The organism is Cellulosimicrobium sp. I38E (assembly GCF_001647255.1).
Taxonomy (GTDB): domain Bacteria; phylum Actinomycetota; class Actinomycetes; order Actinomycetales; family Cellulomonadaceae; genus Cellulosimicrobium; species Cellulosimicrobium cellulans_E.
Window position 1 is genome coordinate 1 of the sequence record NZ_LUAZ01000033.1, and the last position, 50,091, is coordinate 50,091.

Consider the following 50,091-nt stretch of genomic DNA (forward strand, 5'->3'; position numbering starts at 1 on the left):
GGGTGGGGGGTGCTCACGCAGTGCGTCCTCTCGGGGTGGTGCGACGGCGCACGCTGTGGCGCAAGGCCACCTGACAGCGCTGTCGAGTTGGAGTATAGGCGCCGTTCTCCCGGGAGTGAAGGGAGCGCCGCGGACTTCGCCCGGTCGGTGGTCGTGCCGTGGCCGGTGGGACGACGGAGGGGCGGGCGGGACCTGGTACGTCCAGGTCCCGCCCGCCCCCCGCGCGCTCGGTCCGACCGGAGGTCAGCCCTTGACCGAGCCGGACATGAGGCCGCCGACGAAGTACTTGCCGAGGACGATGTACACGAGCAGCGTCGGCAGCGACGCGAAGAGCGCGCCGGCCATGGAGACGCCGTAGTTCTGCAGCAGCGCGCCGTTCGCGAGGTTGTTCAGCGCGAGGGTCACGGGGCCGTTCTGGCTGGAGGAGAAGAACACGGCGAAGAGGAAGTCGTTCCACGCCGAGGTGAACTGCCAGATGAGCACGACCACGAAGCTCGGGATCGAGATCGGCAGGATGATCGACCAGTACGTGCGCAGCATCCCGGCGCCGTCGACGCGCGCGGCCTCGACGAGCTCGTGCGGCACGGTCATGTAGTAGTTGCGGAAGATGAGAGTCGTGATCGGGATGCCGTAGATCACGTGCAGCAGGATCAGCGACGGCACGCCGCTCGGGATGCCCATGCCCAGCACGAGCTGGTTGAGCGGGATCATCACGGCCTGGTACGGGATGAACATCCCGAAGAGGATGAGCGTGAAGACGACGTTCGCGCCCTTGAAGGACCAGCGCGACAGCACGAACCCGTTGAGCGAGCCGAGGAACGCGGCGATGATCGCGGACGGCACGACCATCTGCACCGTGCGCCAGATCGCGGGCGACAGCGCGGTCCACGCGGTCTGCCAGTTCTCGAGCGTCCACACCTGCGGGAGCGACCACGCGCGCGCCGGGGAGGCGTCGCCCGCGCCCTTGAAGCTCGTCACGAAGAGCACGTACACGGGGATGAGGACGATGACGAGGAAGAAGATCAGCGCCGCGTACTTGAGCGTGCGGCCGACGGAGAAGCGCTCGCGGGGCCGGCGGCGCGCGGCGTCGCGCGGGGTGCCGAGGACGTCGGGAGCGGGGACGGCCGGCGTCGAGGTGGTCGTCATCGCTTCTCCTGACGGTTGGTGCGGATCAGGTACGGCACGATGACCACGGCCACGATGATCAGCAGGATCGAGCCGACCGCCGCCGCGTTGGCGTAGTCGAAGCTCGACTTGAACACGTACATGTCGACGGCCGGCACCTTGGTCTGGTAGTTCGCGGGCTTCGAGATCGACATGATGAGGTCGAACGCCTTGAGCGACATGTGGCCGATGATGATGAGCGCCGACAGCGCGATGGGCGAGAGCTGCGGGAAGAGCACGTGGCGGTACAGCTTCCACTCGCTGGCGCCGTCCATGCGGGCGGCCTCGCGCAGCTCGTCGGGGATGCCGCGGAACCCGGCGAGGAACAGCGCCATCACGTAGCCCGAGAGCTGCCAGATGGCGGGGATCGCGATGGCCGTGATGCCCCACGTGACGTTGTTCCACCAGTTGTTCTGCAGGAAGTCGAGGCCGACGATCTGGAACAGCCGGTTGAGGCCGCTGGCCTGCTCGCCCTGGTTCGAGTTCAGCAGCCAGCGCCACACGACACCGGAGGCGACGAACGACACGGCCATGGGGAACAGGTAGATCGAGCGGAAGATGCCCTCGCCCTTGACCGGCTTGTCGAGCATCCAGGCCCAGAGGAAGCCCATCACGAGCGTCCCCACGAGGAAGACGACGGTGTAGAGGACGAGGTTCTTCAGCGAGTGCTGGAACGCCTCGCTGCCGAGCAGGTCGGTGTAGTTCTCGAACCAGACGACCACGGACGGCTTCTGTCCGGTGGCCTGCGCCGCGGTGTGGTTGTCCGTGATCGACGTCCGGAAGTTCGCGCCGATGAGGCCGTAGACGAACACGCCGACGAGGATCAGCGAGGGGGCGAGCAGCAGCAGCGCTGGGCCGGCTCGTCGCAGTGACTTGAGCATGGTGGGTCTTCCCGGTCGTGGGGGCGTGGGACGCGACGCTCGCGAGCGTCGGCGTCCCGGGGAGGGGTCCGGTCGCGCGGGGCCGCCGCGCGCCGTCGGGGTGCTCCCGACGACGCGCGGCGGATCCGGTGGACGGGTCTCAGCCCTCGGTGGCGGTGACGAGCTCGGACTGGAAGGTCGCGAGGTCGGAGCCGCCGGACGTGAACTTGCTCGTCGCGTCGGAGATCGCGTTGAGCGTCGCGACGGGCGCGGCGGCACCGTGCGCGAGCGAGGACACGATGGTGTCCTGGCCGAACGACTCGATCGCGGTCTGCTGGTACTCGGAGAACTCCGACGGGTCGGCGTCGGTGCGGGCCGGGATGGAGCCCTTGGCCTTGTTGAACGCGACCTGGCCCTCGAGCGAGCCGACGGTCTCGAGCCACGCCTTGGCGCCGTCGGGGTGCGGCGCGCCCACCGGGAGGGTGAACGAGTCGGCGAGGAAGTCGAACACGCCGTCGGTGCCCGGGACAGGGGCGGCGGTGAAGTCGGTGCCGAGCGTCTTGCCCTGCTCCTCGAACGCCGCGACGGCCCAGTCGCCCATGACGTTGAACGCGGCGTTGCCGTCGATCACCATCTGGGTCGCCTCGGGCCAGTCGAGCCCGTCACGGTCGGTGTTGGTGTAGCTCATGAGCTTCTCGAAGTCCTCGAGAGCCGACGTCACCTCGGCGCCCGACCAGTCGGTCGAGCCGTCCCACAGGCCGTTGTACGCCTCCGCGCCCAGGTCGGCGAGGAGCACGGTCTCGAGCAGGTGGACCTGGGTCCACGTCGTCGCGACCGACAGGGGGGTGACGCCCGCGGCCTTGAGCTTGTCGAGGTCCGCCATCCAGGCGTCGAGGTCGTCGTACGTGGCGGCCGGGTCGATGCCGTTCGCCTCGAGGACCGTCGGGTTGGCCCAGACGACGTTCGCGCGGTGGATGTTCGACGGGATCGAGTAGATCGCGCCGTCGTCGGACTTGAGGCGGTCGACGAGGTCGGCCGGGAAGACGTCGGTGAGGCCGAACTCGTCGTACAGCGACGAGACGTCCTCGATCTGCGCGGCGTCGATGTAGTCCTGGAGCTCCGCGCCGGCGTGCGCCTGGAACGTGTCCGGCGGGTCCTGCGCCTGGAGGCGGGACTGGAGGAGGTCCTTCGCGGCCGAACCGGCGCCGCCGGCGACCGCGCCGTTGATGAACTCCACGTCGGGGTGCTGCTCGTTGAACACGCCGACCAGAGCGTCGAGACCCGCCTTCTCCGAACCCGCGGCCCACCAGGTGAAGACCTCGACCTCGTCGCCGCCCCCCGAAGCGCCCCCGTCGCCGGTTCCCCCGTCACCGGAACCACCGCCGCTGCACGCGGCGAGTGCGAGACCCACGAGGGCGGCCGTGGCCACCGTCGCGCTCGTCCTGCGATCGATTCGCATCGTGATTTCCCTACGCCTTCTTCGGTCGTGGGGGACCGGCGGGACGACCACGTCGCACCGGCCGGGCGCACCGGCGCGCCCTCGAACCCGCTGCCCATACAACGACCCGTTCCGGCTTGATGTCAAGAAATGAACGCAAGCGTCGCTGAATCGTGATCTTCGCGTCAGGTCCTGCACGCAACCAGCGGTTCTGTCGAGTCTCACCTAGAGTGACAGCGCTGTCCAGTCCGTTCAGGAGATCGGCTCAGCGTCCACGACCCGGCCTGTCCCACCTGGACGGGGGCGCCCCGGCGGTATCCTGACCTGCGTGCGCGCTGACCGGGTGACCCCGGGCTCGCAGACTTCACTGCGTGAGGCCAACCGAGCTCGGATCGTGAGCGCCGTCCAGCAGCGTGGCTCCCTCACGCAGATCGAGCTGGCCGGCGTCACCGGGCTGTCCCCGGCCACTGTCTCCAACATCGTCAAGGAGCTCACCGGCGCGGGCGTGCTGCACACCTCGCCCTCCACGCGCAGCGGTCGCCGCGCGCTCCAGGTCACGCTCGCGCGCAACCTCGGGCTCGTCGCGGGCGTCCACTTCGGCACCCGGTCGATGCGCGTCGCGCTCGCCGACGCGTCCATGCGCGTCCTCGCCGACCAGCGCATGCCGCTCGCCCCCGACCACCGCGCCGACACCGGGCTCCAGCGCGCCGCGCTGCTCGTGGGGGAGATGGTGGCGTCGGTCGACGCCGCCCCGGACGAGCTGCTCGCCGTCGGCGTCGGCGTCCCCGCCCCGGTGGACGTGCGCGCGGGCCGGATCGCGACCGTCGGGATGATGCGCGGCTGGGACGGCGTCGTCGTGCCCGAGATGCTGGAGGCCGAGCTCGGCGCCCCCGTGACCGTGGACAACGACGCCAACCTCGGCGCGCTCGCCGAGACCCGGTTCGGTGCCGCCGTCGGGCACGACGCCGTCGCCTACCTGCGCGTGTCCCACGGCGTGGGTGGCGGGCTCGTCCTGGGCGGGCGCGTCGTGCACGGCCGTGCGGGCGTCGCGGGCGAGATCGGGCACGTGACGATCGACGAGAACGGCCCGGTGTGCCGGTGCGGCAACCGCGGCTGCCTCGAGATGTACGTCGGCGCCGGGGTCCTGCTGTCCATGCTCTCCGAGAGCCGTGGTCCCCTCACCCTGCGCGACGTCATCGCGCGCGCCCAGGAGGGCGACCCCGGGTGCCGGCGCGTCCTGTTCGACGCCGGTCAGCACCTGGGCGTCGCGGCCGCCAACCTGTGCAACCTGGTCGACCCCGAGATCGTCGTCGTCGGAGGGCAGCTCGCGGAGGCGGGCGAGGCCCTGCTCGGCCCCCTGCGCACCGCGCTCGAGCAGCGCACGGTGCCGAGCACCGCAGGCCCCGTCCAGGTCGTCGCGTCCGAGCTCGGGTCCGCGGCCGAGGTGCGCGGCGCGCTCGCCGTCGCGCTCGACCTCGCGCGCGTCAGCGGGTCGCTGGGGGTGAGCGCATGACCGGGGCCGCCGTCGCCCGGACCAGGCTCGCCCGCGGTCGGGCGCGCGGCGTCGTGACGGCCGCGCTCGCGACCGCCGTCGTCGCGCTGCTCGCGCTCGCCGGGTGCGCGGCGCCCGAGGAGCCCGCCGGCCCGTCCGAGGGGACCATCGGCCTCCTGCTGCCCGAGGCGAAGACCGCGCGGTACGAGACGTCCGACCGCCCGACCTTCGTCGGCGTGGTCGAGCAGCGCTGCGCCACGTGCGAGGTCCTGTACGCCAACGCCGCCCAGGACGCCGCGAACCAGCAGCAGCAGGCCGAGTCGATGCTCGCCCGCGGGGCCGACGTCCTCGTCCTCGACGCCGTGGACGCCGTCGCCGCGGTGAGCATCGTCGCGGAGGCCCAGCGGCTCGGGGTGCCCGTCATCGCCTACGATCGCTTCGTCGAGGGCGCGAACTACTACGTGTCGTTCGACAACGAGCTCATCGGGTACCTCATGGGGGAGGCGCTCGTCGGCGCGGTGCTCGACCGCGCGGAGCAGGACCCGCCCCCCGACGGGCGGCGGCCGGGGGTCCTGTTCGTCCAGGGCTCGCCGACCGACCCGAACGCGGCGGAGTACGCGGCGGGTGCCCACCGAGCCTTCGACGGAGAGGACATCGACGTGCTCGCCGAGTACGACACCCCCGACTGGAGCCCCGACAAGGCGACCGAGTGGGTCGAGGGGCAGCTCACGCAGTACGCCGGCCGCGTCGACGGCGTCTTCGCGGCGAGCGACGGCATCGCGGGCGGCGCGATCGCCGCGATGAAGGCCGCCGGCCTGGACCCCGTCCCGCCCACGACGGGCCAGGACGGCGAGCTCGCGGCGGTCCAGCGCATCGTCTCCGGCGACCAGTACATGACCGTCTACAAGGCGACCGCCCAGCAGGCGCGCACGGCCGCGGAGCTCGCCGTCCGCGTGCTGCGCGGCGAGGACCCGCGCGCCACCGCGAGCATCGACGGCGTCCCGAGCCTCCTCCTGGCACCGCGCGCGGTCGGGGTCGACGACGTGCAGCGCGTCATCGTCGACGGCGGCGTCTACACGGTCGACGAGATCTGCACGCCGTACTACGTCGACTCGTGCGTCGAGGCGGGGCTCCTGGAGGCCGCCCCGTGAGCGCGCCCGTCCTGTCCCTGCGCGGGGTCTCCAAGAACTTCGGCGGCGTCCGCGCGCTCGTCGACGTCGACGTCGACGTGCGCGAGCACGAGGTGCTCGCCGTCGTGGGAGACAACGGTGCGGGCAAGTCGACGCTCGCCGGCGTCGTCGCGGGCGCGTTCCGGCCCGACGCGGGCGAGGTCCTGCTCGACGGCGCGCCCGTCGTCCTCGACTCGCCCGCGGCGGCGCGCGCGCACGGCATCGCGGCGGTGTTCCAGCAGCTCGCGCTCGTCGACGACCTCGACGTCGTCGAGAACGTGTTCCTCGGCCAGGAGACGCTGCGCGGCCCGTTCCTCGACGAGATCGCGATGGAGCGCGAGGCGTGGGGCCTGCTCGACCAGCTCGCCGCGACCGTCCCGTCGGTGCGGCAGCCCGTGCGCACGCTGTCCGGCGGGCAGCGGCAGGTCGTCGCCGTGGCCCGGGCCCTGCTCGGCGCGCCGCGCGTCCTCGTCCTCGACGAGCCGACGGCGGCCCTCGGCGTCCGCCAGACGGCCGAGGTGCTCAATCTCATCGAGAAGCTGCGCGAGCGCGGGCACGCGGTCGTGCTCATCAGCCACCAGGCGGGCGACCTCCAGGCCGTCGCCGACCGCATCCTCGTGCTGCGGCTCGGGCGCGTGCACGGCGAGTTCGCCGGCGACACGTCCTACGAGGACCTGCTCGCCGCGATGACCGGCGCGGTCCGGCCCGCACGGCCGGGCGGCCCGGCACGGCCGTCGACCGACCCGGGGCGCGAGCGGCGCTCCGGCGGCACCGGGGCGGTGCACCGATGAGCGTCCCCGGCCGCACGTCCGGCGCCGCGCTCGACCGTTCGGGCGTGCTGTCGGGCAGCGTCGTGCGCCAGCTCCGCGGCGCCCACCTCGGCATGCTCCCGATCGTCGGCGCGCTGCTGCTCATCTGGGTCGTGCTCGGCGCGATCAACCCGGCGTTCCTCTCGGCGGAGAACCTGGTCAACCTCACGCTCCAGAGCGCGCCCACGGGGATCATCGCGCTCGGGGTCGTGCTCGTCCTGCTCGTCGGTCAGATCGACCTGTCCGTCGGCTCCGTGAGCGGGCTCGCGGCGGCGGTGCTGGCGGTCGGGACCGTCAACCTGGACTGGCCCGTCGGGCTCGCGATCCTCGCGGCGCTCGCGGTCGGCGTCGTGGTCGGCCTCGGGTACGGGCTGCTGTCCACGCGCCTCGGTCTCGCGTCGTTCGTCTTCACGCTGGCCGGGCTGCTCATCCTCGCGGGTGTGCAGCTCCGGGTGCTCGGCCCCTCGGGCTCGATCAACATCCCGTTCGAGTCCTGGCTCGTGCGCACGGTGCAGCAGGGCTTCCTCGCGCCGGCCGCCGCCTGGGGCCTCGTGGTGGTGGTCGTGGTCGGGTATGCCGCGCTGCGCGTCGTCGACCACCTGCGCCGCGTGCGCGCGGAGCTGCCGAGCCCCGGGCTCGGCCGGATCGCGATCCGCACCGCGGTCCTCGCCGCGGTCCTCGTCGGCACGGTCGCGTACCTGGGGACCGCGCGCGGGATCGGCTACACGGTCGTGCTGTTCGTCGCGCTCGTCGTGGTGGTGGACGTCCTGCTGCGCCGCACCCGGTGGGGCCGGTCCGTGCGCGCGGTGGGCGGGAACCGGCGCTCCGCGCTCCTCGCGGGCGTCGCGGTGCGGCGGACCGTCGTCTCGTGCTTCGTCGCGTGCTCCACGTTCGCCGCGCTGGGCGGGATCCTCGCGGCCGGGCGCCTCGCCGCCGCGAACCAGGGCACCGGGGCCGCCGACACGTACCTCACCGCGATCGCCGCGGCGGTCATCGGCGGGACGAGCCTGTTCGGCGGGCGGGGGAGCGCGTGGTCCGCGGTGCTCGGCGTGCTGGTCATCCAGTCGATCGCCAACGGCCTCACGCTGCTCAATCTCGACACGGCGACGCGGTACATCGTGACCGGAGCGGTGCTCCTGCTCGCTATCGTCGTCGACATGCTCATCCGCGGTCGACGGGAGGTCTGATGATGGTGATGCAGGGGGAGAGCGCGGGAACGCTCCCGCCGGGCGAGGTCCGGGCCGCGGGCTCGAACGGCCCGACGGACACGGCGGCGCGCCCGCACTCGGGGCGCGGCGGCCGACGGCCGACCCTCGCGGCCGTCGCGGAGGTCGCCGGCGTCAGTCTCAAGACGGCGTCACGCGTCCTCAACGACGAGCCGAACGTGGCGCCGCAGACGCGGGCCAAGGTGCAGGAGGCCGCGCAGCGGCTCGGCTTCCGCCGCAACGCGGTCGCGGCGGACCTCGCGCGCGGCGGCTCGTCGCGGCTCGTCGGCTTCGTCACCGGCGACCTCGCGAACCCGTTCTACTCCGCGCTCGCGAGCGGGATCGAGCGCGAGCTGCGCCACCACGGGCTCCAGCTCATCACGACGAGCTCCGACGAGGAGCCCGAGCGCGAGCGCTCGCTCACGGAGGCGCTCGTGGAGCGCCGCGTCGGCGCGCTCGTGGTGACGCCGACGTCGACCGACCACTCGTCGCTGCGCCGCGAGCTCGACGACGGGCTGCCGGTCGTGTTCATCGACCGGCCGGCGCAGGGCGTCGACGCGGACACCGTCGTCATCGACAACCGCGGCGGCGTGCGCGACGCCGTGACGCACCTGCTCGCGCACGGGCACCGACGGATCGCGCTCGTCGGGGACGTGTCGCGGCTGTGGACGTTCCAGGAGCGTCGCGACGAGTTCGTCGCGACGCTGCGCGGCGCGGGCGTCGAGGACCCGTCGCGGTACGTGCGCGACGGCGCCCACGACGCGGAGCTCGCGCACGCGTTCGTGGCGGAGCTCCTGGCCATGCCGGAGCCGCCCACGGCGTTCGTCACGGCGAACAACAAGATCACGGTCGGCGCGCTCCACGCGCTGCGCGACCGCGTGGCCGCGGGGGGCCGCGCGGACGTCGCGCTCGTGGGGTTCGACGACTTCGAGCTCGCGGACCTGCTGGACGTGACCGTCGTGGGGTACGACGTCGTCGAGATGGGGCGCCAGGCCGCGGCGCTCGCGGTGTCGCGGGCCGACAACCCGGAGCTCGCCCCGCGCCTGGTCGTGGTGCCCACGCGGCTCGTGGTGCGCGGCACGGGCGAGATCCCCGGTCCCGGCGCGTAGCGGGACGTCGCCTGGGCATCCTCGGCCGTCGACGGCACGCCCGTGGCCGGTCCTCGGCGGGTGTCCGTTCCGGCCTCCGGCCGCGTTGACAAAGCCGCTACCGCCACATAAGTTCAGGTCGCCCCTGACAACGCTTCCCCCCTGCGCGTTGTCAGGGGCACCCCCGCAGCCTGACAGCGCTGTCACGATCGAAGGAGATCGCGAGCATGACCAGACCACAACCGCCCGGACGCGTCGTCTCCACGCGCTCCGGCAGCCGCCGCGCACGGCCCCTCGGCCTCGCGCTCGCCGCCGCCCTCACCGTCCCCCTCGCCGTGCCTCTCGGAGCCCTCACCGCTGCGCCCGCCGCCGCGGCCGAGCCGGGCGACTTCTCGTCGTCCTTCGAGTCGGGAGACCCGGCCGCGCTCGCCACCACGGTGGCCGAGCGCGACGGCGCGCCCTGGCAGGCGAACGTCGGGTCGTTCACGAGCGGCCTCCCCGGCAGCGTGCTCGGGAAGCTCAAGGCCGTCACGGCGAGCGCCCAGAACCTGCCGAACGAGGGCGCCGCGAACCTCGCCGACGGCAGCTCCGGCACCAAGTGGCTCGCGTTCGCCTCCACCGGCTGGGTCCGGTACGAGTTCGCCGAGCCCGTGTCGTTCGTCGCCTACTCGATGACGTCCGGGGACGACGCCGCCGGTCGAGACCCGAAGACCTGGACGGTCGAGGGCTCGAACGACGGGTCCACGTGGACCGCGCTCGACCGGCGGACGGACGAGGACTTCCCGAACCGCCAGCAGACGCGCACGTTCGAGCTCGAGGCGCCCACCGCGGCGTACACGTACCTGCGTCTCAACGTCACGGCCAACTCGGGCGACTCCATCGTCCAGCTCGCCGGGTGGGACCTCTCGGCCGACCTGAGCGCCGGCCCGTCCGCCGCGCCCATGACGACCAAGGTCGGCACCGGGCCGCGCGTGAACTTCACCAACAAGGCGGGCGTCGGGTTCTCCGGCCTGCACTCGCTGCGGTACGACGGCTCGCACCTCGCCGACGGCGAGACCCACGCGACCAACGTGCTCTACGACGACGTGGACGTCGTCGTCGGCGAGGACACGCGCCTGAGCTACACGATCTTCCCCGAGCTGCTCGACGACCTGCAGTACCCGTCGACCTACGCGGCCGTGGACGTGCTCTTCACCGACGGCACCTACCTGTCCGACCTCGGCGCGCGCGACGCGCACGAGACGGTCGCCACCGCGCAGGCGCAGGGCGAGGGCAAGATCCTCTACGCCGACCAGTGGAACTCCGTGCGGATCGACCTCGGCGACGTCGCCGCGGGCAAGACCGTCGACCAGGTGCTGCTCGGCTACGACAACCCGGGCGGCCACGCCGGGACCAAGTTCGCGGGGTGGCTCGACGACGTCGCCATCACCGCCAGCCCGGCGACGATCGACGGCTCGAGCCTCGCGAACTACGTGGACACGCGCCGCGGCACGCTCGCGTCGGGCAGCTTCTCGCGCGGGAACAACATCCCGGCGACGGCGACGCCGAACGGGTTCAACTTCTGGACGCCGTACACCAACGCCTCCTCGCAGAGCTGGCTGTACGAGTACCACAAGGCCAACAACGCCAACAACAAGCCCGTGCTCCAGGGCTTCGGCGTCTCGCACGAGCCGAGCCCCTGGATGGGCGACCGCAACCAGCTCACGTTCCTCCCGTCGACGGCGTCGGGGACGCCCGACGCCACGCTCTCGACGCGCGGCCTCGAGTTCGACCACGCCGACGAGCTCGCGCGGCCGGACTACTACGGGGTCACGTTCACCAACGGGTCCGCGATCGAGGCGACGCCCACCGACCACGGTGCGGTGCTCCGCTTCAGCTACCCCGGCGCCAAGGGCCACGTGCTCGTGGACAAGGTGGACGGCTCGTCCAAGCTCACGTACGACCAGGCCACGGGGACGATCTCCGGCTGGGTCGAGAACGGCTCGGGCCTGTCCGTGGGCCGCACGCGCATGTTCGTCGCCGGCACCTTCGACCGTAGTCCGACGGCGGTCGGGACGGCGGCGGGCAACCGTGCGGACGCGCGCTTCGCGACGTTCGACACGTCGTCCGACAAGACGGTCGAGCTGCGCGTCGCGACCTCGTTCATCAGCCTCGACCAGGCGCGCAAGAACCTCGACCTGGAGGTGACCGGCAAGACCTTCACGGAGGTCAAGGCCGCCGCCGCGCAGGCGTGGAACGACCGCCTGGGGGTCATCGAGGTCGAGGGCGCGAGCGAGGACCAGCTCGTCACGCTGTACTCGAACCTCTACCGCCTCAACCTGTACCCGAACTCGCAGTTCGAGAACACGGGCACGGCGCAGGAGCCGGTGTACAAGTACGCGAGCCCGGTCTCCGCGACCACCGGCACGGCGACGGACACGCAGACCAACGCCAAGATCGTCGACGGCAAGATCTACGTGAACAACGGGTTCTGGGACACCTACCGCACGGCCTGGCCGGCGTACTCGCTCCTCTACCCGGAGCTCGCGGGCGAGCTGATCGACGGGTTCGTCCAGCAGTACCGCGACGGCGGCTGGATCGCGCGCTGGTCCTCCCCGGGCTACGCGGACCTCATGACGGGCACGAGCTCCGACGTCGCGTTCGCGGACGCGTACCTCAAGGGCTCGCTCCCGACGGACTCCGCGCTCGAGGCGTACGACGCCGCGCTGCGCAACGCGTCCGTCGCGCCGCCGAACAACGCCGTGGGCCGCAAGGGCCTCCAGACGTCGCCGTTCCTCGGGTTCACGCCGGAGTCCACGCACGAGTCCGTGTCGTGGGGCCTGGAGGGCCTGATCAACGACTTCGGCATCGGCAACATGGCCGCCGCGCTCGCGGAGGACCCGGCCACGCCGGACGAGCGCCGCGAGACGCTGCGCGAGGAGTCCGCGTACTTCCTCGAGCGTGCCACGCACTACGTCGAGCTGTTCGACCCCGAGGTGGACTTCTTCGTGCCGCGGCACGAGGACGGCACGTGGGCCGTCGACCCGGAGACCTACAACCCCGAGGCGTGGGGCGGCGGGTACACCGAGACGAGCGGCTGGAACTTCGCGTTCCACGCGCCGCAGGACGGCCAGGGCCTGGCGAACCTCTACGGCGGCAAGCAGGGCCTCGAGGACAAGCTCGACCTGTTCTTCTCCACGCCGGAGAAGGGTGCCGGCAACGGCGGCATCCACGAGCAGCGCGAGGCGCGCGACGTCCGCATGGGCATGTGGGGCATGAGCAACCAGGTGTCGCACCACATCCCGTGGCTGTACGACGCCGCGGGCGCACCCTCCAAGGCCCAGGAGAAGGTCCGTGAGGTCACCCGCCGCCTGTTCGTGGGCAGCGAGATCGGCCAGGGCTACCCGGGCGACGAGGACAACGGCGAGATGTCGTCGTGGTGGATCTTCGCCTCGCTCGGCTTCTACCCGCTCCAGGTCGGCTCCGACCAGTACGCGGTCGGCTCGCCGCTGTTCGACAAGGCGACCGTGCACCTGCCGGACGGCGACCTCGTCGTCAACGCCGAGAACAACTCGGTCGACAACGTCTACGTGCAGTCCCTCGCGGTGGACGGCGAGGCCCGCACCTCGACGTCCCTCTCGCAGGCCGACCTCTCGGGCGGCGCGACCCTCGACTTCGTCATGGGTCCGGAGCCGTCCGACTGGGGCACGGGCGAGGACGACGCGCCGCCGTCGCTCACCGAGGGCGACGAGCCCCCGGCGCCGGTCCAGGACGCGACGACGTCGGGCCTCGGCACGACGACGGTCGCGGACGGCGACGCGTCGACGAGCCCCGCGGCGCTGACGGACAACACGTCCGGCACGCGCACGACGTTCGCCACGACCACCCCGTCGATCACGTGGGCGGGCAACGGCATCCGGCCGACGGTCGGGTCGTACACCCTCACCTCCGGCGCGAGTGGGACGGCCTCGCCGTCCGCGTGGACCCTCGAGGGCTCCGACGACGGCGAGACGTGGACGACCCTCGACGAGCGGTCCGGCGAGCAGTTCCGCTGGGCGCTCCAGACGCGGCCGTTCACGGTCGCGGAGCCGACGGCGTTCGCGCGGTACCGCGTGACGGTCACCGCGACGTCGGGCTCCGGTGCGCTGTCGCTCGCCGAGGTCGAGCTGCTGGCCGACCCGAAGGACTCCGGGGCCGAGGAGCTCACGCTCTCGGCCGCGCCCGACCGCGACACGGTCACCGGGCGCGAGGTCTCGGGCTCGTTCGCGACCCTCACCGGGGTCGAGGGCGACGTGGCGACGCTCGACGTGCAGGTCGCGTTCGGCGACGGGTCCGACCCGGTCGCCGGGACGCTCCGGGCCGGCTCGTTCGGCGGGTACGCGGTGGACGCCGCGCACACGTGGGCTGCCCCGGGCGTCTACCCGGTGACCGTCACGGTCTCGGGCGAGGGGATCGAGCCCGTCTCGACCACCTCGTACGTCTCCGTCTCGCTCCTGCGCGAGGGCTCGCTGCTCGCCGCGTACGACAACGTCTGCATCGGCGACCTCGGCACGACCGTCGGCTCGTGCGACGGCCAGGGCGTGTTCTTCGACCGCGCGCAGCTCGCGGCGAAGGGCTTCGTCCAGGGCGAGCGCACGACGGTGCCCGGCACCGACCTCGCGTTCGACGTCCCGGCGATCCCCGCCGGGCAGCCGGACAACGCGACGGGCGACGGCCAGACCATCGAGCTCGAGGTCCCCGCGGACGCCGAGCAGCTCTCGGTGATCGGCACCGGCACGGAGAAGAACCAGCAGGCCCAGGGCGTGCTGACCTTCGACGACGGCTCGTCCCAGCCGATCGACCTGAGCTTCGGCGACTGGTCGGGGGCGGCGCGCAACCCCGTGTTCGGGAACATCCCCGTCGCCGTGACGGACAGCCGCCTGCGCGGCGGCAGCCCGCAGACCGGCACCCCCGCCGCGTTCTTCGCGACGGCGCCGATCACGCTCCCCGAGGGCAAGCGGGCCGTGAGCCTCACGCTCCCGGACCAGCCGGGCGAGCTCTCGCGCGACGGTCGCATCCACGTGGTCGCGGTCGCGCACGACGGCACGTCCGCCGAGCACCCCGCGCTCGAGGTCACGGCCGCGGAGGGCGTGACGCTCGCCGTCGGGCAGACGACGGACGTGGCGCTCGCCCAGGTGACCGGCGGACGCGAGGGCGCCGAGCTCCGCGCGGCGGTCACGTGGGGCGACGGCTCCGACGTCGTGGCGGGCACGGTGGCGGACGGGTCGGTCTCCGGCTCGCACGCCTACACGGCGGCCGGGACGTACACCGCGTACGTCGTGGTCGACGACGGCTGGACCAGCCAGGTGGTCGGGGTCCCCGTGACCGTGACCGAGGGCCAGCCGACGCTCGCGATCGACGTCACGGTGAGCACGCGCTGCCTCGCCGGCAAGGCGTACGTCGCGGTCCGCGCCGAGAACGGCGAGGACGCGCCCGTCGCGATCCGGCTCGTCACCCCGTTCGGCACCAAGGAGTTCGCGGCCGTCGCGCCGGGGGCCAACGCCTACCAGTCGTTCGCGACGCGGGCGACGTCGGTCGAGGCCGGCACGGTCACCGTCGAGGCGACCCGAGGAGACGAGGGGGTGACGGCGTCGATCACGGCGGACTACGCGGCCGTGACCTGCGGCTGAACCCCTGAGCCCACCGTGCGCCCCGGTCCCCGGGGCGCACGGTGAGCATGCACCACCGGCGGTGCCCCGGGATGATCGTCCCGGGGCACCGCGCCGTACCGGCACCGCGCCCGGTGCGGCACCACGTTCCCAGCACGAGAAGGACCGAGACATGACCGAGCACCCGTCCGAGCAGCGCACGCCCGCCCCCGACCCTCGGGGCGACCTCACGGCGGGCAGCGCGCGCTGGCGTCGCGACCAGCTGGCCGACCTGCTGCGCTTCGGCCAGGCGGCGCTGCGCGCGGACGGGGCCGCGCAGTGGCTCGACGACGACGGCCGCCCCGACCCGTCCCAGCCGGTGCACACGTGGATCACGTCGCGCATGGCGCACGTGTACGCGTTCGCGTCGCTGCTCGGGGTCCCGGGGGCGGGGGAGCGGGCCGACGCCGCGCTGCACGGCCTGCGCGCGGTGCTCGTGGACGCCGAGAACGGAGGCTGGGTGTCCTCGCGGGGCCCGGCGCGGCGCCCGGGCGACCTCGAGGTGGGCGAGGGCGTCCCGGTCGACGGGACGAAGAGCGCGTACGCGCACGCGTTCGTCGTGCTCGCCGCGGCGTCGGGCACGATCGCGGGCCGTGAGGGCGCGCGCGAGCTGCTCGACGCGGCGCTCGCCGTGCTCGACGAGCGGTTCTGGGAGCCCGGGCCCCGGATGCACGCGGACGAGTGGTCGCGCGACTGGACGACGCTCGACGAGTACCGCGGGGTCAACGCCAACATGCACGCGGTCGAGGCGCTGCTCGCGGCCCACGACGCGACGGGCGACGCCGAGTGGCTCAGCCGCGCCGCGTCGATCGCGGACCGCGTGATCGGCTGGGCGCGCGAGAACGAGTGGCGCATCCCCGAGCACTTCGACGCGGACTGGAACCCGCTGCCCGACTACAACGCGGACCGGCCGCGCGACCCGTTCAAGCCGTACGGCTCGACGCCGGGGCACGGGCTCGAGTGGGCGCGTCTCCTCCTCCAGGTCGACGTCGCGTCCGGCACGCCCGGCGCGCGCACCGAGGCCGCGGTCGCGCTGTTCGACCGCGCCGTCGCCGACGGCTGGGACGGCGAGCACGGCGGCGGGTTCGTGTACACCGTCGACTGGTCCGGTGTGCCCGTCGAGCCGCGCCGCTACCACTGGGTCGCGGCCGAGGCGGTGGCCGCGGCCGACGTGCTCGGCCGGGTGACGGGGGATTCCCGCTTCGCCGAGGCCGCCGCGGGCTGGTGGGCATGGATCGACCGGTACCTCGTCGACCCCGAGCGCGGCTCGTGGCACCACGAGCTCGACACGGCCAACCGGCCCGACGGCGTCACCTGGGTCGGCAAGCCCGACGTCTACCACGCGGCCCAGGCCGTGATCCTCCCGGACCTGCCCCTGACGGGCTCGCTCGCCGCATCGGCCAAGGCCGCGGGCAGCATCCTGGGCTGACGCCCACCCCCTGACCGCCGAGCCCGGGGTCGTTCCCCACGTCACCGTCGCCGTGAGGAGCAACCCCGGGCTCGGCGCCTGACACCCCCAGAAGGTTTACTATTCTTGGTGGGGGTTCGATTCAAGGGGGTCTCATGGCGGGATTCGTCGGACGCGCGACCGAGCTGCGCGAGCTCGCGCAGCAGCTGGACGTCGTCCGCACGGGCGGGAGGGCGGACGCCGGCGTCGCCGTGCTGCTGCGAGGCCGCCGCCGCGTCGGCAAGTCGCGGTTGGTGACCGAGCTCATCGAGCGAGAGGCCGTGCCGTCGGTCTACTTCCAGGCGGCGCGGCACGCTCCCCCCGGCGACGAGCTCGCGGCGTTCGCCGAGGCCGTCGCGCAGTCCGACCTGCCCGGCGCGGTGGTCGCCGAGGGGAACAAGCCCGACTCCTTGTCCGCCGCCCTCCGGCTGCTGGCCGCCGCTCTGCCCGCGGAGTCTCCGGCGATCGTCGTCGTGGACGAGCTGCCCTGGCTCCTCGAGGGGATCCAGGGTGGTGCGGGGGAGCTGCAGCGCGTCTGGGACCGGGAGCTCTCGCGACGGCCCGTGCTGCTGCTCCTCCTCGGGAGCGACCTCGCGATGATGGAGGCGCTCGGGCGTCCGGACGAGCCGTTCTACGGGCGCGCGACCGAGATGCTGCTGCGTGCTCTGTCTCCTCGGGACGTCGCCCGGATGACGGGGCTGACGGGGTCCGACGCCTTCGACGCGTTCCTCGTCACGGGCGGGCAGCCGCTCGTCGCGCAGGAGTGGCAGCCGGAGGAGCCGCCCGTGACCTTCGTGCGGCGCGCGTACGAGCGGGCGACGAGTGCGCTCGTCGTCTCCGGGACGAGGGTCCTCGACGGCGAGCTGCCCTCCACGTCGCACGCCCGGCTGGTGCTGACGGCGATCGGCGGCAAGGGCGAACGGACCCACTCACGGATCCTCCAGGCTCTCGACGGCTCGATCTCCCCGACGACGCTCGACCGTTCGCTCGGGCTGCTGACCGAGAAACGCGTGATCGCCGCCGACGAGCCGCTCTCCACCCGATCGGCGACGAAGGACCGGCGCTGGCGGGTCTCCGACCCGGCGCTGCGGTTCTGGCTCGCGATGGTCGAGCCCGCGCTCCCGGACATCGACCGCGGTCGACCCGACCTGGCTGCCGCCCGGTTCGAGACGACGTTCTCGTCCTGGCGCGGTCGCGCGATCGAACCCGTGGTGCGAGAGGCTCTCGCACGCCTGCTCCCGGACGAGACCTGGCCCGGTGCCCGCGACGTCGGAGGGTGGTGGCCGCGGAACAACACGCCCGAGATCGACCTCGTCGCTGCGGACGTGCGCCCCGCGCGCACCATCGCGTTCGTCGGGAGCATCAAGTGGCACGCCCGCACGCCGTTCACCTCGCGGGACGTCGACGCGCTCGCCGCCGACGCCGTCCACGTGCCGGGCGTCGGTGCCGCGACCCCGCTCGTCGCGGTCTGCCCGGCCGGTGCCGACGACGACCCGCGCCTGTCCCGGGTGTGGACGGCCGACGACCTGCTCGCCGCCTGGCCATGACGACGAGAGCCCCGCACCGGACCGGTGCGGGGCTCTCGAGCGCTGAGCGGGTGACGGGAATCGAACCCGCGCTATCAGCTTGGGAAGCTGAAGTTCTACCATTGAACTACACCCGCGCGGCGCTGGTGGCGTCCGCCCCGGGCCCTCTGGGAGGATCCTCGGCGAACCAGCGCGCGCCCCGATCATAGCGGACGTCGCCGGTGATGCCAGAACCCGACCGCACGACGACCCGATCCGCGCCCGTGTGCGGCGCACGCCGAGGAGCAGCCTTGTCCGAGAACCCGTACCAGCAGCAGCCCGACCCCGCGCAGGGGACCCCGGCCCCGGGCGACCCGGTCTACGGGGGCGGGGCGACGCCGTCGGGCACGACGCCGGGCTACGACCAGCAGCCCGGCTACGGCGACGCGTACGGTCTGCCGCAGCAGGGTTACGGGGACGCCTCCGGCCAGCAGCCGTACGGGACGCCCGGCGCGCCGGCGGGGTACGGCCAGCCGCAGGGGCAGCCGTACGGCGCCGAACAGCAGCAGGGCTACCCGCAGGGCTACCCGCAGCAGGGCTACGGCCAGCAGCCGGGGTACGCGCAGCCCGGCCCGTACGGGCAGCCGGGCTTCGACCCCGCGTACGACCCCCAGGCCAAGTCCCGGCTCGCGGCGGGCCTGCTCGGCATCCTCGTCGGGAGCCTCGGTATCCACCGGTTCTACCTGGGCTACACGGGCATCGGCCTGACGATGCTGCTCGTGTCGGTGCTGTCGTTCGGCTTCGCCGCACCGGTCATCGCGATCTGGGGCCTCGTCGAGGGCATCCTCTACCTGACGTCGAAGACGGGTTACTACTCGGTCGACTCGACCGGACGCCCGCTGCGCGCCTGACGTCTCGCCGAACCCGGGGACACGGGTGGGCTCGCCTGGCGAACCCACCCGTGTCCCCGGGTTCGGCGGCGTGCGGTGACGGCGGATCCAGTGTTCGGCGCCCGGTCCGGGCACGCGCCGTCGTCGGCTAGCGTGGGCCCGTGCTGCTCTCCGACCGCGACATCCGGGCCGAGCTCGACGCCGGGCGCGTCCAGCTCGAGCCGTACGACCCGTCGATGCTCCAGCCGTCGAGCATCGACGTGCGCCTCGACCGGTTCTTCCGGTTGTTCGACAACCACAAGTACCCGTTCATCGACCCGTCGCAGGACCAGCCGGACCTCACGCGCCTGGTCGAGGTCGACCCGGCGGAGCCGTTCGTGCTGCACCCGGGGGAGTTCGTGCTCGGGTCGACGTTCGAGGCGGTGACGCTGCCCGACGACGTCGCGGCGCGCCTCGAGGGCAAGTCGAGCCTCGGTCGGCTGGGCCTGCTCACGCACTCCACGGCCGGGTTCATCGACCCCGGGTTCTCCGGGCACGTGACGCTCGAGCTGAGCAACGTCGCGACGCTGCCGATCACGCTCTGGCCGGGCATGAAGATCGGGCAGCTCTGCTTCTTCCGCCTGTCGTCGCCCGCCGAGAACCCGTACGGGTCGAGCGTCTACGGCTCCCGCTACCAGGGCCAGCGCGGCCCGACGGCCTCCCGCTCGTGGCAGAGCTTCCACCGCACCGACGTCTGAGCGCGGCACGCCGCGTCGGACGTCGTTCGACCCTGCAGGACCCGAGGACCGGAGGACCGCACCGCATGAGCCCGCTCCCGCCGCTGCCGCACCCTGACGGGCCCGGCGCCGCGCAGTCGTACCAGGCGCGGCACCTGCTCGGGCTCCCGGCCGACGTCGTCGTCGACGAGGTCGAGACGCTCGCGCTGTCGCGGTTCGCGGGCGCGCGCTGGGACGTCGCGCCGGAGGGTACCGAGCCGCTCGTGCCGCCCGCCCGCACGGCGGCACCGGGGGCGCCGGGCGTGCTGCGCACGTCGCGGCACACCACGATCACCGGCCCGTACGCGGGGCCGGGCTCCGGCCTGCCGCCGGGCACGACGCTCGTGTTCGACGTCGTGTGCCCGCGCGAGCGCGGCGACGTCCCGTACCCGGGCGGCGGGGACCGCGACGGGATCGGCCGCGCGTTCCCCGGCGGGCTGCCGGTGCGCGAGGAGGAGCGGGTCGTGGCGTTCCTCGTCGCGGCGGCGCGCCGGCTCGGTGGCTCGGTGCGGACGGACGTCGGGAACCCGGCGGCCCCGGGCGTCGTCCTCACGCCCGACCCGGGCGTCGCGGTCGACATGGCGCTGTACTCGGACGTCTGGCTGGACCCGAACGCCGCCCTCGCGCTCGTCGCGCGGCTCAACCCCCGCACGCGGCTCGCGACCGAGGGGAAGTCGTACGAGGGCCCCCCGAAGGGCATCGCCGACCTGCCCCTGTACCCGGGCGAGAAGATGGACCCCGCGCTGCGCCGCGCGATCCACGCGGCCGCGGACGACGTCGACATCAAGGCGCTGACGACGGGCGCCGTCCTCGACGGGTACGGACTGATCGTCGATCTCGGCATGGACGGGCTCGTCGCCGTCGAGGTGGGCGGCGAGGAGGCCCTGCCGCTGCTGCTGCGCGGCCTGCCGTGGACGGTGGACGGCGCCGTGAGCTACCGCGTGCGGTGGGAGCCGCGGGACCTGGTCGAGTCCCAGCGGGAGCAGCCGTCGCTCGACCACCAGGTCGCGCGCAAGCGGGCCGCGGAGGTCGTCGCGCAGGTCACGCGGACGCTGCACGACGCCGTCGGGGGCGAGATCGCGGACGAGGCGGAGTTCCTCGTGGACCCCGAGGATCTCTGACGGGAGACTGAGGAATCGGTCACGGTCCGGGCTGCGGGGCCCGTGCAGGGCTGACGAGTCGGTAAAATGGTTCGTGGCACGGCATCGCCGTCGCCGTGAACTGTCGTGCCCTGCGACTCCCCTCCGCGGGTGCGACGATGACAAGTCCAGCAAGACCCCCGGCTCTGCCTGCCCACCCCGCCCCCGACCCGGACGGAGCGGCCCGTGCTCTACGTGCTCGTTGCCCATCTCGTGATGGCACTGGGCGCGCCCGCACTCGTCTCGCTCCTCGGTCGCCGGGCGTTCCTCGTCATGGCGCTCGCGCCGGCGTCGGCCGCGGTCTACGCGCTCGCCTGGACCGACCGCGTGATGTCGGGGCAGCACCCGACGCAGGTCGTCGAGTGGGTCCCCGGCCTCGGGCTCGAGCTGGCGTTCCGCATGGACACGCTGTCGTGGCTCATGCTGCTGCTCGTCGGCGGCGTCGGTGCGCTCGTCCTCGTCTACTGCTCGGCCTACTTCTCGCCCACCGCGCAGGGCCTGCGGCGGTTCGGCGGCGTGCTCACGGCGTTCGCCGGGGCCATGGTCGGGCTCGTCACCGCGGACGACATGCTGCTCCTGTTCGTCTTCTGGGAGCTCACGACCGTCTTCTCCTACCTGCTCATCGGGCACTACGCCGACCGCAAGGCGAGCCGCCGTGCCGCGATGCAGGCGATCGTCGTGACGACGGCGGGCGGCCTCGCGATGCTCGTGGGCGTCGTGATCCTCGGTGTCCAGGGCGGGACCTTCCGGATGTCGGAGATCATCGCCGACCCGCCGACGGGCGGAGCGGTGACGGCCGCGATCGTGTGCCTCCTGGTGGGCGCGGCGAGCAAGTCCGCGCTCATCCCGCTGCACTTCTGGCTGCCCGCGGCGATGGCCGCGCCGACCCCGGTCAGCGCCTACCTGCACGCGGCCGCGATGGTCAAGGCCGGCGTCTACCTCGTCGCGCGGTTCGCGCCCGCGTACTCCGACACGACCGTGTGGCGGTCGATGGTCATCGCGCTCGGCGCGGGCACGCTGCTCGTCGGCGGCTACCGCGCGCTGCGCCAGTACGACCTCAAGCTCGTGCTCGCGTTCGGCACGGTGAGCCAGCTCGGCCTCATCATCCTGCTCGTCGGCCTCGGCACGCGCGGCGCGGCGCTCGCCGGGCTCGCGATGATCGGCGCGCACGCGATGTTCAAGGCGTCGCTGTTCCTCGTCGTGGGCGTGGTCGACGCCGCGACCGGGACGCGCGACCTGCGTCGCCTCACCGGGGTGGGCAAGGCCCTGCCGTGGACGGCGGTCGCGGGCGGGCTCGCGACGGCGTCGATGATCGGGCTGCCGCCGTTCGCGGGGTACGTCGCGAAGGAGGCGGCGCTCGAGTCGCTGCTGCACGGCGAGGGGCCCGTCTGGGTCGACACGGTGGTGCTCTGGGCGGTCGTCGTCGGGTCGATGTTCACCGTCGCGTACGGGATCCGGTTCTGGTGGGGCGCGTTCGCGTCCAAGCCGCACCTCGGCACGTCCCCGTCCCGCGCGAACGAGCACGTAGGCCTGCGTCCGGGCGCCGCGCGCGGCCCCGCCGTCGCGGCGGACGAGCCGCCGATCGACCCCGCGCGCATCCATCGCCAGCCGTTCCTGCTCGTGAGCCCGGCCGTCGTGCTCGCGGTCCTCGGCCTCGCGACCGCGCTCGTGCCGCACTTCGGCGAGGATCTCCTCGCGCCGTACGCCGACACGTACCCCGTGGGCGAGCCCGGGCACCTCGTCCTGTGGGCGGGCTTCACCCCGGCGCTCGCGCTCACCGTCCTCGTCCTCGCGGTCGGCGTCGTGCTGTTCTGGCAGCGGGCGCGCGTCGAGCGGTTCCAGGCGTCGCTGTGGACCGGCCCCGAGGCCGACGTCACCTACCGCAAGGTCATGCGCAAGCTCGACGACCTCGCGGCGGACGTCACCGCCGTCACCCAGCGTGGCTCGCTGCCGTTCTACCTCGGCGCGATCCTCGTGGTCCTCGTCCTGGGGCCGGGGGTCGTCATGGTCGCGCAGACGGCGTGGCCCGAGCAGCTCAAGGCGTGGGACCGTCCTGCGCAGCTCGTCGCGGTCGCCGCGATCTGCATCGCCTCGGTGCTCGCCGCCCGCTCGCGCCGCCGGCTCAAGGCCGTGATCCTCGTCGGCATCGCCGGCTACGGCAACGCCGTCCTCTTCCTCCTGCACGGCGCGCCCGACCTCGCGCTCACGCAGGTCCTCGTCGAGACGATCACGCTCGTCGTCATGGTGCTCGTGCTGCGCCGCCTGCCCGCGTACTTCTCCAACCGGCCGCTCGCCGCGAGCCGGTGGGTGCGCCTGGGCATCGGCCTGGCCGTCGCCGTCGTCATGATGGGCTTCGCCGTGGTGGCGCCGCTCGCCCGGGTCGCGACGCCGATCTCCGTCGACTTCCCGGCCGAGGCGTACGAGTACGGGCACGGCAAGAACATCGTCAACGTGACGCTCGTCGACATCCGTGCGTGGGACACGATGGGCGAGATCTCCGTCCTGCTGGCGGCGGCGACGGGCGTCGCGTCGCTGGTGTTCCTGCGCACCCGCAGCGGCGAGATCCTGCGGGCGTCGGGAGCGAAGCCCGCCACGACGTCGTCCGGCTCGGGCGTATGGAGCGAGGGCGGCGCGGACCCGGGCGCCGCGCTGCGCCGGCGCGGGGTCACCGAGAAGGACCAGCCGCGCATGCTCGTGTGGCTCAGCGCGGGCCGCACGCTCGCGCCCCAGAGACGCTCGGTGATCTTCGAGGTCGTCACGCGCGTGCTGTTCCACGCCATGATCGTCTTCGCGCTCTTCCTGCTGTTCTCCGGCCACAACGCGCCGGGCGGCGGTTTCGCGGCCGGGCTCGTGGTCGGCATCGCGCTCATCGTGCGCTACCTCGCGGGCGGGCGGTACGAGCTCGGGGAGGCTGCGCCGGTGCACCCCGGTCTGCTGCTCGGCACGGGGCTGTTCCTGTCCGCGGGCGTGGGCCTCGTCGCGTTCCTGCTCACCGGCAACGTGCTCGGCAGCGACGCGTACGACATCGCGCTGCCGCTCGTCGGCGAGATCCACCTCGTCACGTCGCTGTTCTTCGACGTCGGCGTGTTCCTCGTCGTCGTGGGCCTCGTCCTCGACATCCTGCGCACCCTGGGAGCGGAGATCGACCGCCACGCCGAGCGCGCCGCCGCCGGGCGCGAGCCGGGCGAGGACACCGGGCCGTTCGAGGCCATGGAGCCCGACTCGATCGGGGGTGGTCGGCGGTGAACGTCATCGACATGACCCCGAGCGTCGTCCTCGTGCTCGCGATCGGCGTGCTCTTCGCGGCGGGCGTCTACCTGCTGCTGGAGCGCAGCCTGACGCGCGTCCTGCTCGGCTTCATCCTCATGGGCAACGGCGCGAACCTGCTGTTCCTCGTCGCGGGCGGGCGCGCCGGGGGAGCGCCCCTCATCGGCACGACGCCCGAGGACGAGATGAGCGACCCGCTCGTCCAGGCGATGGTGCTCACCGCGATCGTCATCACGCTCGGCATCACGGCGTTCGTGCTCGCGATGGCGTACCGGTCGTGGCAGCTCCACGGCCACGACGAGGTGCAGGACGACCTCGAGGACCGTCGCGTCGCGCGGCACGCCGCGCGCAACGCCCCCGCGTTCGAGGACGCGGACACGGAGGAGAGCGGCGCGAGCCTGGACGACGAGGCCGCCGAGGTCCGCGACGAGACCGACGGCGACGGCGACGGGATCACCGACGGGCAGGAACCGCCGTCGTCCCCGGCACCGCACGCCGCGGGCCGCGACGACGCCCGGCGCGACCGCCCGGACGACCCACGACCTGACGACCGCAGCGACGACGGGAAGGAGCCGCGATGAGCCTCACCGCCGCGGCGCTCGTCCCGCTGCCCGTCGTCCTCCCGCTCGTCGCGGCGGGCCTCGCGCTCGCGCTGTGGCGCCACCCGCGCGCGCAGCGCCTCATCACGGTCGCGGCGCTCGCGCTCGTCCTCGCGGCGTCGGTGGGGCTGCTGGTCGCGGCCGACTCCGGGCCGATCGTCGTCGACGTCGGGGGCTGGGCGGCCCCGGTCGGGATCGACCTCGTCGCGGACCGGCTGTCCTCGCTCATGCTCGTGGTCTCGAGCTTCGTCATGCTGTGCGTCCTGCTCTACTCGCTCGCGCAGGGCGTGGCGGACGGCGACGAGGAGGCCCCGGTCGCCATCTACCACCCGACGTTCATGGTCCTCGCGGCGGGCGTGTTCAACGCGTTCCTCTCGGGCGACCTGTTCAACCTCTACGTCGGGTTCGAGATCTTCCTCGCCGCGAGCTACGTGCTCCTCACGCTCGGCGGCACGGGCGAGCGCATCCGCGCGGGGTCGATCTACGTCGTCGTGGCCCTGCTGTCGTCCATCGTGTTCCTCGTCGCGATCGCCCTGACGTACGCGGCGACGGGCACGGTGAACCTCGCGCAGCTGTCCGAGCGCTACGCCGAGATCGACCCGGGCATGGCGCTCGCCATCCAGCTCCTGCTGCTGCTCGCGTTCGGCATCAAGGCGGCCATCTTCCCGCTGTCCGCGTGGCTGCCCGACTCCTACCCGACGGCGCCCGCGCCCGTCACGGCGGTGTTCGCCGGCCTGCTCACCAAGGTGGGCGTCTACGCCATCATCCGCACGCAGACGCTGCTGTTCCCCGAGGACAGCGTGGTCGACGACGTGCTCATGTGGCTCGCGCTGCTCACGATGGTCGTCGGGATCCTCGGCGCCGTCGCGCAGAACGACATCAAGCGACTCCTGTCGTTCACGCTCGTGAGCCACATCGGCTACATGATCTTCGGCATCGCGCTCGCGTCCGAGCCGGGCATGGCCGCCGCGATCTTCTACGTCGTGCACCACATCACCGTCCAGACGACGCTGTTCCTCGTCGTCGGCCTCGTGGAACGCCGCGGCGGGTCGACGTCGCTCGACCGGCTCGGCGGCCTCGCCAAGCTCGCGCCCGGTCTGGCCATCCTGTTCTTCATCCCCGCGATGAACCTCGCCGGGATCCCGCCGCTGTCGGGCTTCCTCGGCAAGGTCGGCCTGCTGGAGGAGGGCGTGGCGCAGGGCACGCCGCTCGCGTGGGCGCTCGTCGTCGGGTCGGTCGTCACGTCTCTGCTCACGCTCTACGCGATCGTCAAGGCGTGGAACAAGGCGTTCTGGCAGACGGCGCCCGTCGAGATCCCCGCGGACGCACGCCTCCCGCGCGGCATGGTCGGGCCCGCGACGGCGCTCGTCGCCTTCGGCCTCGCGCTCACCGTGGTCGCGGGACCGCTCTACTCGTACACCGAGCGCGCCGCCGCGACGCTGCTCGACGGCCACACGTACGTCGACGCCGTGTTCCCGGGCGACTCCGACCGCGGGCAGGGCGAGTCGAACGAGGTCGCGACCGGCGAGACGGACACGGAGCCCGCCACGACGACCGGGGGTGGGGACGGATGAGCCTGCACCGCCGCCGTCGCGCGCTCGCCTCCGGCTGGTTCGCGCGCGTCACCACGCAGTGGCGCACGATCCTGTGGCTGACGATCGTCTGGGTCATGCTGTGGGGCGACCTGTCGTGGGGCAACGTCCTCGCGGGCGTCATCCTCGGCTTCGCCGTCATCACGTTCTTCCCGCTGCCGTCGATCGCGGCGCGCGGCAAGCTCCGGCCGTGGCCCTTCACCGTGCTCGTCGCGCGCTTCGTCTCCGACCTCGTCGTCGCGTCGTTCCAGGTCAGCCTCCTCGCGCTCACGCCGCGGCACACGCCGCGCGGGGCCGTCGTCGGCGTGCGGCTGCGCAACCCGTCGGACATCTACCTGACGATCACGGCCGAGCTCTCCTCGCTCGTGCCCGGGTCGATCGTCGTCGAGGCGCACCGCCTCACCGGGATGCTCTACCTGCACGTGCTCGACGTCGAGGCGGCCGGCGGCGTGGAGAAGGTCCGCGCGGACACGCTCGCGCTGGAGGCGCGCGTGCTCCACGCGCTCGCGTCCAACGACGAGCTGCGCGCCGCGGGCCTGTACCGCGACCCGGCGACGCGAGAGGTGGCCGAGGCATGAGCGACACCGTCTACCTCGTCGTCGTGATCGCGAGCGCCGCGCTGCTCGCGGTCGGCGCGAGCCTCGCGATCGTCCGCGCCGAGCGTGGGCCGTCGATGCTCGACCGCACCATCGCGCTCGACGTCTTCACGACCACGCTCGTCGGGGCGATCGCGCTCGAGGCCGCGTTCTCGCGGCGCACGGACACCATCCCGATCCTCGTCGTCCTGTCGCTCGTCGGGTTCGTGGGCTCCGTGACGATCGCGCGGTTCGCGTCGGTCGAGCCCGAGGACGAGGGCCGCATCCGCACAGCCGACGAGATCGCGGCGGAGGACGCCGCCCGCCGGGAGGCCGAGGAGGCCGACCGGGAATCAGCCGTCGATCCCGAGCACCACGGCGGGGCGCCCGAGGGGGAGGTGCGGTGATGGACCCGACGACCGCGTTCTGGGACACCGTGGCCGACGTCGTCTCGGCCGTCTTCCTGCTCTGCGGTGCCTTCCTCGCGTTCGCCGCGGGCGTCGGCGTCGTGCGTTTTCCCGACCTCCTCGCACGCATGCACGCGGCCACGAAGCCGCAGGTCCTCGGGCTGATCCTCGTGCTCGCGGGGCTCAGCCTCCGGCTGCGCTCGTGGGGCGCCGTCGCGACGCTCTTCCTCGTCGTGATCTTCCAGCTCCTCACGTCGCCCGTCGCGGCGCACATGGTCGGCCGCGCCGGGTACCGGACCGGCAAGGTACGCACCGACCTGCTCGTCGTCGACGAGCTCACGCGCGACCAGGACGCGGCCGAGCGCGAGGACGTCGGTGAGCACGAGAGCGCCGGGAGCGCCGACCGCCCGGTGTCGCGCGAGGGCGCCGAGCCCGCGGCTGCGGGCGACGTGGACCTGGCCGACACCGCCGACACGGCCGCCGGCGACGTCGGTCCCGCCGGAGGCGAGACCTCGGAGCGCTGACGCGCCGCCGGCAGGTCCCGCGCCGGCGGCGGCGAGCGCTCCCGGGGCCGGAGGGCTGCGCTCCGCGCGCGGGCCGTGAGCACGGCTGGTAGACCGGCAGCATGGCCGACGCCCCCACGCCCGCCCCGCCGCAGCCGGAGTCGCGCAACCCCCGGGTCGCCCGGCCGGAGGACGGCGGCGAGAGCACCGTCACCGTGATCGTCGCGTTCCTCGCCAACGCGCTCATCGCCGGGGCGAAGACCGTCGCCGCGACGATCACCGGGTCCGCGTCCATGCTCGCCGAGGCGGTGCACTCGTGGGCGGACACCGGCAACGAGATCTTCCTGCTCGTCGCCGACAAGCGCTCGCGGCGCCCCGCCGACGCCCAGCACCCGCTCGGGTTCGGCCGCGAGGCGTACGTGTGGTCGATGTTCGCGGCGATCGGGCTGTTCGCCGTGGGCGCGGGGGTGTCCATCACGCACGGCATCCAGGAGCTCGTGCACCCCGAGCCGGCGGACAGCTACGGCGTCGCCTACGCCGTGCTGGCGTTCGCGTTCGTCCTGGAGGGGGTGTCGTTCCTCCGGGCCCGACGCCAGGCCCGCGACGAGGCGCGGGCGGCCGACCGCGACACGCTGCACCACGTGCTCGTCACGTCGGACCCGACGCTGCGGGCGGTGTTCGCCGAGGACGCCGCCGCCCTGGTCGGCCTCGTCGTCGCGTTCGCGGGCGTGCTCGCGCACCAGGTCACGGGGTCGCCCGTCCCGGACGCGATCGGGTCGATCGTCGTCGGCGTCGTCCTCGCGGTGGTGTCCGTGGTGCTCATCGACCGCAACCGCCGGTTCCTCGTGGGCGAGGCCGCGATGCCCGCGACGCGCGCCGCCGTCCTGGAGGGCATCCGGGACCTGCCCGAGGTCGAGCGCGTGACCTACCTGCGCCTGGAGTACGTGGGCCCGCGCGCGCTGTACCTCGTGGCGAGCGTGGACCTGCGCGGCGACGAGTCGGAGACGTCGGTCGCGCGCCGCCTCGACGACCTCGAACGCCGCGTGACGTCCGTGCCGCTCATCGCCGGCGCGGTGTTCACGGTCTCGGCGCCCGAGGAGCCGTCGATCGCCTGACCTCACGGTGCCGAACCCGGGGTTGTTCCCCGGTTCGGCGCCGAACCGGGGAACAACCCCGGGTTCGACGTCAGGGGGACAGCGGGCAGAACGGACGAAGCGGTACACATCCGCGGGCGAGGTGGGTAGGGTCGAGCGATGGCCCCGCAGCGCACGCCCCGGCACCGGGCCGGAGCGCCCGCGGAGGTACCCCGCTCGCGTCCGGCACCCGAGACGTCTCGGCCCGCGCGCCCGTCGTCCGCGGTCCCGGCGCCGGGGGCGGCACGACGGCGGGGCGGCCCCTTCGCGCGGCACCTGCGCTCCGGTCCCCGGGTCGCCGTGACGTCGGGGGTCGCCGCGGCGCTGCTGCTCGGCCCGCCGCTGGGCGTCACGGTCGCGACGGCGACCGGCGAGCTCCGGCCGGAGCACGTCGGCCCGCTCGGCCCGGTGGTCGCGGCGCTGCCGTGGCAGGGGACCGACCCGGAGTCCTGGCTCGACGGCCGGGACCCGCGCGACGACCGCTCGTCGCGCACGCTGGCCGACGGCCGCTCGGCGGACGACCTGGAGCATTCCTCGGACTCCTCGGCGGAGCCGACCGCGCCCAGCGCGCCGGACATCCCGTCGGACGGCGCCGGGCAGGCGGAGCAGGGCGGGGCCGACGACGGGGCCGAGCCGGTTCCGGCGACCCCGGAGCCGACGCAGCCGGGTCCGGGCGACGCGGAGTCCGACACGGCGCCGTCGGACGAGGCCGCCGACCCGGCGCCGAGCGTGGCGCCCGCCCCCGCCTCGGCGTCCGCCGCGGCGGTCCCGGCCGGGCCGGGGGCGATCTCGGCGGAGGGCGTCGCCGTCGTCGAGCGGACCAACGCGGAGCGCGCTGCGGCGGGCTGCGGCCCGCTCGTCGTCGACGAGCGCCTCACGGCCGCGGCGCAGCTCCACAGCGAGGACATGCTCGCCCAGGGCTACTTCGACCACACGAGCCTCGACGGCCGGTCCCCCTGGGACCGCGCGAAGGCCCAGGGCTACGCGAACCCGGGCGCGGAGAACATCGCGAAGGGTCAGGCGACGGCCGAGGACGTGGTGCGCGCGTGGATGGACTCGCCCGGGCACCGGGCGAACATCCTCGACTGCGACCTGCGCGAGATCGGCGTCGGGCACGCGGACCGGGAGTGGACCCAGCTCTTCGGCTGGGGCTGAGCCCCCGGCTGAGCGCGTGCCCGGCGCGCCGAGCGCTCAGAGGAGCGACGGAGCCCCGGCCGCGCGTGCCTCGCGGTCGAGCAGGCTGCGCTTGACCTCGAGGCCGTAGCGGAACCCGCCGAGGCTGCCGTCCGTGCGCAGCACGCGGTGGCACGGGACGAACAGCGCGGCCGCGTTCATCGCGCACGCGCCCGCGGCGGCGCGGACGGCGGCGGGCCGCCCCGACAGCTCGGCGTACCGCGTGTAGGTGACGGGGTCGCCCGGCTCGACCGTGCGCAGCACGTCCCACGCGTGCGCGCGGTAGGGCCCGGAGACCTGCCGCACAGGGACGGCGTCGATCGCGTGCACGTCGCCCGCGTAGTACGCGCGGACCGCGGCGACGGCCGGGACGACGGCGGGCGCGTCGTCGGGCACGGGCGTCACGTCCGCGGGGCGCAGGTCGGGGTGGACGAGCGCGACGAGCGCCGCGGGCTCGGCCGTCCAGCCGGAGGCGAGGACCGTGCCGTCGGGGTCGACGACGACCGTGAACGGGCCGTCGGGCGTGGTGATCGTCGTGGTGACGGCCGTTCCGGTGGTGGTCGCCGCGGGGGTGGTGGCTGCGGTGGTCACGGGGTCTCCTTCGTGGGGGTGGACGAGGGTCGGGGGGCCGCGGCGCGCCACAGGTGCATCGCGGCGTACGAGCGCCACGGCGCCCAGCGCTCCGCGTGCGCGGCGAGCGTGCGCCGGTCGGCGGGCAGGCCGAGCGCCGCGGCGCCCGCGCGGAGGGCGAGGTCGCCGTCGAGCAGGACGTCGGGGTCGTGCAGGACGCGCATCGCGACGTACCCGGACGTCCACGGGCCGACACCGGGCATCGCCTCGAGCGCTGCGCGCTGGGCGGCGGGGTCGTCGGCGGAGGAGAGCGCGAGCGACCCGTCGGCGAGGGCCCGGGCGACGCCGAGGATCGCGGCCGTGCGGCGCGCGGGCCCGCGCACGTGGTCGGCACCGCCGTCGGTGAGCTGCGCCGGTGTCGGGAAGAGGCGGGTCGGCCCGAACCGGGACGCGAACGGCGTGCCGAGCGCGACGGCGAGCCGCGACAGGTGCGTGCGCGCGGCCGCGACGGAGATCTGCTGTCCCACGAGCGCGCGGACGAGGATCTCCGTCGCGTCCACCGCGCCCGGGACCCGGATTCCGGGGACGGTGCCCACCGACGCGGCGAGCGCCGGGTCGGCCGCGAGGGCCGCGTCCACGGCCGTGGGGTCGGCGTCGAGGTCGAACAGGCGGCGGACCCGGGCGATCGCCGCGGGCAGGTCGGCCACGGACGTGAGCTCGAGCTCGACGTGGAACCGCGCCGCGCCGCGGGCGCTCCCCGGCGGCGGGCCGTACGTCGCGCGGAACGCGCCCGGGCCGTGCGGCAGCGCGAGCGTGCGCGCGTACGACAGGACGGGACCGGTCAGGTCGGCGACCTCGACGCCGTCGACCGCGCGCGCGGCGAGGAACGCGAACACGCCGCGCGCGTCGAACGGTTCGCGCAGGGGGAGCGTGAGGTCGAGCACGGCGGTGGTGCCGCCGTCGTCCCCGACCGCGCCCGGGTCGTCGAGGGCGCGCCCGCCCACGCCGCGAGAAGTGACCGGACGGTCGGGCCGCGCCCGACGGCGCAGCTCGCTCGGCGTCGTGTCGAAGACCTCGGTGATCGTGTCGTTGAACTGCCGGACGCTGCCGAAGCCCGCGGCGAACGCGACGTCGGCGAGGCGGAGGTCGGTGCCCGTGAGCAGGGCGCGCGCGGTCTGGGCGCGCAGCGCGCGGGCGAGCGCGACCGGGCCCGCGCCCAGCTCGGCGACCAGCACGCGGTGCACGTGCCGGGCCGAGTACCCCAGGTGAGCGGCGAGGCCGTCGACGCCCTCGCGGTCCACGACGCCGTCGGCGACGAGGCGCATCGCGCGGGCGGAGAGGTCGTGCCCGAGGTCCCAGCTCGGCGTGCCGGGCACGGCCTCGGGGAGGCAGCGCTTGCACGCGCGGTAGCCGGCCTCGTGCGCGGCCGCGGACGTGAGGTAGAACGTGACGTTCTCCGGCTTGGGCGTGCGCGCGGGGCACGACGGACGGCAGTAGATGCCCGTGCTGCTCACGGCGGTGATGAACTGCCCGTCGAACCGTCGGTCGCGCGACGCGATGGCGCGGTAGCGCTCCGCGAACACGGGGTCCGCCACCGTGCGCGGAGTCGCGAGGGTCGTCGTCATGACTCGATCCTCACCCGCCGGGCGGCGCCTTGGCTAGCGGGATTCGGACACGACGGTGGGGTCGTCGTCGGGCAGGGCGCGCCGCAGCAGGGGCTTGTTCACGCGCTCGGTGAAGAAGTCGATGAGCGGGCCGGCGAAGAACGCCGTCATGACCGTCCCGACTCCCACCGGGCCGCCCAGCGCGATCGCGAGCCCCACGAACGCGAGGTCCTGGACCACCCGGACGACGCGGTAGCGCGCGTGAGTACGGTCGACGACGATCGGGGCGATCGCGTCGTACGGCGCCGTCCCGACGCCCGCCGTCATGTACGCGGACGCACCCGCGGTGAACAGGACGATCCCCACGACGAAGAGCGCGGTCTGCAGGAGGCGGCTCGGCGGGTCCGGGACGAGCGGGGCGAGGAGCGCGGAGAACCACTGGACGAAGAACCCCGTCATGACCATGTTGATGATCGTGCCGACCCCGATGTACCGGCGTCCCCACACCACGACGGGGACGAGGAGCACGGCGTTGATCGCGAGCTGGTACACGCCGAGGTCGACGCCGAGCAACGCGCTCGCGCCGATGTTCGCGGCGGTGAACGGGTCCACGCCGACGTGCGCGGACAGCAGCACCGCGGAGCCGAGCCCGAGCACCGCGACGCCGAGGAGCGCCCACACGGCACGCAGGACGACGTGGGAGGGGCGGGACCGCGGCACGCTCGTCACACGCCGACGCTAGGGGAGCGGTCGGGCGGCCGCGACCGGGCCGTCAGACCCGGGCGTCGAGCCAGTCGAGGACCTCCCGCAGGTAGGTCGACCGGGCGGGCTCGGGGGAGAGGGCGAGGTCGTGCGCGCCGCCCTCGACCGTGACGACGGTGACGTCGTCGCCCAGCCGCTCCGCGCGCGACGTGATCTGCCCGACGTCGAGCACGCTGTCGGTCGTGAGCAGCGCGTCGTGCCAGCCGGACGCCGGGCCGCTGCGTGCGGAGGCAAGCACCAGGACCGGGCAGTCGACGTGCAGGCCCCGCCCGACGCGCGCGTGCGCGCGCCGCACGGCGCGGACGAACCCCGCCCGCGCGGGGAAGCCCTCGATCGGCTTCCAGGCGAGGTCGAAGTCCCACTCGCCGCCCGTGCTCGAGTGCAGCGCCTCCGCCCAGTGCGGGTCCAGCGCGCCCACGACGAGCCGCGGCGCGAACCGACCGACGACGTCGATCGCCCACGTGACCGGACCGCGGAACACCCACGGCTTGTTGAGGTCGAACCACGGGCTGTTGAGCACGAGCGCCGCGAGCCGGCCAGGCCGCGCGTCCGCCCACAGGCTCGCGACGAGGCCGCCCGTCGAGTGCCCGAGCACGACGAGCCGCTCGTGCCCCTCGGCCCGGATCGCCCGCGCGGCCGCGTCGAGGTCCTGGGCGTAGACGGCGAGGTCGGTGACGAAGTTCGGGTCGTCGTCGGGCCGCGACGGCGCGCCCGAGCCGCGGCCGATCGAACGCCCGTAGCCCCGCAGGTCGAGCGCGTAGAACCGGTAGCCGCGCGCCTCGACCGCCTCGGCGACATGGGTCTGGAAGAAGTAGTCGATGAACCCGTGCACGTAGAGCACCGCGGGCCGGTCACCCGACGGCGCCGCGGCGTCGCGCCGCACCAGGGTCGCGACCGCGCCGTCCGGCAGGTCGAGGTCGCGCGCCACCCAGTCCTCGCCCAGCACGTCCGTGCGCCACACCGGCGTCTGCGTCCCGGCCATCCGTGTCTCCCGTCCTCGCCCCACCACGTGTCAGCAGATTCTCGCGCCTCGGCGTGATCGCCCGGCGACAACGCGCGGGTGCGGGGTAGCGTGGCGCGGATGACGAGCGAGATCATCGCCCGCGTCGACGACGGCGTCGGGCACCTCACCCTGGACCGTCCCGGCGCGCTCAACGCCCTCGGCTACACCATGCTCGGTGAGATCGCCGACGTGCTGGAGGAGTGGCGCGTCGACCCGACCGTGCGCCTCGTGCTGCTCGACGGCGCGGGCGACCGCGGCCTGTGCGCGGGCGGCGACGTCCGGGAGCTGCACGCGTCGATCGTGGCCGGGCGTCAGGCCGACGCGCGCCGGTACTTCCGGCGCGAGTACGCCGTCGACGCGGCGCTCGCGGAGCTGCCCGTGCCCGTCGTGACGGTCATGGACGGCATCACCATGGGCGGCGGCGTCGGCCTCGCCGCGCACGCGCCGGTCCGCGTCGTCACCGAGCGGTCGCGCGTCGCCATGCCGGAGACGCGGATCGGCTTCACGCCCGACGTCGGCGGCTCCTGGCTCCTGGCCCGCGCGCCCGGGCGGCTCGGGGAGCTGCTCGCGCTGGGCGCCGTGACGATGGACGCCGCCGACGCGATCTTCTCCGGGCTCGCCGACCACTACGTGCCGAGCGAGCGGCTTCCCGTGCTCGTGGCCGATCTCGCGGCGCTCGCGACCGCCGGCGTCGACCCGCTCGACGTCGAGGACGTGCGAGAGGTCGTGCGCCGCCACGCCCTGCCCGCACCGGTCTCGCGCCTCGTCGCCCGGCAGGCGGCGGCCGACGAAGCGTACGCGGCGGACACCGTGCCCGAGATCGTGGCGCGGCTGCGCGCCGCCGCCCGCGCCGGGGACGAGCAGGCGGGCGCCGAGGCCGACGAGCTCGAGCGGCTCTCGCCCACCGCGGTCACCGTGGCGCTCGCCGCCGTCCGCAGCGCGCGCCACCTCCCGGACCTGCGTGCCGCGCTGGAGCAGGAGTACGGGCTCGTCTCGTGGTTCGTCGACACGCAGCCGGACCTCGTCGAGGGCGTCCGCGCGCAGGTGGTGGACAAGGACCGCGACCCGTCGTGGCGCCCGGCCACGCTCGCCGAGGTCGACCCGGGCCTCGGCGCGGAAGCGCTCGCGTACGTGCCGGCGGAGGCGCTGTGGGACGACGCCCTGAGCCCGCGCCTGGCGCGCCGCGCGGTCGAGGCCGTGGTCCGCCGGTTCGGCGAGGACGAGCCGACGCCGGACGAGCTGGCGGAGGCGGGCGACGACCTCGTGGTCGAGCTCGTCCAGCGGCACGACGACGGCAGCACGGTCGTGCACCTCGCGGACTCGTGCGGGGAGCACTTCCTCGACGGGTACTGGCCCGCGGTGCGGTTCGACGCCGTGGGCGACGTCGTCGAGGTCACCGTCGAGTCCTGAGACGCCCGACGCGGGCGGTACCCCGGAAGACGCCGAAGCGGCCACGCCCGGGAGGCGTGGCCGCTTCGGTCGGAGCAGAGCGTCCCGCGGTCAGAAGACGAGCGTCTGCTGCCACTCGATCAGGTCGGCGATCTTCGCGACGAGGGTCGCGTCCTGGAGGCCGTGCGCCTTCCCCTTGGCCTGCTGGAGGATCTTGATCGCGGCGGCGTGCTCGCCCGCGTCAGCGGCGGTCTCGGCCCGGTCGAGGTAGCCGCTCACGTCCGCGGAGAGCTTCTCCGCGCGGTTCGACCCCGTCGAGAGCGACGTCACGATGCCGTCGACCTCCTTGAAGGTGACGCAGTCACCACCGCCGCTCACCTTGCCGGCCGTCCACTCGATGCCGCCCGTGAGGTGCGCGAGGAACAGCGGGTCGGAGTACGAGGAGTCGACGTGGCCGGCGCCCTCGTACCACGACCGCCCGCCCTCGAAGTTCTGGCACCAGGCCAGCGGGTGGTCGCCCATGGCGTCGCGTCCCGGGTCGTACGTCGACTCGTCCAGCGTGATGAGCACGTGCACGTCCTCACGCGGGTTGCTCGTGAAGTTGTACCACTCGTCGAACCGCGTCCACTCCGCGGGGAGCATCTCGGTCGACGGGTGGCCAGGGCTCTCGACGCGCATCGTGGCCGTCTGCTGGGCCGGGTGGCTCTTGAAGCGGGCCGACCCGCCGCTGAGCTCGCTGTACCACGGCACCGCGTGCATGGTGTCGGTCGCGGCGTGCAGGCCCACGTAGCCGCCGCCGGCGCGGATGTAGCCCTGGAGGGCCGCGAGCTCCGAGTCGTCCAGCAGACGGGGCCGGGCGGGGTCCTGGTCGTTGGTGCCGTCGACCGGCGAGGCGAAGATGATCGTCGCGTACTGCGCGAGGTCCTCGGCGCTCGTGAACGGCGTCGAGTCCATCGTGAGGTCGGGCTGACCCGGCGAGCCGCTGCCCCACCAGCCCGCGGAGTCGTTCGGCGGGTCCCACACGTCGACGGTGAACCCGCGCTCCTCGCCGATGGCGATGACCGCCTCCGTCGTCTCGTCGATGTGCGAGTGGCGGAAGCCCAGGGTTTCTCCGACGACCAGGACCTTGTACTCGTCGTCGGCCGCGCTCGCCGGTACCGCGGCGACTCCGACCGCGAGCGCGCTCGCTGCAGCGGTGAGGCCCGTGGCCAGACGCCAGGCGTGATGCTTCATGGTGACTCCTCGTTGAGTGAACCGTTGCGCCCCCGGCCCGCCGGGCACCCAGGCGACCGGCGGCTCCGTGCGACCGTAACCCCCTCGGGCTTCAAAACGCAATACCGATAAACAAATGCGTGGGGCAACGGGTCGTTGCTCGTCCGGCGGTCGGTCGGCCGGGGCTGGTTCCCGCGCGAGGCGACGGCGAGAAGGTCGCCCGGCGGGCCCGCTGCCTCGGCCCTCGGTCGCCGGCCGGGTGCACGGCCTGACGCGCGACGGCCCGCCCCGGAGCTCCGGGGCGGGCCGTCGACAGGTGGTGCTGCAGGTCACCGGCCGCGCGCGGCGGACGCCACGCGCGGCGTCCCGCCCGTCACTCGGGCGGGGGGCGCAGCCGCGTCGCGTCGTCGATCTCGTCGTCGGGTCCGCCCGGGGCCGGGGGGCCGTCCGGGCCAGGGCCCGGCTGCGGCGGGAGCGGCTGGGTCGGTGCCGGCTGCTGGTACGGCGGCAGCGGCTGGGTCGCGCCTGGCGGGACGGGCGGCTGCGCGGGGAGCGGCGTCGTCGGCGACGACTGCGGGTGCGGGGCGCCGGGAGGGGCGTACGGGGCCGCGCCGGGGTAGCCGCCCTGCGGCTGGGGCGGCGCCGGCGGCTGTGCGCCGTACTGGCCCGGGGCGGGGGGCTGCGCCCCGTAGCCCTGCGGTGCGCCCGGCTGCCCGGGGTAGGCGCCCGGCTGCTGACCCGGCTGACCCGGGTACGCGCCCGGCTGCTGACCCGGGTACGCGCCCGGCTGCTGGCCGGGGTAGCCGCCCTGCTGGCCCGGGTAGGCACCCGGCTGGCCCGGCTGCTGGCCGGGGTAGGCGCCCGGCTGCTGTCCCGGGTAGCCACCCTGCTGGCCCGGGTACTGGCCCTGGGGCTGGCCGGGGTACTGACCGGGCTGACCCGGGTAGCCGCCCTGCTGGAAGCCGGCGGCCTGGCCGTCCTGCGTGCCCGGCTTGGAGCGGAGCACGAGCCAGAGCACGAGGCCGATGATGCCGAGCAGCACGACGCCGCCGATCACGAACCAGAGCCAGGCCAGGGAGCCGGAGTCCGAGGCGTCGCCCGCGCTGTCGCCGCCGTCGGGCGCCGTGGCGCCGTCCGAGTCGCCGGTGGCCTCGTCCGAGCCCTCGTCGCCCGACCCTGCAGCACCGCCCGCGACGGCCGAGCCGCGCGCCGTCATCTCGTTGACCTCGCCCACGACGGGCGTCCAGGTCACCGTGTTGCCGTCGACCTCACCGTTGGACTCGGCGACCTCGCCGGGGAACGTGATGGAGACCTTGATGTCGAGGCTGTCCATCATCTGCTGCGTCAGCTCGTCGCTCGTCGCGTCACCCGTGTCGGGGTTGAACTCCTCGCCGGTCATGTCCATCGACCCGCTCACGACGTACTCGTCACCCTCGCGCGTGACCGAGATCGAGTCTGCCCCGGCCGACGAGAGCTGTGAGATGGGCTGGTCGGCGTAGGTGATCTTGGTGCCCGTGTACCCGTCCTGGGCGTACGGCTCCTGGGTCGCGCCCTCGGGCAGCTCGGACTCCATCTCGGAGCCCATCGAGTCCCACATCTCCTGCGGGTCCATGTTCGCGGACTCGGCGAGCTCGTCGCTGAACGCCATGACGACGCTGCCGTCGAACGTGTCGTCCTCGTTGAGGGTGAGGGCCATGTCCATCCTCATGCACCCTGCGAGGAACAGTGCGAGGGTGGCGAAGAGGGCAGCGAGGCCGAGTCGTCTGCGCAAGGGTGAGGAGTTCACCCGCCCAGCATGTCGCGGATCGTCGCCCGAGGCGAGGGTCGATGCCGTTTTGAGACGGAATGTGGCCGGGAGTTCATCCGCTCCGCGCGACGGATCGCGGGGCGGCCGCGCGCGAGGCTGACGAACGAAGTTGAGCGGAATACACTCAACTTCGGAGTCGTTCCACTGGTCAGACCACCTTTCGAGCACCACACCGGAGCACCTATGGAAACGAAGTTCACCACCATGTCGCAGCAGGCGATCGGCGAGGCGATCCAGACCGCGTCGGCCGCTGGCAACCCGCAGCTCGAGCCGACCCACCTCCTCGCCGCGCTGCTCACCCAGGAGGGTGGGGTCGCCGTCGGGCTGCTCGACGCCGTCGGCGCGGACAAGCAGGCCGTCGGCCAGAAGGTCCGGGCCGCGCTCGTCGCGCTGCCCACCGCGAGCGGGTCCGCCGTCGCGCAGCCGACCCCGTCGCGCGCCACGTCCACGGCACTCGACAACGCCGCGAAGGAGGCGCAGGCGCTCGGCGACGAGTACGTCTCCACCGAGCACCTGCTGCTCGGCATCGCGGCGGGTTCGTCGCAGGCCGCGACGATCCTCCAGCAGGCCGGCGCGACCGCCGACGCGCTGCGCTCGGCGCTGCCCGCCGTGCGCGGCAGCGCGCGCGTGACCAGCCCCAACCCCGAGGGCACCTACAAGGCGCTCGAGCAGTACGGCACCGACCTCACCGCCGCCGCCGCCGAGGGCAAGCTCGACCCCGTGATCGGGCGCGACTCCGAGATCCGGCGCGTCGTGCAGGTGCTGAGCCGACGCACCAAGAACAACCCCGTCCTCATCGGCGAGCCCGGCGTCGGCAAGACGGCCGTCGTCGAGGGCCTTGCCCAGCGCATCGTCGCGGGCGACGTCCCCACGTCGCTCCAGGGCAAGCGCCTCGTGTCCCTCGACCTCGCGAGCATGGTCGCGGGCGCCAAGTACCGCGGCGAGTTCGAGGAGCGCCTCAAGGCCGTCCTGGAGGAGATCCGGTCCTCCGACGGCGAGGTCGTCACGTTCATCGACGAGCTGCACACGGTCGTCGGGGCGGGCGCCGGCGGCGAGGGCGCCATGGACGCCGGGAACATGCTCAAGCCGATGCTCGCGCGCGGCGAGCTGCGCCTCGTCGGGGCGACCACGCTCGACGAGTACCGCGAGTACATCGAGAAGGACCCGGCCCTGGAGCGCCGCTTCCAGCAGGTCTTCGTCGGCGAGCCCTCGGTGGAGGACACGGTCGCGATCCTGCGCGGGCTCAAGGAGCGGTACGAGGCGCACCACAAGGTGACGATCGCCGACTCGGCGCTCGTCGCGGCGGCGTCGCTCTCCGACCGGTACATCACCGGGCGCCAGCTCCCGGACAAGGCGATCGACCTCGTCGACGAGGCGGCGTCGCGCCTGCGCATGGAGCTCGACTCCTCGCCGATCGAGATCGACGAGCTGCAGCGCGCCGTCACGCGCCTGGAGATGGAGGAGGTCGTGCTGTCCGAGTCGACCGACCCCGCGTCGCTCGAGCGGCTCGAGAAGCTGCGCGCCGACCTCGCGGACCGTCGCGAGGAGCTCGCCGCGCTCACCGCGCGGTGGGAGGCCGAGAAGGCGGGCCACAACCGCGTCGGCGACCTGCGCGCGAAGCTCGACGAGCTGCGCGTCCAGGTCGAGCGCGCGATCCGCGAGGGCGACCTCGAGACCGCGGGCCGCCTCCAGTACGGCGAGATCCCGCAGCTCCAGCGCGAGCTCGACGCGGCCGAGGCCGAGGAGCAGGCCGACGACGCGCTCGCGGCGTCCGGGCCCGAGGCCGCACCGATGATCGCCGACAAGGTCGGCGCGGACGAGATCGCGGAGGTCGTGTCCGCGTGGACGGGCATCCCCGCGGGCCGCATGCTCCAGGGCGAGAGCGAGAAGCTCCTGCACATGGAGGAGGTCATCGGGGAGCGCCTCATCGGCCAGCAGGCCGCCGTCCGCTCGGTGTCCGACGCCGTCCGCCGCTCGCGCGCGGGCGTCGCCGACCCGGACCGGCCCACGGGCTCGTTCCTCTTCCTCGGCCCGACGGGCGTCGGCAAGACGGAGCTCGCCAAGTCGCTCGCCGACTTCCTGTTCGACGACGAGCGCGCCATGGTGCGCATCGACATGTCGGAGTACTCCGAGAAGCACTCGGTGGCCCGCCTCGTCGGTGCGCCCCCGGGGTACGTCGGCTACGAGGAGGGCGGCCAGCTCACGGAGGCCGTCCGGCGCCGGCCGTACTCGGTCGTGCTGCTCGACGAGGTCGAGAAGGCGCACCCCGAGGTCTTCGACATCCTGCTCCAGGTGCTCGACGACGGCCGTCTCACCGACGGCCAGGGCCGCACGGTCGACTTCCGCAACGTCATCCTCGTGCTCACGTCGAACCTCGGCTCGCAGTTCCTCGTCGACCCGATGCTCGACGACGCCGCGAAGCGCGAGGCCGTCATGAGCACGGTGCGGGCGTCCTTCAAGCCCGAGTTCCTCAACCGCCTCGACGACGTCATCGTGTTCGAGCCGCTGACGATCGAGGAGCTGGGCCGCATCGTCGACATCCAGGTCGCCGCGCTCGGTCGGCGCCTCGCGGACCGGCGCATCACGCTCGACGTCACGACGGCCGCGCGCGAGTGGCTCGCGCTCGAGGGCTTCGACCCGGCCTACGGGGCGCGCCCGCTGCGCCGCCTCGTGCAGCGCGAGATAGGCGACCGCCTCGCGCGGATGCTGCTCTCGGGCGACGTCGCCGACGGCGACGTGGTGCGCGTCGACCGCGACCCCGAGGCCGAAGGGCTGACCCTCGGGACGGAGATCCTCACGGCCTGACGTCCTGTCCGACGGACCCCGGGTCCTCTGCCGCCGTCGTGACCGAGCGGCGCAGAGAACCCGGGGTCCCCCTGTCCGCGCGGATGGGGCTGCCCCCGTACCGCGCGTCCTCACGGCCGCCGGGACATACTCGGTCCGTGCCGACCGACGAGACGACCGAGACCCAGAACACCGCTCCGCAGCGCCCCGACGTCGGGCCCCACCGCTCGGCCGTGATCGTCAACCCGAACCGGGTCGAGGGCCTCGACGCGCTGCGCGACCTCATCGTCGCGCGGCTCACCGAGGCGGGGTGGCCGGAGCCCGCGTGGCTCGAGACCACGGCCGAGGACCCGGGCACGGGCCAGGCGCGCCAGGCCGTGGACGACGGCGCGGAGGTCGTCTTCGTCAGTGGCGGCGACGGGACCGTGCGGGCCGTCGTCGAAGGGCTGGCGGGGACCGACGCCGCGCTCGCGATCCTCCCGGGCGGCACCGGGAACCTCCTCGCGGTGAACCTCGGCGTCCCGACCGACGCCGAGGAGGGCGTCCGGCTCGTCCTGGAGGGCGGACGGCGCACGATCGACGTCGGCGTGGCCGACGGGCAGACGTTCGCGATCATGGCCGGGATGGGCCTCGACGCCGCGATGATGCGCGACGCCCCGACGGCGCTCAAGGCGCGGGCGGGCTCGGTCGCCTACGTGTTCTCGGCGCTCAAGCACCTCGCCGACGACGAGATGCACGTCGAGGTGACGGTCGACGGGCGCTCGCGGCGCCGTCGCGCGCGGACGGTCGTCGTCGGCAACGTGGGTCGCCTCCAGGCCGGCACCAACCTGCTCCCGGACGCGGAGCCGGACAACGGGCAGCTCGAGGTCGCGATCATCGCGCCCCGCAACGTCCGGCACTGGGTCCAGCTCCTGTGGGGCGTCGTGCGGGGCAAGAGCCGGGTGCCGAGCCGGGAGGTCGTGCGGGGCCGGGAGGTCTCCGTGGTCTCCGACCGGGCGCAGCCCCGCCAGCTCGACGGCGACGTGATCGAGTCGGCCGAGCGCCTCGACGTCAGCGTGCGGCCGCAGGCGCTGCACGTGTGCGTGTACCAGCCGGACGAGTCGGAGGACCTCACGCGGGGCGCCCCCGACCGCACGTGAGCCCGGCGTCGACCGTCACGGCCCGCGGACGCGCGGGCACGTGCGAGCGGGGTGCGAGCCGGCGTCCGGTGCTGCACCGTGAGCCCATGGGCCCCCGACGACCGGCTCCGGAGCGACCCGGCGCGCAGGAGTGGCTCCCGCGCGGTCGTGCCGCGAGCGACGTCGACGCGCTCGCCCGGGCGGCGCGGGAGTGCCACGGGTGCGAGCTGTGGGCGGACGCCACGCAGGTCGTGTTCTCGCGCGGTCCCGAGCGCGCCCGGCTGGTGCTCGTCGGGGAGCAGCCGGGCGACCGGGAGGACCGCGAGGGCGAGCCGTTCGTCGGTCCCGCGGGCCGTCTCCTCGAGGAGGAAATCGACGCCGCCGGGCTGTCCGCCGACGACGTCTACCTGACGAACGCCGTGAAGCACTTCCGGTTCGAGGAGCGCGGCAAGCGCCGCCTGCACAAGAGCCCGGACGTCGCGCACGTGCGGGCGTGCCTCCCGTGGCTCACCGCCGAGGTCGCCGCCGTGGCGCCGCGCGTCGTCGTCGCGATGGGCGCGACCGCGGGGCGAGCCGTGCTCGGTCGCCCCGTGCGCGTGACCGCCGAGCGCGGGCGCGTGCTCGACGTCGACGACGCACCGCGCGTCGTCCTCACCACCCACCCGTCCGCGCTGCTGAGGCTGCGCGAGCGCGCCGAGCGGGAGGCGGCGTTCGCCGCGTTCGTCGACGACCTCCGGCTCGCGTCCGACGCGGCCGGCGTCCGGTGACCGACCGTCCGGTCCCGCCCGCGCCCGACCCCGCGGTGCCGGGGCCGGCAGCCGTGCCGCACCGGGTCCCGCGGATCGTCGTGAACGCGCAGCGCTGGGAGGCGCTGACGTTCCTCCACTGGCGCGCCGACCCCGCCGTCGTGCAGGGCTGGCTCCCGCCCGGCCTCACCGTGCAGGAGGTCGGCGGGACGACGTGGCTCGGCGTGGTCCCGTTCGTCATGGCGGACGTCCGGGTCCCGCCCCTGCCCGCGCTCGGCGCGTGGTCGACGTTCCCCGAGCTCAACGTCCGCGTGTACGTGCGCGACCGTGCGGGCACCGAGGGCGTGTGGTTCCTCGGCCTGTGGGCCACGTCGCGCGCGTTCGTCGCCGCGACGCGCGCGGCGGGCGTCCCGTACCACCCGGCCGGCGCGGTGGTGCACGCGCGCGGCGACCGCGCCGGCCCGCCGGCGGCGGTGCGCTACCGGTTCCGCTCGGCGGGTCGCGGACCCCTGCGCGTCCCGCACGAGCACCCGGGGCTGCGCGACCTCACCTTCCGCGCCGGGGTGCGCGCGCACGAGGAGGTCGACGCGTCGTCGGGCCTCGTGCGGTGGCTCACCGCACGCTGGAACGCGTACGGCGTGCGGGCCGGGCGGCTGTGGCGGTTCCCGGTCGTGCACGAGCCGTGGACGCTGCGGCGCGGCACGCTCGACGCGCTCGACACGGACGTGCTCGACCGCCTCGGGCTGCCGCCCGCAGGTCCCGACCTCGTGCACGTGGCCGCGCCGGTGCACGCACGGTTCGCGCTCCCGCGGCCCGTCCGCTGACGTCAGCCGGCGGGGTCGACGACCCCGTGCCGGAACGCCCAGACGACGAGCTGCACGCGGTCGCGCGCCCCGGTCTTGGTCATGGCCCGGCTCAGGTGCGACTTCACGGTGCTCGGCTCGAGGAACAGGGCCGTCGCGATCTCCGCGTTGGACGACCCGCGGCACAGCAGGCCGACGATGTCGAGCTCGCGCCGGGTGAGGAGCGCGGCCGCGTCGTCGTCCCGGGAGACGGGCGCGCGACGGCGCGCGAACTCGCCGATGACCCGTCGCGTGAGGGACTGGTCGACCAGGCCGTCCCCGGCCGCCACGCGGCGCACGGCGTCGACGAGCACGTCCGGCTCGGCGTCCTTGAGCAGGAACCCGCTCGCGCCGGCCTCCAGGGCGCCGAACACGTAGTCGTCGAGGTCGAACGTGCTCACCACGAGCACGGGCACCGGGTCGACGACGTCCGGACCGGCGAGCGCGCGCGTGGCCGTGATCCCGTCGCCGCCGGGCATGCGCACGTCCATGCACACGACGTCGGGCCGCTCGCGACGCGCGACGCGGACGGCGTCGGCACCGTTCGAGGCCTCGCCGACGACCTCGATCCCCTCGCTCTCGAGGATGACGGTGAACCCGGCGCGGACGACGGCCTGGTCGTCCACGAGCACGACGCGCGTCACGAGACCTCCTGGTCGGCGGTGCGGGAGTCGCGCGCTGGTGCGCGCGGCACGGTGAGGCGCACGAGCCACGCCCCGTCCGGGGCGCGCCGCGCGTCGAGCGAGCCGCCGAGCACGACCGCCCGCTCGCGCATGCCGACGAGCCCGTGACCGGTCTGCGGGTCGGCGGCCGGCACCGTGCCCGCCGCCGGGTTGCGCACGGTGAGGACGAGGTCCGCGGCAGACCACGCGAACCGCACGGCCACGGGCCGGCCCGGCGCGTGCCGGCGCGCGTTGGCGAGCGCCTCCTGGAGCACGCGGTAGACGGCGATCTGGGTGCTCGGCGTCGGTTCCCACGGGCTGCCGTCGGTCTCGACCGTGACGACGGTGCCCGCGGAGCGCGCCGTGTCGAGGAGGGCCGGGACCTCCGCGAGCGTCGGCTGCGGCGCCTCGCGCTCGGCGCCGTCCTCGTCGTCGCGGCCTCGCAGGATGCCGACCACGAGGCGCAGGTCGTCGAGCGTCTCGCGTCCCTGCGCGCGGATCCAGCGCACCGACTCCTTGGCACGCTCAGGATCGGCGTCGACGAGCCGCTCGGCGGCGGACGCCTGGACCACGATGCCCGAGAGGTGGTGGGCCGCGACGTCGTGCAGCTCGCGGGCCATGCGCGCCCGCTCCTCGAGGACCGCCTGGGCGGCGAGCGCCTCGCGCTCGCGCTCGGCGCGCCGCACCCGGTCGCGCAGCTCGGCGACGAGCTCGCGACGCGTCGCGACGTACGAGCCGACCAGCGCCGCCCCGACGAACGTGAGCAGCGCGGAGAGCAGCGCGCCGCCCACCTGGAGCGCGTGCTGCGCGGGCCCGGTCACGGCGGGGACGGCGAACCCCCCGAGCGCGAAGACGAGCACGACCTGCGCGACGGCCGCGGCCGCGGGCGCGGCCAGGCGCGTGCGGCGCGGCGCGTACGCCCCGGCGGAGTAGGCGGCGACGAGGGTCGCGGGGGCCTGGAAGCCGACGTACGGCGGCAGGAGCACGGTGATCGCGACCTGGGCCGCCACGGCGAGCGCGAGGCACGCCAGCGGTGCCCGACGGCGGAACGTCAGGGTCGCCGCCTGGAGCACGACGAGCGCGAGCACGGTCGCGCGGGCCCCGGGGGTGACGATCACGGTACCCGGCCCCGCGCCGAACGTCGCGCCGACGTCCGTCGCGAGCACGCGCTCGATGCCGAGGAACAGCACGACGGTCGCGACGGCGACGACCCCGGCGAGCACGGCGTCGCGACCGGTGTCGGTGCGCACGCCGACCCGGTCGAGCGCGCGGCGCAGGGCCTCGGTCACGATCTCCTCCAAGGGACGACGGGGACGGACGGGTCGGTAAGCCTGCCCACCCTACGGGGGTGCGCCGCCCCGGCCGCGAGGTAGGGCCCTGGTCCACCGAGGTAGGGGCCCGGTCCACCGAGGCAGAGGCGTGGTCGACCGGAAGGGTGACCACGCCTCTGCCTCGCGATACCAGGCCTCTGCCTCGGCGGTCGTCAGACCAGGTCGCGGCGCTGGAGCGTGAGGGCGCCGCTCCCGAGGAGCACCGCGACCCAGGCGACGAGCCCCGCGAGCGCGGCGAGCGTCCCCAGCGGTGCGGCACCGCCCAGGAGCGCCGCGCCGGACTGCCCCGTCGAGGCGAGGGCGCCCAGGCCCAGGGGCAGCCACTCGGCCGCGGCGGACTCGCCGCCCGACAGCAGGGTGACGGCACCCCGGACGATGGGCTCGGCGAGCGCGAGCGCCGCGACGGTCACGACGGCGGCCACCTGGCCGCGCACGAGCGTCCCGACTCCCAGCCCGAACCAGGTGAGGAGGACGAGGACCGCGAGGCCGCGCGCCCACACGCCGAGGACCTCGCCGGGACCGAGCGCGAGCGTCGCGCCCGGGGTCGTGACGATCGCGACGGTGAGACCCAGGGCGCCGACCACGGCGAGCACCACGCTCACCCCGAGGGCGACGGTCGCCGTCGCGCCGGCCTTGGCCGCGAGGATGCGCAGCCGCGACGGCTGGACGAGCGCCGTCGGCACGATGCCGCCCGTGCGGAAGTCCGTCGTCACGGCGAGCACGCCGAGCAGCAGCATGCACATGGTCGCGACGCCGACCGACCCCGAGCCGTTGAGCCCGTTGCCGAGCAGGTCGAGCATGCCGCGCTGGAACGCGGGCTGGGCGGCGTCGGTGAGCGCGCCGAGGTCGGGTGCCAGGTCCTCGAGCATCTCGGGCGACGCCTGGAACCCGACGGTCGGGCCGCCACCGAGCGCCTCGGTGCCCCGCAGGATCGTGGGCAGCAGGAGGGTGAAGGCCTGGACGACGAGCATCCCGGCGACGGCGACGGCCGCGACGACCCACGTCGCGCGGGTCGTGCGGAGCTTGAGCATCTCGGCGCGGTACATCAGCGCACCCCTTCGGTCGTGGCGGTCAGGTCGAGGTAGAAGTCCTCCAAGGACTCCCCGCGGAGCAGGTCGTCGAGCGGCCCGTCGGCGACGACGCGGCCCTGCCCGACGACGACCAGGTCGTCCGCGACCTGCCGCACCTCGGACAGCACGTGGCTCGCGAGGAGCACCGTGCCGCCGTCGTCGGCGAACGCGCGCACCAGGTCGCGCAGCCAGCGCATGCCCGCCGGGTCGAGCCCGTTGGCGGGCTCGTCGAGCACGAGCACCTCCGGGTCGCCGAGCAGCGCGGCGGCGATGCCGATGCGCTGCCGCATCCCGAGCGAGTACGTCCGCACGCGCCGGTCGGCGGCGGGCGCCATGCCGACGAGCGCGAGCACGTCGTCGACGCGCCCCGACGGGATCCGGCCGGCCGCGGCGAGCACCCTCAGGTGGTCGCGGCCCGTGCGCCCGGGGTGGAGGCCGCCGGCGTCGAGCAGGGCGCCGACGGTGCGGGCGGGATGCGCCAGGTCCGCGAACGCGCGACCGTCGAACGTCGCGCTCCCCGCGGTCGCGGCGGCCAGCCCCAGCAGGACGTGCAGCGTCGTCGACTTCCCGGCGCCGTTCGGCCCGAGCAGCCCGACGACGCGGCCCGGCGCGGCCGTGAACGTCACGTCGTGCACGGCGTCGAACGCCCCGTAGGTCTTGCGCAGCCCGGAGACGTGGATGGTGGTCATGCCGGTCCCTTCCTCGATGCGTGCCGCACGGGCCTCCCGCGCGGTGCCCCACCAGGCTGTCGCGCGGGCGGTCCCCGGGTCTTGCGGCGCAGGGCTGAACCTGGGTTGCGACCTTCGTCGCAACCGGGTCGGTCCGGACGTGGACCCGCGACCGCCGGCGCCGTGTCGTCGCAGGTGAGGGGGCCGGGCGTGACATCCGGCCGGGCCATGGGGCAGGGTGGACGTCCACCCGACCGTTCTGGCGGGCAGCGCCACGCGTCGTCCGCCGGTCCTCGACCGCCCTGGAAGGAGGCGACGTGCGCCGACGTCATGGCCTGACCGGATCCCCGGAGGACGGCCGCGTCGCCCCGACGACGTCCGTCGAGCGCCGCGCCGCCACGCCGTGGGTCACGGTCGCCGCGGGGGCCGGCGCGGTGACCCTCGTCGTGGCGGTGGCCGGGATGGTGGGCGCCGCGACCGGCGGTGGCGAGGCGGTCGTCGTCGGTGCCTCGGCCGACGGCGGGACCGCTGTCGAGGACGGCGTCCCGGCCGTCACGCCCCGCCCCGACGCTCCCCGCCCCGAGGTGACGCGCATCCCGCCGCCGGACCACACCCACGACCCGGCGGACGGCGCCGACCCCGCCACGACGCCGGCGCCCCGACCCTCGGTGGACGAGACGGACGCGCCGCCCTCGTCGGCCGACCCCGCGCCGACCACGGAGCCCTCCGCCGCGCCGAGCGGCACCGCGCCGGAGCCCGCGCCGACGACCCCGGCACCCACGACCGAGCCCGACGCGGCGTCCGTCTCCTGGGTCCAGGAACGCCTCCGCGTGCACGGCGCGGACGTCGCGGTCACCGGCACGCTGGACGAGGCGACCCGGGCAGCGCTGCGCGCCTTCCAAGAGGCGAACGGCCTTCCTGGCGACGGCGCCGTGACCGCCGCGACGGCCGAGGCGCTCGCGGCCGCTCCGGACGGCGGTGACGAGGAGTCCGCGGACCCGGGCGGGACCGCTCCGACCGAGCCCGCGCCGCCGTCGGCCACGGACCGGCCGTCCGGCACCGTGCCGGGGCCGACCCCGAGCACCGAGGACGAGGCCGAGGCCACGCTCGCTCCGACGTCCTGAGCGCCGCGGGCAGGGCCGGGCGGGTGAAAGCCGGTCGGCGCGCGTCGGGGGCCCGCCGCGGTCGGTAGGGTTCTCTCTCTCGGACGACGGACGGAGCACGACCCATGACGAGCGCGGCCCTCGGAGCCGGCCACGACCGTGGCGCTCCCCGTCGCACCGCGAGCCCCGACCCCGGGCGCGGGTACGCGAAGGGTCGCGCCAAGCGCGAGGAGATCCTCCAGGCCGCGATCGTGCTCTTCGGCGAGGTCGGCTTCCACGCCGCCTCGCTGCGCGAGCTGGCGTCGCGCGTGGGCATGTCGCACCCCGGCCTGCTCCACCACTTCCCGACGAAGGTCGCGCTCCTCGAGGCGGTGCTCGACCACCGCGACACCGTCGACCAGGCGGACCTCGACGACGACCTCGCGCGCGGCACCGACTACTTCGACGCGCTCGTGCACCTGGTCGAGCGCAACGCCCTCCGCCGGCACATCGTGGAGCTGTTCACGGCGCTCTCGGCCGAGGCGACGTCCCCGGAGCACCCGGCGCACGAGTACTTCGTCCGGCGGTACCGGTGGGCGGTCGCGCGGACGAGCGAGCAGCTCGTCCGCCGGGCGCGCGCGGGCGGCCTGCGGGACGGCGTCGACCCGCAGGTCGCGGCGCGGCAGATCATCGCGCTCATGGACGGACTGCAGGTCCAGTGGCTGCTGTCGCTCGACCGGCCGCGGCCCGAGCGCGTCGACATGCCCGCCGACCTGCGCGCCTACCTCGGCCTCATCCTCGCCGAGGAGGCCCCCGCGCGCTGAGCGCGAGGACCTCCTCGGCGCGCTCAGCCGAGCAGGTCGGCGGGCAGCGGGTCGGTCCCGGCCGCGAGGCACAGGCCCGTGCGGTCGCCGTCGCGCCACGACGCCTCGGTCGGCGACCACACGACGAGCTCGACGCCCTCGGGCGCGTCGGAGCCCAGCACGTCGGGCGTGCACACGCGCGCGACGCGGCGGTCCACGGCCTGCTGTCCGGGCCACACCTCGTCCGCACCCAGGTCGGTCCGGGCGACGACCTGCGCCCGGTGCTCGTCCGCGCACGGCACGGCCCGCACCTGCGACACCTCGCCGTCGGGCGGCAGCTCGTCGAGGCAGGTCCCCAGCACGAGCTGGACCGCGTTGACCGTCTGCGGGGCGTCGACGTCGCCCGCGAGCGGCGTGCGCGCCTGCTCGCCCTGCCACCAGAGGAGCGCGCCCGCGGTCCACGCGACCGTGACGACGGCGCCCACCACCATGCCGGCGACGGCGAGCCCACGACCGCGCGTGCCGCGGGACCGCACGCGGGAGAGCCCCGCGGCACCGAGCCCGATCCCGACGGGTCCGAGCACGACGCCCGCGGGCACGCTCGCCACGGCGAGCGGCTCGACGCGCGGCGGCGCGGGCTGCCACCCGGGCGCGTAGTACGTCTCGGGTGCGAAGCCCGGTTCGGCCGCGGCGGCCGGGGGTGGCACCGGGGCGCCCGACGGCACCGGGGCGCCCGACGGGGCTGGGGCCCCCGCCGGCGGG

40 protein-coding genes and 1 tRNA gene are annotated in these 50,091 nt (G+C 74.4%); 26 read left to right on the plus strand and 15 right to left on the minus strand.

Annotation, left to right across the window (positions count from 1 at the left end; genetic code table 11):
- Positions 1-243: 243 nt before the first annotated feature.
- The 3 genes from A0J59_RS11895 to A0J59_RS11905 form a co-directional block, all read right to left on the minus strand.
- A complete protein-coding gene (locus tag A0J59_RS11895; RefSeq protein WP_064316234.1) occupies positions 244-1,146 on the minus strand; it encodes a carbohydrate ABC transporter permease in 903 nt (300 codons plus the stop codon).
- Complete coding sequence (locus tag A0J59_RS11900) at positions 1,143-2,045, minus strand: carbohydrate ABC transporter permease (RefSeq protein ID WP_047233561.1); 903 nt, start codon at positions 2,043-2,045, stop codon at positions 1,143-1,145. Before A0J59_RS11900 ends, A0J59_RS11895 begins: the two co-directional genes overlap by 4 nt.
- Before the next feature lie 139 nt (positions 2,046-2,184).
- Complete coding sequence (locus A0J59_RS11905; RefSeq protein ID WP_047233560.1) at positions 2,185-3,483, minus strand: ABC transporter substrate-binding protein; 1,299 nt, start codon at positions 3,481-3,483, stop codon at positions 2,185-2,187.
- A 373-nt stretch (positions 3,484-3,856) separates the two neighbouring features.
- Here A0J59_RS11905 and A0J59_RS11910 point away from each other — a divergent pair, with 373 nt between their 5' ends.
- The 8 genes from A0J59_RS11910 (at position 3,857) to A0J59_RS11945 (ending at position 17,885) form a co-directional block, all read left to right on the plus strand.
- Entirely contained in the window at positions 3,857-4,975 is a 1,119-nt protein-coding gene (locus tag A0J59_RS11910) for an ROK family transcriptional regulator (RefSeq protein WP_082141329.1), read from the plus strand.
- A complete protein-coding gene (locus tag A0J59_RS11915) occupies positions 4,972-6,105 on the plus strand; it encodes a substrate-binding domain-containing protein (protein ID WP_064316235.1) in 1,134 nt (377 codons plus the stop codon). The genes A0J59_RS11910 and A0J59_RS11915 overlap by 4 nt, the downstream gene beginning before the upstream one ends.
- The gene (locus A0J59_RS11920) at positions 6,102-6,914 is read left to right on the plus strand and encodes an ATP-binding cassette domain-containing protein (RefSeq protein WP_053369337.1); all 813 of its coding nucleotides are present in this window, start codon (positions 6,102-6,104) and stop codon (positions 6,912-6,914) included. Before A0J59_RS11915 ends, A0J59_RS11920 begins: the two co-directional genes overlap by 4 nt.
- Positions 6,911-8,119, plus strand: coding sequence for a sugar ABC transporter permease (locus tag A0J59_RS11925; RefSeq protein ID WP_047233558.1), 1,209 nt, complete (start codon positions 6,911-6,913; stop codon positions 8,117-8,119). Before A0J59_RS11920 ends, A0J59_RS11925 begins: the two co-directional genes overlap by 4 nt.
- Positions 8,120-8,121: 2 nt before the next feature.
- Complete coding sequence (locus A0J59_RS11930; protein WP_220084474.1) at positions 8,122-9,246, plus strand: LacI family DNA-binding transcriptional regulator; 1,125 nt, start codon at positions 8,122-8,124, stop codon at positions 9,244-9,246.
- A 206-nt stretch (positions 9,247-9,452) separates the two neighbouring features.
- A complete protein-coding gene (locus A0J59_RS11935) occupies positions 9,453-14,873 on the plus strand; it encodes a GH92 family glycosyl hydrolase (protein ID WP_064316236.1) in 5,421 nt (1,806 codons plus the stop codon).
- Between the two features lie 151 nt (positions 14,874-15,024).
- A complete protein-coding gene (locus tag A0J59_RS11940) occupies positions 15,025-16,320 on the plus strand; it encodes an AGE family epimerase/isomerase (RefSeq protein WP_064316237.1) in 1,296 nt (431 codons plus the stop codon).
- Positions 16,321-16,454: 134 nt separating this feature from the next.
- Positions 16,455-17,885 (plus strand): ATP-binding protein, encoded by a 1,431-nt coding sequence (locus tag A0J59_RS11945; RefSeq protein WP_064316238.1) that lies wholly within the window; start codon positions 16,455-16,457, stop codon positions 17,883-17,885.
- Positions 17,886-17,930: 45 nt separating this feature from the next.
- On the opposite strand, the gene A0J59_RS11950 is transcribed toward A0J59_RS11945, so the two are convergent.
- Positions 17,931-18,001, minus strand: a tRNA-Gly gene (locus A0J59_RS11950).
- A 153-nt stretch (positions 18,002-18,154) separates the two neighbouring features.
- Here A0J59_RS11950 and A0J59_RS22370 point away from each other — a divergent pair.
- From A0J59_RS22370 to A0J59_RS21620, 11 genes are all read left to right on the plus strand, one after another.
- Complete coding sequence (locus tag A0J59_RS22370) at positions 18,155-18,754, plus strand: TM2 domain-containing protein (RefSeq protein WP_064316239.1); 600 nt, start codon at positions 18,155-18,157, stop codon at positions 18,752-18,754.
- 140 nt (positions 18,755-18,894) lie between these two features.
- The gene (dcd, locus tag A0J59_RS11960; RefSeq protein WP_047233554.1) at positions 18,895-19,470 is read left to right on the plus strand and encodes a dCTP deaminase; all 576 of its coding nucleotides are present in this window, start codon (positions 18,895-18,897) and stop codon (positions 19,468-19,470) included.
- 65 nt (positions 19,471-19,535) lie between these two features.
- A complete protein-coding gene (locus A0J59_RS11965) occupies positions 19,536-20,609 on the plus strand; it encodes a hypothetical protein (protein WP_047233553.1) in 1,074 nt (357 codons plus the stop codon).
- Positions 20,610-20,813: 204 nt separating this feature from the next.
- A complete protein-coding gene (locus A0J59_RS11970) occupies positions 20,814-23,873 on the plus strand; it encodes a Na+/H+ antiporter subunit A (protein ID WP_082379495.1) in 3,060 nt (1,019 codons plus the stop codon).
- Between the two features lie 11 nt (positions 23,874-23,884).
- On the plus strand, positions 23,885-24,475 hold the full coding sequence (locus A0J59_RS11975) for a Na(+)/H(+) antiporter subunit C (protein ID WP_082141332.1): 591 nt from the start codon (positions 23,885-23,887) through the stop codon (positions 24,473-24,475).
- Positions 24,472-26,067 (plus strand): Na+/H+ antiporter subunit D, encoded by a 1,596-nt coding sequence (locus A0J59_RS11980; RefSeq protein ID WP_047233552.1) that lies wholly within the window; start codon positions 24,472-24,474, stop codon positions 26,065-26,067. The genes A0J59_RS11975 and A0J59_RS11980 overlap by 4 nt, the downstream gene beginning before the upstream one ends.
- On the plus strand, positions 26,064-26,663 hold the full coding sequence (locus A0J59_RS11985; protein WP_047233551.1) for a Na+/H+ antiporter subunit E: 600 nt from the start codon (positions 26,064-26,066) through the stop codon (positions 26,661-26,663). Before A0J59_RS11980 ends, A0J59_RS11985 begins: the two co-directional genes overlap by 4 nt.
- On the plus strand, positions 26,660-27,067 hold the full coding sequence (locus A0J59_RS11990) for a monovalent cation/H+ antiporter complex subunit F (protein WP_047233550.1): 408 nt from the start codon (positions 26,660-26,662) through the stop codon (positions 27,065-27,067). The genes A0J59_RS11985 and A0J59_RS11990 overlap by 4 nt, the downstream gene beginning before the upstream one ends.
- The gene (gene mnhG, locus A0J59_RS11995; RefSeq protein ID WP_082141324.1) at positions 27,067-27,591 is read left to right on the plus strand and encodes a monovalent cation/H(+) antiporter subunit G; all 525 of its coding nucleotides are present in this window, start codon (positions 27,067-27,069) and stop codon (positions 27,589-27,591) included. The genes A0J59_RS11990 and mnhG overlap by 1 nt, the downstream gene beginning before the upstream one ends.
- A 101-nt stretch (positions 27,592-27,692) precedes the next feature.
- Complete coding sequence (locus A0J59_RS12000) at positions 27,693-28,685, plus strand: cation diffusion facilitator family transporter (protein WP_082141323.1); 993 nt, start codon at positions 27,693-27,695, stop codon at positions 28,683-28,685.
- Positions 28,686-28,823: 138 nt separating this feature from the next.
- On the plus strand, positions 28,824-29,858 hold the full coding sequence (locus tag A0J59_RS21620) for a CAP domain-containing protein (RefSeq protein WP_156532987.1): 1,035 nt from the start codon (positions 28,824-28,826) through the stop codon (positions 29,856-29,858).
- Between the two features lie 36 nt (positions 29,859-29,894).
- Here A0J59_RS21620 and A0J59_RS12010 read toward each other — a convergent pair whose 3' ends face one another.
- From A0J59_RS12010 to A0J59_RS12025, 4 genes are read right to left on the minus strand one after another with little or no spacing between them, the layout of a single operon-like run.
- On the minus strand, positions 29,895-30,467 hold the full coding sequence (locus A0J59_RS12010; protein ID WP_064316247.1) for a methylated-DNA--[protein]-cysteine S-methyltransferase: 573 nt from the start codon (positions 30,465-30,467) through the stop codon (positions 29,895-29,897).
- Positions 30,464-32,071, minus strand: coding sequence for an AlkA N-terminal domain-containing protein (locus tag A0J59_RS12015; protein WP_064316241.1), 1,608 nt, complete (start codon positions 32,069-32,071; stop codon positions 30,464-30,466). The genes A0J59_RS12010 and A0J59_RS12015 overlap by 4 nt, the downstream gene beginning before the upstream one ends.
- A gap of 33 nt (positions 32,072-32,104) precedes the next feature.
- A complete protein-coding gene (locus A0J59_RS12020) occupies positions 32,105-32,779 on the minus strand; it encodes a YitT family protein (RefSeq protein WP_220084475.1) in 675 nt (224 codons plus the stop codon).
- Between the two features lie 43 nt (positions 32,780-32,822).
- Positions 32,823-33,794 carry an alpha/beta hydrolase gene (locus A0J59_RS12025; RefSeq protein WP_064316242.1) on the minus strand — a complete coding sequence of 324 codons (972 nt, stop codon included), beginning with the start codon at positions 33,792-33,794 and terminating at the stop codon, positions 32,823-32,825.
- Between the two features lie 99 nt (positions 33,795-33,893).
- On the opposite strand from A0J59_RS12025, the gene A0J59_RS12030 reads away from it, so the two are divergent.
- Positions 33,894-35,225 (plus strand): enoyl-CoA hydratase/isomerase family protein, encoded by a 1,332-nt coding sequence (locus A0J59_RS12030; protein WP_064316243.1) that lies wholly within the window; start codon positions 33,894-33,896, stop codon positions 35,223-35,225.
- 90 nt (positions 35,226-35,315) lie between these two features.
- Here A0J59_RS12030 and A0J59_RS12035 read toward each other — a convergent pair whose 3' ends face one another.
- Both A0J59_RS12035 and A0J59_RS12040 read right to left on the minus strand, forming a co-directional pair.
- On the minus strand, positions 35,316-36,437 hold the full coding sequence (locus A0J59_RS12035; protein ID WP_052877686.1) for a ThuA domain-containing protein: 1,122 nt from the start codon (positions 36,435-36,437) through the stop codon (positions 35,316-35,318).
- Between the two features lie 352 nt (positions 36,438-36,789).
- The gene (locus tag A0J59_RS12040) at positions 36,790-38,112 is read right to left on the minus strand and encodes a hypothetical protein (protein WP_052877685.1); all 1,323 of its coding nucleotides are present in this window, start codon (positions 38,110-38,112) and stop codon (positions 36,790-36,792) included.
- Between the two features lie 294 nt (positions 38,113-38,406).
- Between A0J59_RS12040 and clpB the strand changes: the two genes are divergently transcribed.
- The 4 genes from clpB (at position 38,407) to A0J59_RS12060 (ending at position 43,695) form a co-directional block, all read left to right on the plus strand.
- Positions 38,407-41,028, plus strand: a complete 2,622-nt coding sequence (clpB, locus tag A0J59_RS12045; protein WP_047233546.1) for an ATP-dependent chaperone ClpB — start codon at positions 38,407-38,409, stop codon at positions 41,026-41,028.
- 137 nt (positions 41,029-41,165) lie between these two features.
- Positions 41,166-42,146 carry a diacylglycerol kinase family protein gene (locus tag A0J59_RS12050; RefSeq protein ID WP_052877684.1) on the plus strand — a complete coding sequence of 327 codons (981 nt, stop codon included), beginning with the start codon at positions 41,166-41,168 and terminating at the stop codon, positions 42,144-42,146.
- Between the two features lie 86 nt (positions 42,147-42,232).
- Positions 42,233-42,892, plus strand: a complete 660-nt coding sequence (locus A0J59_RS12055) for a UdgX family uracil-DNA binding protein (RefSeq protein ID WP_064316249.1) — start codon at positions 42,233-42,235, stop codon at positions 42,890-42,892.
- Positions 42,889-43,695, plus strand: coding sequence for a YqjF family protein (locus A0J59_RS12060; protein ID WP_082918977.1), 807 nt, complete (start codon positions 42,889-42,891; stop codon positions 43,693-43,695). The genes A0J59_RS12055 and A0J59_RS12060 overlap by 4 nt, the downstream gene beginning before the upstream one ends.
- A gap of 2 nt (positions 43,696-43,697) precedes the next feature.
- Here the strand turns inward: A0J59_RS12060 and A0J59_RS12065 are convergent, their stop codons facing one another.
- The 4 genes from A0J59_RS12065 to A0J59_RS12080 all read right to left on the minus strand — a co-directional run bounded on the left by A0J59_RS12065 (position 43,698) and on the right by A0J59_RS12080 (position 47,465).
- Positions 43,698-44,357: a response regulator transcription factor gene (locus tag A0J59_RS12065; RefSeq protein WP_047233545.1), complete on the minus strand. Its 660-nt coding sequence runs from the start codon at positions 44,355-44,357 to the stop codon at positions 43,698-43,700.
- Positions 44,354-45,664 (minus strand): sensor histidine kinase, encoded by a 1,311-nt coding sequence (locus tag A0J59_RS12070; protein WP_156532988.1) that lies wholly within the window; start codon positions 45,662-45,664, stop codon positions 44,354-44,356. The genes A0J59_RS12065 and A0J59_RS12070 overlap by 4 nt, the downstream gene beginning before the upstream one ends.
- A 194-nt stretch (positions 45,665-45,858) precedes the next feature.
- Positions 45,859-46,752: a hypothetical protein gene (locus A0J59_RS12075; protein WP_064316245.1), complete on the minus strand. Its 894-nt coding sequence runs from the start codon at positions 46,750-46,752 to the stop codon at positions 45,859-45,861.
- A complete protein-coding gene (locus A0J59_RS12080) occupies positions 46,752-47,465 on the minus strand; it encodes an ABC transporter ATP-binding protein (RefSeq protein WP_053369348.1) in 714 nt (237 codons plus the stop codon). The genes A0J59_RS12075 and A0J59_RS12080 overlap by 1 nt, the downstream gene beginning before the upstream one ends.
- A 296-nt stretch (positions 47,466-47,761) precedes the next feature.
- Here A0J59_RS12080 and A0J59_RS22530 point away from each other — a divergent pair, with 296 nt between their 5' ends.
- Positions 47,762-48,568 carry a peptidoglycan-binding protein gene (locus A0J59_RS22530; protein WP_064316246.1) on the plus strand — a complete coding sequence of 269 codons (807 nt, stop codon included), beginning with the start codon at positions 47,762-47,764 and terminating at the stop codon, positions 48,566-48,568.
- Positions 48,569-48,672: 104 nt separating this feature from the next.
- Positions 48,673-49,350: a TetR/AcrR family transcriptional regulator gene (locus tag A0J59_RS12090; protein WP_053369350.1), complete on the plus strand. Its 678-nt coding sequence runs from the start codon at positions 48,673-48,675 to the stop codon at positions 49,348-49,350.
- A gap of 23 nt (positions 49,351-49,373) precedes the next feature.
- On the opposite strand, the gene A0J59_RS22380 is transcribed toward A0J59_RS12090, so the two are convergent.
- On the minus strand, positions 49,374-50,091 hold a 718-nt coding region (locus A0J59_RS22380), incomplete at its 5' end, for a septum formation family protein (RefSeq protein WP_255365170.1).

Bases quoted from the DNA above. Each gene is read 5' to 3' on its own strand.
- A0J59_RS11935 (WP_064316236.1), top strand. From the start codon at position 9,453: ATGACCAGACCACAACCGCCCGGACGCGTCGTCTCCACGCGCTCCGGC.
- A0J59_RS11975 (WP_082141332.1), top strand. From the start codon at position 23,885: ATGACCCCGAGCGTCGTCCTCGTGCTCGCGATCGGCGTGCTCTTCGCG.
- A0J59_RS11940 (WP_064316237.1), top strand. From the start codon at position 15,025: ATGACCGAGCACCCGTCCGAGCAGCGCACGCCCGCCCCCGACCCTCGG.
- A0J59_RS12055 (WP_064316249.1), top strand. From the start codon at position 42,233: ATGGGCCCCCGACGACCGGCTCCGGAGCGACCCGGCGCGCAGGAGTGG.
- clpB (WP_047233546.1), top strand. From the start codon at position 38,407: ATGGAAACGAAGTTCACCACCATGTCGCAGCAGGCGATCGGCGAGGCG.
- mnhG (WP_082141324.1), top strand. From the start codon at position 27,067: ATGGACCCGACGACCGCGTTCTGGGACACCGTGGCCGACGTCGTCTCG.
- A0J59_RS12030 (WP_064316243.1), top strand. From the start codon at position 33,894: ATGACGAGCGAGATCATCGCCCGCGTCGACGACGGCGTCGGGCACCTC.
- A0J59_RS11985 (WP_047233551.1), top strand. From the start codon at position 26,064: ATGAGCCTGCACCGCCGCCGTCGCGCGCTCGCCTCCGGCTGGTTCGCG.
- A0J59_RS11925 (WP_047233558.1), top strand. From the start codon at position 6,911: ATGAGCGTCCCCGGCCGCACGTCCGGCGCCGCGCTCGACCGTTCGGGC.
- A0J59_RS12015 (WP_064316241.1), bottom strand. From the start codon at position 32,071: ATGACGACGACCCTCGCGACTCCGCGCACGGTGGCGGACCCCGTGTTC.
- A0J59_RS12075 (WP_064316245.1), bottom strand. From the start codon at position 46,752: ATGTACCGCGCCGAGATGCTCAAGCTCCGCACGACCCGCGCGACGTGG.
- A0J59_RS11965 (WP_047233553.1), top strand. From the start codon at position 19,536: ATGAGCCCGCTCCCGCCGCTGCCGCACCCTGACGGGCCCGGCGCCGCG.
- A0J59_RS12040 (WP_052877685.1), bottom strand. From the start codon at position 38,112: ATGGCCCTCACCCTCAACGAGGACGACACGTTCGACGGCAGCGTCGTC.
- A0J59_RS11895 (WP_064316234.1), bottom strand. From the start codon at position 1,146: ATGACGACCACCTCGACGCCGGCCGTCCCCGCTCCCGACGTCCTCGGC.
- A0J59_RS11905 (WP_047233560.1), bottom strand. From the start codon at position 3,483: ATGCGAATCGATCGCAGGACGAGCGCGACGGTGGCCACGGCCGCCCTC.
- A0J59_RS11945 (WP_064316238.1), top strand. From the start codon at position 16,455: ATGGCGGGATTCGTCGGACGCGCGACCGAGCTGCGCGAGCTCGCGCAG.
- A0J59_RS12080 (WP_053369348.1), bottom strand. From the start codon at position 47,465: ATGACCACCATCCACGTCTCCGGGCTGCGCAAGACCTACGGGGCGTTC.
- A0J59_RS12000 (WP_082141323.1), top strand. From the start codon at position 27,693: ATGGCCGACGCCCCCACGCCCGCCCCGCCGCAGCCGGAGTCGCGCAAC.
- A0J59_RS21620 (WP_156532987.1), top strand. From the start codon at position 28,824: ATGGCCCCGCAGCGCACGCCCCGGCACCGGGCCGGAGCGCCCGCGGAG.
- A0J59_RS11900 (WP_047233561.1), bottom strand. From the start codon at position 2,045: ATGCTCAAGTCACTGCGACGAGCCGGCCCAGCGCTGCTGCTGCTCGCC.
- A0J59_RS11915 (WP_064316235.1), top strand. From the start codon at position 4,972: ATGACCGGGGCCGCCGTCGCCCGGACCAGGCTCGCCCGCGGTCGGGCG.
- A0J59_RS11980 (WP_047233552.1), top strand. From the start codon at position 24,472: ATGAGCCTCACCGCCGCGGCGCTCGTCCCGCTGCCCGTCGTCCTCCCG.
- A0J59_RS12025 (WP_064316242.1), bottom strand. From the start codon at position 33,794: ATGGCCGGGACGCAGACGCCGGTGTGGCGCACGGACGTGCTGGGCGAG.
- A0J59_RS12090 (WP_053369350.1), top strand. From the start codon at position 48,673: ATGACGAGCGCGGCCCTCGGAGCCGGCCACGACCGTGGCGCTCCCCGT.
- A0J59_RS12035 (WP_052877686.1), bottom strand. From the start codon at position 36,437: ATGAAGCATCACGCCTGGCGTCTGGCCACGGGCCTCACCGCTGCAGCG.
- A0J59_RS11990 (WP_047233550.1), top strand. From the start codon at position 26,660: ATGAGCGACACCGTCTACCTCGTCGTCGTGATCGCGAGCGCCGCGCTG.
- A0J59_RS11930 (WP_220084474.1), top strand. From the start codon at position 8,122: ATGGTGATGCAGGGGGAGAGCGCGGGAACGCTCCCGCCGGGCGAGGTC.